Consider the following 55823-nt stretch of genomic DNA (forward strand, 5'->3'; position numbering starts at 1 on the left):
GTCGTGAGTGCGAAAACCGGCTGCAACCGGCTTTCGCACTCACGACGCTCAGACCAGGAAACCCAGTTGCGACGACAGCTCCTTGGCCGCGACGCGCATCGCTCCGACGACTTCGCGCATGCGCTTGCGGGAGAAGCGGTAGGACGGCCCCGAGGCGCTCATCGCCGCGATGACCTCGCCCTCCTGGTTGTAAACCGCCACCGCCGCGGCGTTGAGGCCGAGTTCCAGCTCCTCGTAGCTCGTCGCGTACCCGTCGCGGACGATCAGGTCGAAGTCCTTGCGCAGTTGGCTCGCGCTGGTGACGGTCCGGGTCGTGTAGCGCTCCAGCGGGTGGACCAGCAGGTCGTTCTGGTCCTCACGCGGCGCGTGCGCCAGCAGCACCTTGCCGCTTGAAGTGGCGTGCAGCGGGGTGCGCTGACCGACCCAGTTGTGCGCGGTGACGGCGGCCGTGCCGCGCGCCTGGCTGATGTTGATGGCGACGTCGTGGTCCCGGATCGCGATGTTGACCGTCTCGCCTAGGTCCGCGGCCAGCGACTCGCAGAACGGCCGCCCCAGTCGGGGCAGGTCCATCCGCTCGGTCGCCGCCCCGGCCAACCGCACCATGCCGAAGCCGATGGCGTACTTGCCGCGCTCGCCCAGCTGCTCCACCAGACCGCGCGCTTCCAGCACGCTGACCAGCCGGGAGGCCGTCGACTTGTGCACTCCCAGCTCTCCGGCGATCTCGGTGATGCCGGCTTCTCCGTTACGCGCCAGCAGTTCCAAGACGGTCACAGCCCGATCGACGGACTGCACCAGAGCGCCAGAACTCCTTCCGCGTGATTCAGCTGCGCTACCCACTGGTTAACCGTATCCGTTCGTGGTGCACATACCAGAACCATCCGTTGTCCCTCTTGACGTTGTCGTTGCAGAAGGGTCAGATTTGGTGCGGATTCCACGTGCTGTTCCTCATTGTGCAACGGAGGTCGGCTTGTTGTCATTCTCCGAGGCCGTCTCGGCCGTGATCGAGATATGAGGGCGGTCGCCGTCGTCGGGTCCTCGGTGGCGGGCTGGCGTGCCGCGCAGGAACTGCGCGAGCAGGGCTTCGACGGACGACTGGTGATCATCGGCGCGGAGTCGCACCGTCCCTACGACCGTCCGCCGCTGTCCAAGGAGTTCCTGTCCGCTGCGCTGCAACCGGACGAACTGACGTTGGGCAGCGAGCAGGAGGAAGCCGAACTGGACGCTGACTGGCGGCTGGGCACCGCGGCGGTCCGGCTGGACCCCCGGCGCGGCGCGGTTGTGCTCGCCGACGGCAGCGAGGTCCACGTGGACGGGGTCGTGCTGGCGACAGGATCGGCGCGGCGGAGCCTGCCTGGCACCGGCGAAGCCCCCGGCAGCCACCGGATGCGCACCATCGACGACGCGCTCGCGCTGCGCGCCGACATCCGCGCGGGGGCGCGCGTGGTCGTTGTCGGCGGCGGGTTGATCGGCACCGAGATCGTCTCCAGCTGCCGGGAATTGGGCGCGCAGGTGACGCTCGTCGACGCGCAGCACCTGCCGCTGGCGCGAACGCTCGGCATCGAGCTGGCGCCGCTGTACTTCGCGCAGCACGAGGACCACGGCGTGAAGGTGCGGTGCGGAACGCCTGCGACGCGAGTGCTGGCCGAGGACCGAGTGACCGGTGTCGAGCTGGCCGACGGGCGGGTCCTCCCGGCGGACGCGGTCGTCGTCGAGGTCGGCGCGGAACCGGCGACGCGCTGGCTGCGCGGATCCGGCCTGAAGCTCCGCGACGGCGTCGTCACCGACGTCGGCTGCGCCACTGCCCTGCCGAACGTGGTGGCAGTCGGCGACATCGCCCGCTACCAACCGACGCACCGCTCGCACACCGTCCGCAGCGACCACTGGTCGACGGCGATGAACCAACCACCCATCGCGGTCCGAAACCTCCTCGCAGGCCGAACCATCGCCCCCTACACCGGAATCCCGCACTTCTGGTCCCGCCAGTACGGCTCAACCCTGCAGTTCGCGGGCTACGCAGGCCCCAAGGACCGAATCACCGTGGTGGACGGCTCCCTCGCCTCCCGCCGCTTCGTCGCGACCTACCACCGAGGCGGCCGCCCGGTCGCAGTCCTGGCGATGAACAGCCCGAAGCAGTTCGCCACCCACCGCCGCCGCCTGACCACGACCCTCTCCCAACAACCACCCCTGACCACCCGACGCTAACCCCGAAAAACGAGGAGTGAAGGGCACCTTCTGGCAGCACAGTTTGAACTGCTCCCCGGTAGTTGGACTGGAAATCCAGTTCCAGCTGTTGGGGAGCAGTTCGTGTACCTGCTCAACTGGAATCCCCCACAGCGGACAGGAATCCGCCTGGGGCGGAGTGAAGAGCACCGCGGCGTTGTGGTCGACAGTCGACCGTTTGCACTTGCTAGGCCGGCTGCGACCGCTAGGTGTTGCGGGGCAGGACGTTCGTGACGGGCGGGGGTGACAGTCAGGTTGGCCAGACTGTGCGGTCATGCTGATGAGTGGTTACACGTGTTGCTCTTGTCGATAGTCCGGTCCAGCAGGCACCGGCTGGTCATCTCCGCGCATTTGTAGGCATCGCGGTCGCCGAGTATGGAGGCTGTGACGTGGGCGCCTTCGTAGATCAGGTGCACCTGTGCTGCGACGTCGCTACGATCGAGGACGCGTCCGAATAGCTCAAGCATCCAGCGTTTCTCTGCCGCTATGATCTCGACGCCGCTTGACTGGATCGAGTTGAGTTCTGCCCAGGCGTTGACGAACGCGCACCCTCGCGGGTTGCTGTGGGCCCACTGTTCGGCGGTGGAGAAAACCACGGTCAACCCGTCGTGTGGCGTACTCGGTGCGGCGTCGTTGAGGCCGGTGAGCAGTGTGGTCTGCCAGGTGTGAGCGCGCTGTTGGAGGTAGGCGGCGATCAGTCCGTCTTTGGACCCGAATCGTTGGTACAAGGTTCGTTTCGTGGTGCCGGCGTGCTCGGCGAGCATGTCGACCCCGACCGCGGTGATGCCACGGTTGTAAAAGAGCTCTGAAGCCGCGGCAAGGAGCCGCCCGCCCACACGAGTCGTCCTGGGTGCCGACACTGGAGCGAGGTCGGTGAGGTCAAGCACGTGACGGTCCTCTCGTCGGAAGTGCACTGAAAGTATACCGATCGGTATGCTTTCGTGGTCGGCATGCGCCCTCTCGTTCTCGCTGTCGGTTTCGTCGTGCTCTGGAGTTCAGGTTTCGTTGGGGCCAGCCTGGCTGCCGATGTCAGCACCACGTCCGGGATGCTTGCTTGGCGTTACCTGGTGACTGCGGTGTTGCTGGTCGTTGTGGTCGCCCTGCGGCACCGGAGGCCCTCCCTGCGCGTCGTGGTGCAGCAGGCTGTGCTCGGGCTACTTGCTCACGTCGGTTTCCTCGGTGGTGTGTTCGGTGCGGCTGGTGCGGACATGGATGCAGGCACCACAGCGCTGGTGTGCGCCCTGCAGCCGATGCTGGTCGCCGCCGTCGGTCGTCTCTTCTGGGCTGACCGCATCACCAGCCGGCAGCTCGTTGGCCTCGGGCTTGGTCTGGTCGCGGTCGGCCTCACCGTCGGGGGCGCGGACACGAGCGTTGGTGCCGCAGTCTTGCTCCCGATTTGCAGTGTTCTCGGCCTGTCCGGAGCAGCACTGCTGGAACGACGATGGCAACCGACCACCGACGTAACGGTCAGCCTCACCATCCAGGTAGCCGTATCCGCCGGGGTCTTCACCGCCTACGCCGCCGTGGCTGGAACCCTGCAGCAGGTCACCCCGACTACTCAGTTTCTGGCCGCGCTCGCCTGGTTGGTGGCACTGTCTGGCCTGGGCGGCTACGCCACCTTCGTCCTGTGCCTGCGCAGATTCGGTGCCTCGTTCACCAGCACCCTGCTGTACCTCACACCACCGGTCACCACCCTCTGGGCCTGGGCCATGTTCGACGACACCCCAACGGTCCAGCAGCTCGGCGGCCTCACGCTGGGCGCTCTCGCGGTCGCGCTAGCCGCACCGCGAAATTCCGGTAAGCCATCCGACACGGCCACCCACGACGCAGGCCATCGCACTCCAGAGAAGCATCCGTGACCCACGCCCAACGCGCCCCTCAGCATCGAAGGACGCCGTCGTCTGGTCCAGCGCTGCCAGACGCGTCCCATCGCACACGTGGCAAGCAGAGATGGGCATATCCCGCGCCTGCGCCTCGAAATGGGTGAACCGCTGGCGTCGTGCGACCAGGGGTTGCAGGATCGATCGTCCGCACCACACAGCAGCCCAAGCGCAACCCCGGCGTGGGTCATCGAGAAGATCGAAACGTGGCGTCATGAGCACAAGTGGTCGGCACAGCGGATCTCCGATGAGTTGGCAGACCTCGGGAGCACGATCAATCGCCGCACCGTCACCAGGCACCTCACGCGGCTCGGGCTCGGCAAGCGCAAGTTCATCGATCTCAACGGCGAAAACAACCGCAAGCCCGAGGAAGATCACCGCCCGCAGGCCTGGTCACCTGGTGCACTTGGATGCGAAGAAGGCCGGCCGGATCCCCCGACGGCGGCGGGTGGCGGATCCACGGTCGGGACAGCAAGCAGGCCAAGGCTGCACGTCGGGCGTAGTCGGCTGGCGCGAAGCGTGGCTACGTCTACCTGCACTCCATCGTCGACGGGTTCTCCCGACTTGCCTACACAGAACCCCTGGCCGACGAGAAGGGCGCTACCGCGGCTGCGTTCCGCTCAGCGGGCGTCCAAGCGAGGGCGCGCTGACGGTCGAGCACCCCAAGTAAAGCGGTGGCGTGGGAGACGGACCGGGCGCGTGTGATCCGGGAAGCGCTGTCGGCCCGCCAAAGCATCGCCGTTCCGCTGGGCTGCGGTCTGGGCCTGCGGCAAGGCGAAATCCTCGGGTTCTCCCCCGACGACATCGAAGAGACACCCGACGGCAAGGTCGTGCACATCCGGCGTCAGGTTCGCCCCGTCAACGGCGCGCTGGTGTTCCGGCTTCCCAAGGGTCGCAAGACCCGCGTTGTTCCGCTCTCAGATGAGCTGGAACGCGAGATCACCGAACATGCCGACAAAAAAGGGTACCCGGCCACACCGGTAACGCTGCCCTGGGGCGAACCAGACGGCAAAAGGTGACCGCGCCGGTCCTGGTCATTCCGGCCCCGGGGACCGCCTGGGATCACAGCAAGTTCAACTCGAAGATCTGGCGGCGTGCGTTCACCACGGCCGGGACCAAGTACCGCCCGGCATCGACGGCATGCACGCACTCCGCCACACCTTCGCCGCAACCTCCCTCGCGGCCGGGGTCACCATCCGGGAGCTGGCCGAATACCTGGGCCACAAGGACCTCGGCTTCACCCTGCGCGTCTACACGCATATGCTGCCCTCCTCCCACGGTCGAGCACGCGCCGCGATGGACGGCTTCTTCGCTCAACTCCGGGCCAGCGATCAGCGTGCAGCCTGACACGGCCTGCACACGGCCTGACAAGATCAACAAACATTAAAACCGCTGGTCAGCGCACATACGATCCCAGATGGTGCCCTTCACCGGGGTCGGATCACTCGGTGGTGAACTCCTGCATGGCGTCCAGGAGGACGTCTGCGAGGTAGGGAGAGAAGGAGTTGCGGACCAGTAGGCGGTAGGTCGGTTCGCGGTTGAGTTGCCAGAGGATTGCTTGGGTTCTGCCGATCAGGGTTTGGGCGCAATGGCCGGGAGTGAAGGACCATCTCGGGTGCAGGTCCAGGGAGCAGAGTTTCTCGAGGACTTCTCGGGACATCGGGCCGGACAAGCGCAGCGTGGTTCGGTTTGCCGAGACGTCCACAGTGGAGCCCAGGGAGTCCGAGAGCGCGTCGTCGAGGGCTGCGAGGAGGGTTGGGGATTGGCCGTCTGGGGCGGTGAGGAGCCATTCGTCGGGGCCTAGCCAGAGGGCTGCAGCGTGTTCGTCGCCTGAGACGAGGTTCGGTTCGTGGTGCGGAAGGGCGAGGTTGAGGGCGTGTTCGATTCTGGCCACCGCTGGGCTGCCAGGGTGGACTCGGAGGTTCACCTGGGTCAGGAACGGCTCTTCGGTCAGTTGGACCGCTCGGCCACTGCGGGCCGCGAGCTCGGTTGCGCGGGCGGCGAGGGGGCTGCGGCGGAGGGTGTCGACCTTCCGGTCGGTGTGGCTAGCGACCGTCACGGCGGGCTCCTTCCAGGTCGTAGAACACCGGCTCGGTCACTTCGACCGGGATGCTGCGGCCGTCGACCGGCACGTGCAGGACTTCGCCGATGCGTTGACGTCCACCGCGGACCAGCGCCATCGCGAAGCTGCGCTCCAGGATCGCGCTGCGGTAGCTGGAGGTGACGTGCCCGAGCATCGGCACCGGCGGCACCAGCGGGATGTCCGGCTCCACCAGGTGCGCGCCCTCCGGCAGCAGGTCGGCGGGATCCACCGGGAGCAGGCCGACCAGCTGCTTGCGGTCTTCCCGGACGGTGTCCGGGCGGGCGAAGGAGCGCTTGCCGATGAAGTCCTTGCGCTTGGACACCACCCAGTCCATGCCCAGGTCGTGCGGGGTCACGGTGGCATCGGTGTCCTGGCCGACGATCACGAAACCCTTCTCCGCGCGCAGCACGTGCATGGTCTCCGTGCCGTAGGGCGTGATGCCGAAGTCCTGCCCGGCTTCGTGCACCGCCTCCCACAGCGCCAGGCCGTACCAGGACGGCGCGTTGATCTCGTAGGCCAGCTCGCCGGAGAACGAGATCCGGCAGATCCGGGCCGGAATTCCGTTGAACAGCGCGGTTTCCCGGATGTCCATGAAGCCGAACGCCTCGTTCGAGACGTCCAGGTCCGGGGCCAGCCGGGCCACCACGTCCCGCGAGTCGGGCCCGACGACGGCCACCGCCGCCCACTGCTCGGTCACCGACGTGCAGTGCACCGCCAGGTGCGGCCACTCGGTCTGCAGCCACTCCTCCAGCCACTCCAGCACCGTCGCGGCACCACCGGTCGTGGTGCTCATCAGGTAGCGGTCCTCGGCCAGCCGCATCGACACGCCGTCGTCGAAGACCATCCCGTCTGCGGTGCACATGACGCCGTAGCGGGCCTTGCCGACCGCGAGCTTGGCGAAGGCGTTGGTGTAGATGCGGTTGAGGAACTCCGGCGCGTCCGGCCCGACGATCTCGATCCGGCCGAGCGTGGACACGTCCTGCATCGCCACACCGGTGCGCGCCGCCAAGCATTCGCGGTGCACCGCGGCGGCCATGTCCTCGCCGGGCCCCGGGTAGTACCGGGGGCGTTTCCACTGGCCGACGTCCTCGAACTCTGCGCCGTGCTCCACGTGCCAGGAGTGCATCGGCGTGGTGCGCACGGGATCGTGCAGCTCGCCCCGGTCGCGACCGGCCAGCAGCGCGAACGACACCGGGATGTGCGGCGGACGGAAGGTCGTGGTGCCGACCTCGCCCGGTGATTCCGCGCCCAGCGCCTCAGCGATGACGCCGATGGCGTTGACCCCGGAGGTCTTGCCCTGGTCGTTGCCGGTGCCGATGGTCGTGTAGCGCTTGACGTGCTCTACCGAGCGCATCCCCGCGCCGACCGCCCGCCACACGTCGGCGACCGTGGCGTCTCGCTGCAGGTCGACGAAGTGCTGCGTCCACTCCGACGGTTCACCTTCGCCTGGTACCAGCCACACCGGCCGGGGCGCGGCGACCGGCCGGTCCCCGGCCACCGGCGGAACTGGTGGGGCCGCGATCCGGAATCCGCAGGCAGTGGCCGCTTCCGCGCCCGCGGCCAGCCCCTGGGCCAGGCAGCCCGCGAGGTCGTAGGTGCCGCGGGCGGACCCGATCACCTTGGGACGCCCGGGTTCCTGCTCCGGAACGAATCCCGCCACCAGCCGGTCCCAGCGCAGCGAACCGCCGGCCTGGCTGAACAGCTGCACCGCCGGATTCCACCCGCCGCACACCGCCAGCAGATCGCAGTCGACGTCGACCGGCGTGCCGCCTTCGAGACTCGCGATGCGCGCCGACGTGATGCGTCGGTCGCCGGTGGTCCCGGTGACGGCGGAGCCGGTGAACACCTGTGCTCCCAAGGAATTCGCCAGCTCGACCAGCCGTTGCGGTGGTTCCGGTCTCGTGTCGACCACCGCGCGGACCCGCGCGCCAGCAGCGGCGAGATCGGCAGCGGTCAGGTAGGCGCTGTCGGACGTGGTCACCACAACGGCGTCCTGCCCCGGCAACACCGCGAAGCGCTTGAGGTAGGTGCGCACCGCCGAGGCGAGCATGATGCCCGGCCGGTCGTTGTCGGCGAAGACCATCGGACGTTCGGTCGCCCCGGTGGCCAGCACCACCCGCCGCGCCCGCACGTGCCACAGCCGCTCGCGGTTGCCCCGGCGCTCGGCGATGAGCAGGTAGTCGTGGTCGTAGTACCCGATCGCGGCGGAACGGGTGAGCACCCGCACCTCCGGCATGTCCACGAATTCCCTTGCAGCACGGGAAATCCACTCCCCCGCGTTGCGTCCGTCGATGCGCTCATCACTGTCGAGCAGCGATCCGCCGAGCTCGCGGCCCTGCTCGACCAGCAGCACCCGCGCGCCGCTGCGCCCTGCCGCCAGCGCGGCGGCGATCCCGGCCGGGCCGGCGCCGATCACGACCACATCGACGTGCACGTACTTCTTGTCGCGGACCGTGGGATCCGGCGCGTTGCTGAGCCACCCGACCCCGGACAGGCTCGCCACCTGGAGACCGTCGCTCAGCTCCAGAGTCGTGGCGGGCACCATCGGTTCCGGACCGCCGCTGAGCACCTGGACCAGCGCGTTCGGTTCGGTGCCGTCGGCGGTGAGGATGCCGCGCGGCCGGTCCCGGTAGATCGACGATCCGACCTCGATGCGGCCGTTGGCCAGCAGCGCCGAGGCCAGCGTGTCGCCGGGGTGGCCGGTGAGCTCCATGCCGTCGTAGGAGAACCGCAGCGTGCGGGCGCGGTCGATGCGACCGCCTTCGGCCAGGCGTGTCATGGCACCACCTTTTCGGGACGCATCTCGTTGGTCGTGGTGTCGCGGACGACGTTGAACCAGCGGCGGCAGCCCGCGATGTGCGCCCAGCGCTCGTGGAACAACCCGTGCGGGTTGTCGCGGACGAAGAGGTATTCCGCCCACGCCGCGTCGTCCAGCTCGGCGGGGTTCTCGGGGAAGTCGACGTGGGCTTGACCGCCGTAGTGGAACTCGGTCTCGTCCCGATCCCCGCACCAGGGGCAGTGGATCAACAACATCGGAACTCCAAACTCGCGGAAGACCTTCGTGTTCACGCAAATTCCATTGAAATTGGACGTCCGATTTCCATTGAGTTTTGATCCTTTCCGGCTGGTGACCGCGAAGTACGACCGGCACCGTGCGTTGAGGGTCGCATGCGCCGCCAGGCGCATAGCCCACCCTCGCAGCTTGCACCGCCGCGGGTTCTCAGACTGTGCCCGCCCGACTTGGGCTCTTGGCGAGGCCAGCCCGTTCGCCGTGTATTGGTCATACATAAGAACGGGATCCCGCAGCCAGGCGGCGTCTGAGGTTCCGCCACCCGCACCGCCACGCAAAACGAGACTGGAAAACCTCCATGGAAATCGAGGACACCTAGTGCGCCACAGCAGCGGCGCCGTGCTCGTCGATCAGGGCGCCGGTGGTGAACCTCTCCAGGCCGTAGGGCTCGTTGATCGGATGCGGCTGGCCCGTGGCGATGGTGTGCGCGTAGACCCAGCCCACGCCCGGTGTCGCCTTGAAACCTCCGGTCCCCCAACCGCAGTTGAGGTAGAGGTTCTCGTACGGCGTCGGCCCGATGATCGGTGAAGCATCGGGCGTGACGTCCACGGTGCCCGCCCAGGTCCGGATCACGTGAGCGCGCGCGAAGATCGGGAACAGCTCCAGCGCCGCCGCCATCTGCCGCTCGATCACGTGCACCGAACCGCGCTGGCCGTAACCGTTGTAGCTGTCGATGCCCGCGCCGAGCACCAGTTCGCCCTTGTGCGCCTGGCTGCAGTAGACGTGCACGTGGTTGGACATCACCACGCACGGGTGGATCGGCTCCAGCAGCTCGGACACCAGCGCCTGCAGCGGATGGCTCTGCAGCGGCAGGCGCAGGCCGAGCTGATCGGCGAGCAGCGACGTGCGGCCGGCCGCGGCGAGCGCGACGCGACCCGCGCTGATCGCGCCGAGCGAGGTCTGCACCCCGGTGACCCGATCGCCGTCGAGCTGGAAGCCCGTCACCTCGCACCCCTGGATCAGGTCCACGCCCATCTCGTCGGCCTTGCGGGCGAACGCCCAGGCCACGTGGTCGTGCTTGGCGATCCCGCCGCGGCGCTGCAAGGTCGCGCCGAGCACGGGATACCGGACGTCGGTGGAGAGGTTGAGGATCGGGCACAGCTCGGCGATCTCGTCGGGCTCGACCCATTCGGCATCGACCCCGTTGAGCTGGTTGGCGAACACCCGCCGCCGTGAATCGCGCACTTCCTGCTCGGTGTGCGCCAGGTTGAGCACCCCGCGCTGGCTGAGCAGGAAGTCGTACTCGAGCTCGGCGGGCAGCTGCTCCCACAGGTCCAGCGCGTGGTTGTACAGCTTGGCGCTCTCGTCGAAGAGGTAGTTGGAGCGGATGATCGTGGTGTTGCGGGCCATGTTGCCGCCGGCGAGCCAGCCGCGTTCGAGCACCGCGACGTTCGTGATGCCGTGATTGCGGGCCAGGTAGTACGCCGTGGCCAGGCCGTGACCACCGGAGCCGACGATCACCACGTCGTAGTGCCGCTTCGGTTCCGGGGTGCGCCACAGCCTCGGTGGCGGTTCGGGCAAGGGGGTGGAAACCACCGCGACCTCCAACGCGAAAGACGGGAGTGACCAGTGGGAACAAATGGAGTAGAAGTGTTCGACGGACTGATATATCAGTCTGTGAGGTAGGCTACGAGACGTGTCCGCAGCCGTCAATTCCCGATCCGGAGAACAGCCCTCGCAGGCCGAGCGCGCCTACCTGACCTTGCGCGACCTGATCCTGACCCTGCAGCTGCCACCCGGCGCCCCCGTGCAGGAAGAGCCGCTGAGCGGCGAGCTCGGCATCGGCCGCACACCCTTCCGGGAGGCGATCAAGCGGCTGGAGGCCGAGTCGCTGGTGGCGATCTACCCGCGCCGCGGCACCTTCGTCACCGAGGTCAACATCACCGACCACGCGCTGATCGCCGACGTGCGCCGCCGCCTGGAAGGTCACGCCGCGCGCCGCGCCGCCGAGCGCGCCACCGACGCCGAACGGTCCGAACTGGACGAGCTGCGCGTGCTGGCAGAGGACCTGGGCGGCGACCAGTCGGTGATCATGGACGTCGATGCCCGGGTGCACCGCACGATCTATCGCTGCACCCACAACCGCTACCTGGAAGGCACGCTCGGCCAGTACTACAACCTGGCCCTGCGCATCTGGCACCTGTTCTTCGACCGCCTGCCGAACGTCTCGGACCACGTCGCCGAGCACACGGAGCTGCTCAAGGCGATCATCGCCGCCGACGCCGACAAGGCTGACCGCATCGCGGTCGCCCACGTCGACCACTTCGAGCAGTCCATCCGCCAGGCCATCTGAGCGGCCCGCGATTTACCGAAGCAGGGCAAGCACCTTCTCCGCTTCCACTCGGCCCCCGGCACGCCACCCGACGACAACTCCGCACCGTATCCGCTCAAACACGGAGCGTGTTACCACTTTCACACGAGCTCACCGCGACCGCCAGTTCCGCGCAGATCAGCGCTGCGGCTTGATCTGCGTCGCCGAACCTCCAGATACCGGCGATCACCGGGGTGCTGATCGCCCTGCGGAGCGGCGGATTTCCCTTCCGGAGAAACGAAATTCGGGCTGGTCCGTTCGAGGTGATCATCACTCGGACAGACCAGCTCGGGGCCACTCATCATCGACTTCGGAGGGTTCTCGGCCCCCGTTTCGGGCGACGGTCAAATTGGCACTTACGCGTCCTTGACGCGCACCCTCCCGAAGGCGCACTGTTGCGGTAGACGCAGGGAGTTGTCGTAGACGCAACAAGGCGGCAGCTATGGATTCCAGCGCCCAAGTACTCCTCGTCGGCGCGGGCATCGTGGGATGCAGCACCGCGTACCACCTCGCGCGGCTCGGAGTCACCGATGTTCTGGTCGTCGAGCAGGGGCCCCTCTTCGCCACCGGCGGCTCCAGTTCTCATGCGCCAGGACTGGTTTTCCAGACCAACCCGTCGGAGACGATGAGCCGGCTCGCCGCCCGCACGGTCGAGACCTACGCCGGGCTCGAGCTCGACGGACGCCCGTGCTTCCACCAGGTCGGCGGGATCGAGGTCGCCGCGACGCCGGAGCGCTGGGACGACCTCAAGCGCAAGCTCGGACTGGCCACCGCCTGGGGCATCCGCGGCGAGCTGCTCGGTCCGCGGCAGGTCCAGGAGCGCATCCCGCAGATCGATCCGACCCGCATCCACGGCGGCCTGCACGTGCCCACCGACGGCATCGCCAAGCCGGTGCGAGCCGCGGAAGCCATGGCCCGCGAAGCGAAACGGCGAGGCGTTGGGTTCGCTGCTAACACCGAGGTGATCGGCTTCGACGTCCAGAACGGGAAGGTCCGCACCGTCCGCACCACCAGCGGCGACGTCGCGGTGCAGACAGTGCTGTGCTGCGCGGGAATCTGGGGCCCGAAGATCGGCAAGCTGGCCGGGGTGTCGATCCCGGTGCAGCCGCTGGCGCACCAGTACGCGGTGACCAGCTCGGTGCCGGGTCTGACCGCCCGAGACGAGGTCGATCAGCCGATCCTGCGGCACCAGGACCGGTCCATGTACTTCCGGCAGATCCACGACCGCTACGGCATCGGCACCTACCGGCACCGCGCGATTCCGGTGGACAGCAACGACATCCTGCCCACCGCGGCCCCCGGCGACGGAGCCGAAGCGCCGTCGGAGGGCGGCGGTTGGAAGGGCATGGCGTCGGTGCAGCCATTCACCCCGGAGGACTTCGCCGGGCCGTGGGAGGACGCCCGCGCGCTGCTGCCCGCGCTGCGCCGCACCGACGTCGCCGAGGGCATGAACGGCCTGTTCCTGTTCACCGCCGACGGGATGCCGGTGCTCGGACCGTCCAACGAGATCGACAACTTCTGGGTCGCCGAAGCCGTCTGGATCACCCACGCCGGCGGTGTCGGCGAGGTGATGGCGCAGTGGCTGACCGGGCAGGTGCCCGAGATCGACCTGCGGCAGGCCGATCTGCGCCGCTTCGAGGACTTCGCGCACAGCCCGTCGTACGTGGCCGAGCGCGGGGCGCAGAGCTTCCGCGAGGTCTACGACATCATCCACCCGCAGCAGCCGCCGGAGCACCCGCGACCGCTGCGCACCAGCCCGTTCCACGACCGCCAGCGCGAACTCGGCGCGGTGTTCCTGGAGGCCAACGGCTGGGAGCGGCCGCACTGGTACGAGAGCAACAAGTCCCTGGTCGAAGGCCGGGACATCGTCCAGCCTGGCCCGTGGGCAGGGCGCTACTGGTCCCCGATCGTCGGCGCCGAACACCAGGCCACCCGCGAGCGAGTTGCGATGTACGACATGACTTCCCTGGCCAGGGCGGAAGTCACCGGGCGCGGCGCGCTCGAACTGCTGCAGCGGCTGACCACCAACCAGCTCGACCGGCCACCCGGCTACGTGACCTACACGCTGCTGCTGGAGCCCACGGCCGGGATCCGCGCGGACATCACGGTGGCCCGGCTGGACCGGGACACCTTCCAGGTCGGCTGCAACGGTCCGCGCGACATCGCCTGGCTGCGCCGGCACACCGACGAGTCCGCGCAGGTCCGCGACATCACCGGCGGCACCTGCTGCATCGGGCTGTGGGGTCCGCGCGCCCGCGACGTGCTCGCCGCGCTGGCCGATCGGGATGTCTCCCACGAGGCGTTCCGGTTCTTCCGGGCCAAGCGGCTGCGCGTGCGCGAGGTGCCGGTGGTCGCGCTGCGACTGTCCTATGTGGGCGAACTCGGCTGGGAGCTCTACACCTCCGCGGAGTTCGGCCGCCGCTTGTGGGACTTGCTGGCCGAGGCGGGTGCCGAGCACGGCATCTTCCCCGGCGGGCGCGGCGCTTTCAACGGGCTGCGCCTGGAGAAGGGATACCGGGCCTGGGGGGCGGACATGTGGAGCTTGCACGATCCCGATGAAGCCGGTCTCGGCTTCGCCGTCAAGACCGACAAGGGCGACTTCATCGGCCGGGACGCGCTGCTGCGGCGCCGGGAAACCGCGCCGCAGCGACGATTGTGCTGTCTGACGATCGACGACGGCACCGTGTTGTCGGGTTCCGAGCCGGTGTTCTCCGACGGTGCGCCCGTCGGGTTCACCACGAGCGCCGGCTACGGCTACAGCGTCGACGCCAGCCTGGCTTATGCCTGGCTGCCCGCCGAGCTGGCCCGACCGGGCACCCCGGTGCGGGTGTCCTACTTCGACCAGCGGCATCCGGCGATGGTCGCCGCTGACCCCGTGTTCGACCCCGAGATGACCAGAATGCGCTGCTGATCAGCGCATCACCCCCAAGACCTTCACCCGCCCGGCCGTGCTGAACGACCTGTGGTGCAGGTCACGGCTACCCACCACAGGAGACCTCGAGGAGCCAGCCATGAGCGTCAACCCGAACCCCGGAGTCCTGCTCTACCCGCGGATCCGCAAGTCGCCGTTCTTCTACGCCTCGCGGCGGCACGGCGTCGGCCTGTACAGCGTCTACAACCACACCTACCACCCGCGCCACTACGGCGATCCGATCGGCGAGTACTGGGCGCTGCTGGAGGGCGTGACGTTGTGGGACGTCGGCGTCGAGCGGCAGGTGGAGATCACCGGCCCCGACGCGTTCGAGTTCACCAACATGCTGGTTCCCCGGGACCTGACCAAGTGCAAGGTCGGGCAGTGCAAGTACGTGTTCGTCACCGCCGAGGACGGCGGCATCATCAACGACCCGGTGCTGCTGCGGCTCGGCGAGAACCACTTCTGGCTGTCGCTGGCCGACAGCGACGTGCTGCTGTGGGCCAAGGGCCTGGCGCACAACCTCGGGATGGACGTGCGGATCCGCGAGCCCGACGTGGGTCCGGTGCAGGTCCAGGGCCCGAAGTCGCAGGACGTGATGGTGGACCTGTTCGGCGAGTCCATCCTGGGCGTGCCCTACTACTACGCGGTGGAACGCGAGCTGAACGGCATGCAGGTGGTGGTCTCGCGCACCGGCTACACCGCCGAGCTGGGCTACGAGATCTACCTGCACAACGCCAGCCGCGACGGCGTGCAGCTGTGGGACGCCATCTGGGAGGCCGGTGAACCGCACGGCATGCGGGTGATCGGGCCGTGCCACATCCGGCGCATCGAGGCCGGAATCCTGTCGTGGGGCTGCGACATCACCTACGACACCAACCCGTTCGAGGTGGGGTACGGCTTCGAGAAGACCTGGATGGTCGACCTCGACCAGGAGGCGGACTTCATCGGCAAGGCCGCGCTGCAGCGGATCAAGTCCGAGGGGATCAGCCGCAAGCTGGTCGGGGTGGAGATCGGCGGGCCGAGCGTGGGTTCGTTCAACGACGGCGAGATGGTCGATGTCTTCGACGTGCACGACCCGCACGGCCTGCGCATCGGCGAGATCACCTCGGCCTGCTACTCGCCGCGCCTGGAGCGCAACATCGGCTACGCCATGGTGCCGATCGCCTACGAGGAGCTGGGCACCGAGCTCGTGGTGCACACACAGCACGGACCGCAGGAGGCGGTCGTCGTGGAGAAGCCGTTCCTGGACCCGACCAAGGACATCCCCAAGGCCCTGGTCCGCACGGCGTAGGGAGGTTGTGATGACGACCAACGCCGAAGTTCTGGAGCAGTCCTTGAACAACGCCCGGTTCGAGGTGCTTCCGCTGAAAGATGCTGTCGTGCAAGCAGAAATGCTGCCGGGCGGGACGACCGTGACGGTCACGGCATCGCCGGCCAAGAGCATCGAGGCGACCCTGGACCTGGCCGCACAGCTGCGCGAACGCGACCTGCGCGTGGTGCCGCACCTGGCGGCCAGGATGATCGGCGACCGCGCGCACCTGACCGCCCTGCTGGACCGCATCGACGCGCTCGGCATCACCGAGGTGTTCGCGGTCGCCGGGGATTCCCCCGAACCGCGCGGGGAGTTCCCGGACTCCCTGGCGATGCTGCGCGCGATGGACGAGCTCGGACGGCGTCCGGCGCGGGTGGGCATCACCGGCTACCCGGAGCGGCACGCGTTCATCTGCGACGCCTCGACCGTCCGGGCCATGAGCGAGAAGTCCCGCTACGCCGACTACGTCGTCTCGCAGATCTGCTACGACCCGCACACCGTGGCGTCCTGGGTGAAGGCGGTGCGTGCCCGCGGGGTGTCGCTGCCGATCCACATCGGGGTGCCCGGCGTGGTGGACGCGCACCGGTTGCTGCGGATCTCGCTGAAGATCGGGCTGGGCGAGTCGATGCGGTTCCTGCGCAAGCAGCACGGCATGGTGTCGAAGCTGCTGACCCGGTACACGCCGGAGGAGTTGTTCGACGAGCTCTCCCCCCACCTCGTCGACCCCTCCTACGGCATCGCCGGCTGGCACTTCTTCACCTTCAACGAGATCGCGAAGACGCTGCAGTGGCGCCACGACCTGGTCGCCAGATTGAGAGAGGTACCGGCATGAACATCCCCTCCGACCTGGACATCTCCCGCGCCACCGCCCTCAAGCCGATGGAGGACGTGGCAGCGCAGCTGGGCATCGGCACGCACCTGCTCGAACCGTACGGACGCAGCGTCGCGAAGATCTCCCTGGAGGCGCTCGAGGAGCTCCCGGAAGAGCCGACGGCCCGCTACGTCGTGGTCTCGGCGATCACGCCCACCCCGCTGGGCGAGGGCAAGACGACCACGACGGTCGGTCTCGGCCAAGCGCTGCGGCAGCTCGGCAAGCGCTCCGCGGTCGCGATCCGGCAGCCGTCGATGGGCCCGACGTTCGGCATCAAGGGCGGCGCTGCCGGCGGCGGCTACAGCCAGGTGGTGCCGATGGAGGCGCTGAACCTGCACCTCACCGGCGACATGCACGCCGTCACCTCGGCGCACAACATGCTGGCCGCGATGCTGGACAACCACCTGCACAAGGGGAATTCGCTCGGCATCGACCCGCACCGGATCACCTGGCGTCGGGTGCTGGACGTCAACGACCGGGACCTGCGCAACATCGTCACCGGTCTGGGCGGCAGAGTCGACGGAACGCCCCGGCAGACCGGTTTCGACATCACCGCGGCCAGCGAGGTCATGGCGGTGCTGGCGCTGTCGACGTCCTTGCAGGACATGCGGCAGCGGCTGGGCCGGATCGTGGTCGGCTACACCAGCGACGGCGAGCCGGTCAGCGCCGAACAGCTGCACGCGGGCGGTGCGATGGCGGTGATCATGCGCGAGGCGATCAAGCCGAACCTCATGCAGACCACCGAGAACACGCCGGTCCTGGTGCACGCGGGCCCGTTCGGCAACATCGCGCACGGCAACTCCTCGGTGGTGGCCGACCGGATCGCCAGCCGCTGCGCGGACTACGTGGTGACCGAAGCGGGCTTCGGCGCGGACATGGGAGCCGAGCGCTTCTTCAACATCAAGTGCCGAACCTCGGGCCTGCGCCCCGACGCAGCGGTACTGGTGGCGACGGTGCGCGCGCTGAAGGCGCACTCCGGGCGGTACAAGGTGGTCGCGGGCAAGCCGCTACCCGCGGCGATGCTGGCGGAGAACCCGGACGACGTGCGAGCCGGAGCGGCGAACCTGCGCAAGCAGATCGACAACATCCGCCTGCACGGCGTGTCCCCGGTGGTGGCGATCAACGCCTTCCCCACCGACTACCGCAGCGAGCACGAAGCGATCCGCGAGATCGCCGAAGCCGAAGGAGCCCGAGTAGCAGTCAGCAACCACTTCCTCGAAGGAGGCAAAGGCGGGGTGGAACTGGCCGAAGCAGTCGTAGCAGCCGCCGAAGAGCCGAACAGTTTCCAACTGCTCTACCCGGATTCGGCGGACCTGCGCGCCAAGATCGAAACGATCGCGACGAAGGTCTACGGAGCAGCAGCGGTCTCCTACCTCCCAGCAGCAGCCCGCTCCCTGGACGGCTACGAGGCCAACGGCTACGGAAACCTCCCGGTCTGCATTGCAAAAACCCACCTGTCGCTGAGCTCGGACCCGACGTTGCTCGGAGCCCCAACAGGCTGGACCCTCCCAGTCCGCGAAGTCCGAGCCTCGGTCGGCGCAGGCTTCATCTACCCGATCTGCGGCGAAATGCGAACCATGCCAGGCCTCGGCTCCCACCCAGCAGCAGAATCCATCGACATCGACGAACACGGCCAGATCACCGGCCTCAGCTAACTGAATTTCCCCCGGTGAAGGGCACCTTCGACCGACTATGCCGGTCAACGGTGCCCTTCACTAGATCAGGGGTGCGCCTCAACTCAGGTCGAAGCGCCCCGACTTCACCGAGCTGACGAAGCTCCCGAAGACGCTCGGAGTCACCAGCAGCGCGGGCCCCGCCGGGGCCTTCGAGTCGCGGACCGCAGTGAATTCAGCGGTACCACCGACCTCGACGCACTCAGAGCCTTGAGCACTGCGGCTGCTCTTGCGCCACTGGACTGCTAAGTCGGATGCCCGGTCAACGTGGTTCACGTCAGCTCCTTCTGCACCTTGCGTATGAACGACAACGACTTCGTCGGTTCGAGCGCGGAGCTGGTCAGATGATGGAAGCTGGTCTTCATCCTGCGAACCTGCCCCGGCTTCTCGGGGTAGACGTTACCTGCCGCGCAGTCCACGTAGCCGATCTCAGGGTCTGTGGCCTCGGCGAACTCGACCAGCGTGAACGATCCACTGGCCGCGACATGTGCACCTACCGAGAACGGCAGCACCTGAATCGTCACGTTGGGCCGCTCGCACAAGGACAAGAGGTGCTCGAGCTGTTCGCGCATGACTTCCGATCCGCCCACGCGTCTGCGAATCACGGCCTCATCCAGCACTGCCCAGACCATGAGCGGCTCGTCCTTCTCAGCAACGGCTTGCCGACGTGTCATCCGCAGCCCGATGAGGCGTTCCAGCTCAGCGTTCGGCTTACCTGGATCTTCAGCACGCAGCCACGCCCGCGCGTAGTCCTCGGTTTGCAACAGTCCAGGCACCACTGACGTTTGGAAGACCATCAGCGATGCGGCTGCCTCTTCAACGCTGAGGTACAGGTCGAAGTCGGTGGGCAGCACGTCGTCGAACTCCTGCCACCAACCACGCTTCTCAGCCATCTGGGCAAGCTGAAGAACTTCTTCCCGAGTCTTGGGGTCGGCGTTGTAGGCGTCCAGCAGGGCGCGGATGTCCTTCAGGTGCACAACGTTGTGGCCGGTTTCGAGGCGCGAGAGCTTTGCCGTCGACATGCTCGAGCGCTGTCTGGCCTGCTCGTTGCTGAGGCCAGCACCTAGGCGCAACGTCTTCAGCACGCCGCCCAATCGGCGACGCCCCATCGTCGGGGCCATCCCGGCCATGACACCTCCTGCGGTAGTGGACGTGATCAGTCTCCACGTCGATCGATCGGGTGCCAACCAGCGACACGACCCAATCGGTGGACTTCCACCATGATGATTTCCGTGTAACTTACACCGCATCGATCACGTGAGCGCTCGGGTCGAGATGGCAATTCCCCCAGGAACCAAGCCGAAAGCCGAGGCAGATGCGATGACTTCCACGCACTTCGCCAACCGCCACTACTGGTTGCCCGTCCCCAGCTCGGGCGAGTTCGGCGGGACCAGACATGCCTTCCGCGGGCCGCGCTGGCAAGGGCAGTGCTCCGAAACCACCGTCTGCGGACAGGAAGTCGCGATGGCCACACCGTCCGAAATGGACTGGTGCACCTTCCCGAGCTGCCGAAGCTGCAACGAAATCCTCATCGCGGAGCAGCACACCCACCAAGGAAACGCGTGAACGTGAGCATCTGGAGCACCGTCGCCGCGCTCGTTGCGTCACCTCTCTCCATCTGGTGGATCTGCCACAGCATCACCTATCGCCCCCAGCACGCGGGAGGCAGCGAAGGCGCCTTGACGGTTCGATACCTGATCACACGGGTCGAGACCGAGACGAGCAGCGGAGGTCGCCACCGGCTTCGCGAACCAGCCGAGGTCAACAGAGGTCCGACCGAGAGCGCCGTTCAGACCTCCACGCCGCCGCTCAAAGCTGACCTTCGTGCTCGAAATCCGCAAGTCCTGCAGCGGATTCTCGCTGGGTTGCGGCTCTTGTAGACCGGCCCGGTGCTGGCCGACCCCTCCCCGACACCCGGCACCGGGCCTTCCCGGCTGGGCGGCGCGATGCCCCCTCGCGCCGCCCAGCCGGTCCCACCTCGTCGACCAGACGCCGATTTCGGTCAATATCGGCATTCCCTGCGCCTGGAACGTGGTGATTTCGCGCGAAATCAGCATCCACCACCTCCAGGAATCGAGGCGCCGATCGTCAGTCGCGAATGCCCAGGACGAAACGACACGCGACAGCAAAGCCGATCACGGCCACTGTCAAGCGACCACCATTGGACGGACACCAGGGGAGGGGGAGGGTTTTAGGGGAAGTTGCAGGGAGACTGAGGGCACCGCGGACTTGGTTGCTCTGTGATCGCGCTCAGCTGAATCAGCCGGATCGTAAAGTCAGCTCCCAGCCACATCGACAAGGAAGGACGCCCGGTGCGCCGGCGCTTTCGGGTTGCCGGCCGTCCTTGAACTGCCCAGCCCACCCGCACGCAGCGCACGCTCAACAGCGGTGGAGCCACCGACCACGGTGAACTCGACGTCCCGGAACGGGGCATAGGCGCGAGCAGCAGTGATCAGTTTCAGTCCCGCCACACCCAGGAAGGTCACGCCGCTGAGATCCAGCACAACGGCCGACAGCTTGGTCAGCAGCCGAGGCCACAGCAGGGCGGCGACCCGCGGGGCCGTTGCGGTGTCGACTTCGCCAGTCGCAGTCAGGACGACCACCTCAGGGCTCGGGTAGGTGAGCCGGAGTCGTAAGGCGGGTTCAACCTCGACGATTTCGCGGTAGAGCCTCGGTCTGGGGAGCACTGGTTCAGCGGTGATCCCGAGACAAGATCCTGCGCGGCGCGGAGGGCGCAAGGGCGTTCGGATGGGCATAACGCGATCCAATCCCAGCCGAACGGGATGATCATTCGGCTTGCGAGGGCTGTGAAGGGAGTGCCCCCCGCGCTCCGTGTCAGTGAGCGACGAGGAAGTAGCCCTGTCGATTGCGGGAGCAACCGGCTCAACCAGCTACCCGCAACCCTACGCTCCCGCAACAGGAAAAAGGGAAAACGCCATCACCGGTCCGGTAGTCGGCCCGCCATCACCGCGTCTCAAAGCCTGGCGGCAGGTTCGCACGAGGCGCTAAACGGTCCAGATCCGCTGGCCGAAGCCGGTACAGCTCCACGCACTGCCCGAAATACTTGTTCGTCTCCCCGGCCCACTCCATGCCGTTGTCACGCACCGTCTCCGCAGCCCGAACGTTGTCCGGCTGAACCACGGCGAAAAGCTCATCGACCTCGTGCTGGAACGCCCACCGGGCCAGCACGAACATCGCCTCACTCGCGTAACTGTGCTCCCAGGAATCCGGGTGCAGGTGCCAGCCGACTTCAAGGTCCTGATTCCCCGGCGGTAGCAGCAACAACGACGCACCACCAACCACACGGACATCCTCACGCCGCTGGATGCACCACCGCCCCAACGGCGGAATCGCCCTGGCATCCTCGGCAACCCACTGCCGCAACACCAGCCGCATCGCCACAAGATCGGGAACAGGCTCCATGATCGGGCTCAACCACCGCGCCACCTCGGCACTGCCGTAAACGCCGAGCGCCGCTTCCGCGTCCTCGATGCACCAAGTCCGCAGAACCAACCGGTTCGTGACCAGCCGCCGAGCCATACAGCCAGGATAACCAGCCACCCCAGGCCCAGCGCGGTCTTCGTGCTCCCATCTCCGCAGAGCTGGGGCGCTCACCGCCCCCCAGACCCCCGGCCGGCCTCCCGGATGAGGACACAGCCCCTCCCATGCAAGTGGAGACCACCCGCCGATGAAATTGGCGGGGCAGACCACCCACGATCCGCCCCGCCCGGACCGGCTAGTTCACGCTGCCCTTCCCCACCGTGCGGCGGGCTTCGTTCACTGCGGTTTCCAAAAGCTCTAGAGCCACTTCCAGCCGCGCCAACTCCACCGCAGGACGGTAGTGAATGGTGCTGGTCGATCCCTCCCCGACACCCGGCACCGGGCCTTCCCCGGCCGGGCGGCGCGACTCCCCCGCTGCGCCGCCCGGTCAGTTCCATCACGGCTGTCCGCCGTTTGGCGGCTTGTACCGGGCGAATCGGGCGTTGGGTGGCTAGGTTTTCACTGGCACGTGTTACCGGGGACGGCAGGGGCTTCATCCTGTGGGTGTTCGAAACGGGTTGACCAGGCGCTTCGCTCGCCGCGCGGGGCTGCTCGCCGCAGTCCTGCTGCTGACTGCCTGCGCCGACGGCGCGGATGATGCGGCGCACTCCCCCGAAGCTGAGGTCGTCTCCCCGACGACATCGTCCTTCTCGGAGCACTGCAATCCGCTGACCGCCTCCGACCTGGCGCCGCCCGACCGGCCGCTGCCCACACCGGTGCAGGCGCCCCAGTCAGCACATCGGGACCTCGCGTACGCCAGCACCTCAGCTGCGCAGAAGCTCGACCTCTACCTGCCGGCGCACGCCGATCCCAAGGGCGCGCCGCTGATCGTGCTGATCCACGGTGGCGGGTTCATCCAGGGCGACAAGTCGCACCCGGTGAACCTGCACGTCGTGTCGTCACAGCTCGCGCGGGGTTACGCGGTCGCCAGCATCAACTACCGGCTCAGCTGCGAGGCGGCGTTCCCGGCCGGTGCGCAGGACGTCAAGGCCGCGATCCGCTGGCTGCGGGTGCACGCGCCCGAGTACGACATCGATCCAGGCCGGTTCATCGCCTGGGGCCCGTCCTCGGGGGCCTACATGGCCACGCTGGTCGCCGTCACCGGTGACCAACGCACCCAGTTCGACGACGACAGCCTCGGCAATCCCGGGGCGTCCAGCGCCGTGCAGGGGGCCGTCGCCTGGTACGGCCCGTACGACTTCGGGAAGATGGCCGCGCAGTTCGACGCGGACACCCCGAAGGCCTGCAAGGGCAAGGTGCTGAAGCACGACGTGGCGAACTCGCCCGAGTCGATCTGGTTCCGGGGTCCGCTGCAGAGCGAGCTGGAGAAGTCCTACGAGGCCGATCCCGCGACCTACCTGCCCACCGCCGGCAAGATCCCGCCGATCAACTTCGCCGCGGGCGACTCCGACTGCGTGGTCCCGCACGAGCAGACGCAGGACATGTACCGCGCGGTCAAGGCCGCCGGTGGGCGCACCACCCTGGCCGTCGTGCCGCACGCCGGCCACGACCTGCGGGTCGCGGTGGCCCAGCTCGAACCGGCGTTGGCCTTCGCGGAGTCGATCACCAAGAGCTGAACCCGCGAACTCGCTGCCGCCCCCGACGGTCGGCAGCGAGACCGGGAGTCAGTGGGCCGCGTTCAGCAGGTCCAACGCGCTGTGCTGACGTCCGGTGGAAATCTTGTCGACCGGGCCGTTCCAGTGCACGCCGTACATGTCCAGCGGACTGCGGTGCTCGTAGGCGACTTCGGCCTGGTGCTTGAGATATCCCGTGTACGGGTGGTCGGGCAGGGCGTCGTTGAGCACGCCCAGACCTCGGACGTAAGCACCCTTGAAGGACGGGCCGTCCGGGTCGCAGTCGCCCGACTCGCAGGGTTCGGTCAGCACGCCGTCCCTGTGCAGGGCCTCCGCCGTGGTCGAGGCGTCGGCGAGCTCGCGGGCCGCCTTGAGCAGGCCGTCGTCACCCGTCGCCCGGTTCAGCTCGACCAGTCCGCCCAGCAGGACGCCCTGGTTGTAGCTCCACGTCGTCTGGCCGTTGTTCTTGCAGCCGTCCAGGCCGTCGTTGACGAGGTTGTCCTCGTTGATCATCCCGCTGCCCCGGAACCAGTCCCACTCCCGCTGGGCGCGCGCCAGGTACTCGGTGTCATCCGGGATGCGGTTGTGCAGAGCCGCGTTGAGCTGCAGGAACAGCTCGTTGGTGACGGCGTTCTTGTAGCCGTTGTCGGTCTTCCACGTGACCCCGCCCCCGCAGTCGGACGTCCAGTGGTCGTTCATGTGGTCGGCGTCGGCCTTCGCCGTCTCCAGGTAGCGGCTGTCGCCGGTGAGGTCGTAGGCCGCCACCCAGGCCAGACCCCACCAGCCGGTGTCGTCGAGGAACTCGTTGGTGAAGTTGCCGTCGTGGCTGTTGATGTTGCGGTCGTAGGTCTCGGCGATCGCGTACTCGTAGCTGCGCATGCCGGTCACCCGCATGTTGTCGATGACGGCGGTGAGCGCGTTCGCGCCGGTCCACCAGGCGTTTCCTTCGAAGAGCCCGGTGTCGCGGTCGAAGAGCATCATCGTCGCGGTCGCGGCGGCCTTGCTCGGACTGGAGGAGTTCCAGTCCGAACGCGCCCACTGGGTGCAGGCGATCTCCGGCCGGTCATTGGCCCGCCCGCAGGCTCGCAGCGCGCCGATCCCGCCGTTCGCCCAGTCGTCGACGTTGTACATCTGGCTGCGCCAGCCGGGATTTCCCTCCGGCGTCTTGGTGGCGCCGAGCCTGCCGTCCCACGTCTTCCCGCCGTCGAAGGACCGGTCCAGCCAGATCTCGTCCCCGGCGCTGGCCTCGTCGATCGTGGCCCAGCCCATCGCGTTGCCGTCGTCGACGTGCAATCCGATGGTCCGGCCGTGCAACGTTGTGCTGACCGGCGTGCGGTCACCGGTCGCCTTCGACGGATCGAGCGCGTCGCACTCCTTGTTGCACACCTCGGAATCCGCGCGTGCGACCGAAACCGTTGCGGCGAAAGGAAAAGCGGTGAGCACCGCGGCAGCCATCGCCAGCGAAGCCCTGCGGATCATTGCCCCCATGAACCCTCCTGCCTCGAGAACCAGCCGCCTTCAACACGCGCGCCGGGTACCGCGGGGTTCAGTCGCGGATGCCCAGGCGCAGGTGCTCGATGTGGAAGACGGCTTCGTCGAGGAGTTGGGCGACGTGGTTGTCGTAGAGGGAGTACACGACGCTGCGGCCGGAGCGGTTGCCGACCACCAGCCCCAGCGAGCGCAGCAGGCGCAGCTGGTGGGACACCGCGGACTGCTCCATGCCCACCGCTTCGGCCAGCTCACCGACCGCCATCTCTCGTTGCCGCAGCTCGCTGAGGATGAGCAGGCGGGACGGCGTGGCCAGGGCCTGCAGGGTCTCCGCGACGGAGTTCGCCGAGGCGGCGTCCAGCCGCGCCGCGGGCGTTGTCTCGCGCTTGACCACATGACCCATGCCCGGCAGTCTAACGACCGGACGACATATGAATGATTGATCAGACGTTCATGTATGGTTCTCGCTCGACAGCAAGCCGGACGCCGGAAGGGCGCGCGATGACCGCAACCACCGACCGAACACCGACCCGAACCGAAGCCGCACCGACCCGCCGTGGTCTGCTCGCGTTGCCCGAAGCGCGTTGGGCCGCTACGGCGCTGATCGCGTTCCTGCTCGGCCTGGCCGTGCAACTGCTCGGCGGCCCGGCTTGGCTTTACTGGGCGCTCTACCTGGTCTGCTACGTCACCGGCGGGTGGGAACCGGCCTATGCCGGGCTCCAGGCGTTGCGGGAGAAGACCCTGGACGTGGACCTGCTGATGATCGTCGCGGCGCTGGGTGCCGCCGCCATCGGGCAGATCACCGACGGGGCGCTGCTGATCGTCATCTTCGCCACCTCCGGCGCGCTGGAGGCCTTCGCGACCGCCCGCACCGAGGACTCCGTGCGCAGCCTGCTCGACCTCGCCCCGGAAACCGCCGTCCGGGTTCGCGACGGCGCCGAGGAGACCGTGAACACGGCGGAACTCCAAGTCGGCGATGTGATCCTGGTGCGCCCCGGTGAGCGGATCGGCGCGGACGGCGAGGTCGTCGACGGCAGCAGCGACGTCGACCAGGCGACCATCACCGGCGAGCCGCTGCCGGCGGCCAAGCAGCCCGGTGACGAAGTCTTCGCGGGCACCCTCAACGGCACCGGGGCGCTGCGCGTGCGCGTCGTCCGGGACGCTTCGGAGTCGGTCATCGCGCGGATCGTCGCGCTGGTCGCCGAAGCCAGCGAGACCAAAGCTCCGACGCAGCTGTTCATCGAGAAGGTCGAGCAGCGCTACTCGGTCGGCGTCGTGCTGGCCACGCTCGCTGTGTTCGCGGTTCCCCTGCTGCTCGGCGACGACCTGGAAAGCGCCCTGCTGCGCGCGATGACGTTCATGATCGTCGCCTCGCCGTGCGCCGTCGTGCTGGCGACCATGCCGCCGCTGCTGTCCGCGATCGCCAACGCCGGACGCCACGGCGTGCTGGTCAAGTCCGCGGTGGTGATGGAGCGCTTGGGGCAGATCGAGCGGGTGGCGCTGGACAAGACCGGCACGCTCACCGAAGGCGCGCCGCAGGTGGTTCGCGTCGATGGTGATGACGTCGATGAGGTCCTGATGCTGGCGGCCGGTGCCGAGCACCTGAGCGAGCATCCGTTGGCGCGGGCGATCGTCGCGGCAGCGCATGGGAAGCAGCTGGCGATCCCGGCGGCCGAGGACTTCCGGGCCACCCCCGGGCACGGCGTGTCCGCGATTGTCCGCGGCAAGAAGGTGGCCGTGACCAGCCCTCGGGGCGTTGATCTGGAGGACTCGGGGCACACGGCGGTGATCGTCACTGTGGACGGCGTGATGGTGGGAACGATCGAGATCGCCGACCGTTTGCGCCCGGACGCGGCCGACGCGGTGTCGGCTCTGCGGGAGCTGACCAGTGCGGAACCGGTCCTGCTGACCGGCGACAACAAGCGAACCGCCGCTCAGGTGGCGGGCGAGGTGGGTATCTCCGACGTGCGCGCCGGGTTGCTACCTGCCGACAAGGTCGCCGCGGTGCGGGAATCCGTGCAGCCGACGATGGTGATCGGTGACGGCGTCAACGACGCTCCGGCGCTCGCCGCCGCGCACTGCGGGGTCGCGATGGGCCGGGCCGGTTCCGACCTGACGTTGCAGACCGCGGACGTAGTGGTCGTTCGCGACGAACTGGCGGCCGTGCCGAAGGTCGTCGGCCTGTCCCGCCGAGCTCGACGGCTGGTTCAGCAGAACCTGGTGATCGCGGGCGCGTTCATCACCGTGCTCGTGGTGTGGGATCTGGTCGGCCACCTTCCGCTGCCGTTGGGCGTGGCCGGACACGAAGGGTCGACGATCATCGTCGGACTCAACGGCTTGCGCCTGCTCCGCGAACGCGCCTGGCGCTGAGCGCCTGAGGTGCCAGCATTCGGTTCTGGAGCGGGTTGTTTCGGTTTCAAAGCGGTGGGTGGCCACCCCGTGCACGAGGAGCTCACCGCAGAACTCCCGACGACCTATCCCAGCCGGGTGTCACCCGGGGTGCCAATTTCTCGCGAAATTGACCCCCACCCAGTGGCTCAGCGGACGACGACGACTGGGCAGGCTGCGTGGTGGACGAGTTTCAGGGCTACTGAGCCTACGAGCATGCCGGTGAAGGCTCCGTGGCCTTTGTTTCCCACGACCAGGAGGTCTGCTTGCTTCGACAGGCCGACCATCTCGTCGACGACGTGGCCTCGGATGAGTCGGGCTCGGAGGTCGACGGCCGGGAACTCGGCCTTGATCTTGTCCACCGCTGCGTCCAGGGACTTTCGCGCCCTGTCTTCCAGCTCGCTGTCCGGGGTCGGCAGGCGGTAGCCGAACTGGACCGGCTGGTGCCAGACCATGGCCGCGTGCACGATCCCGCCGACTTCGCGGACCTGGTTGGCGGCCCAGCGCAGGGCTCGCACCGACTCGTCCGATCCGTCCACGCCGACAACGACGGTCTGCGGCATCACGGGGCTCCTCCCGACGGGGCTGGCCGATCTCGCCCGGATGGTAGGCCAGCCCCCACCCGACACGCCACCGCCAACGGCCGAAGCCCGGTCGACCGGAGATCTCCCGAATTTCCCTAAACTTGGAGTCCCCGGCGCGGTTCGGCCTGGTACGAGGGGTTTCCCAATTTTAGGGAAATTTGGAAACCCCTCGGCGGTCAGAGCTGGTTGACGTCAGTGATGCGCAGGATGGCCGTGCCGGCTTCGTCTGAGGCGGCGAGGTCGACCTCCGCGCTGATGCCCCAGTCGTGGTCCTCGTCCGGGTCGGCGAAGATCTGCCGGACCAGCCAGCGGTCCGACTCCTCGGTGATCATCAGCAGCGCCGGGCCGCGCGCGTCCGGGCCGGCGCCGATCTCCTCGTGCTGCTCGAAGTACTCCTCCAGCGCGTCCGCCCAGGAGTCGGCGTCCCAACCGCTGTCGCCGTCCAGCTCGCCGAGCTCGTCGTAGCGGCGGCGAGCAGCCAGCTCCACGCGGCGGAACAGCGCGTTGCGCACCTGGACTCGGAAGGCCCGCTTGTTGGCCGTGATCCGCTCCGGACCCTCGTCCACCGCCACGACCGAGGAAGGCTCGGCGCCGGGGTGGCGCAGCTTCTCCCACTCGTCGAGCAGGCTCGAGTCGACCTGGCGCACCAGTTCGCCCAGCCACTCGATGATGTCGGTGAGCTCCTCGGTCTTGGCGTCGTCGGGCACCGTGTGCCGCAGCGTCTTGTACGCGTCGGCCAGGTAGCGCAGCACCAGACCTTCCGAGCGGGCCAGCCCGTAGTGGTTGACGAACTCCACGAAGTTCATCGCGCGCTCGAACATGTCGCGCACCACCGACTTCGGCGACAGCTGGTGCTCGCCGACCCACGGGTGTCCCTTGCGGTAGGTCTCGTAGGCGGCGTCGAGGAGTTCGACCAGCGGCTTCGGGTGCGTGATCTCCTCGAGCAGTTCCATCCGCTCGTCGTACTCGATGCCGTCAGCCTTCATCTTGTTGACGGCCTCGCCGCGGGCCTTGAACTGCTGCTGCGACAACACCTGCCGCGGATCGTCCAAAATGGACTCGATGACCGACAGCACGTCCAGCGAGTAGCTGGGCGACTCGACGTCGAGCAGTTCGATGGCGGCCAGCGAGAACGGCGAGAGCGGCTGGTTGAGCGCGAAGTCGAACTGCAGGTCCATCGTCAGCCGCACCCGGCGGCCCTGCTCGTCGGGCTCGTCGAGCCTCTCGACGATGTCGGCGGCCAGCAGCGCGCGGTAGATCGCGATGGCCCGCAGGATGTGGCGGCGCTGCGTCGGCCGGTCCTCGTGGTTGTCCTCCAGCAGGTGCCGCATCGCCGCGAACGCGTCGCCCGGACGGTTGATGACGTTGAGCAGCATCGCGTGGTTGACGTTGAAGCTGGAACGCAGCGGCTCCGGCTCGGCGCCTACCAGCTTCTCGAAGGTCTTCTCGCTCCAGGACACGAAGCCCTCGGGCGCCTTCTTGCGCACCACCTTGCGCTTCTTCTTCGGGTCGTCGCCGGCCTTGGCCAGCGCCCGCTCGTTCTCGATCTCGTGCTCGGGCGCCTGCACCACCACGTACCCGGAGGTGTCGTAGCCCGCGCGGCCGGCCCGCCCAGCGATCTGGTGGAACTCGCGCGCCTTCAAGTGCCGGGTGCGCACGCCGTCGTACTTGGTCAGCCCGGTGATCAGCACGGTGCGGATGGGCACGTTGATGCCCACGCCCAGCGTGTCGGTGCCGCAGATGACCTTCAGCAGCCCGGCCTGCGCCAGCTGTTCGACCAGCCGCCTGTACTTCGGCAGCATGCCCGCGTGGTGCACGCCGATGCCGTGCCGCACCAGCCGGGACAGGGTCTTGCCGAACCCGGCGGTGAACCGGAAGTCGCCGATCGCCTCGGCGATCTGGTCGCGCTGCTCGCGGCTGGCGACCTTGACGCTCATCAGCGCCTGCGCCTGCTCCAGCGCGGAGGCCTGGTTGAAGTACACGACGTAGACCGGGGCCTGCTGACCGGCCAGCAGTTCCTCGATGGTCTCGTGCAGCGGCGTCTTCGCGTAGCGGAAGGTCAGCGGGATCGGCCGCTCCGCGGAGGTGACCACCGCGGTCTCGCGGCCGGTGCGCCGGGTGAGGTCCTTCTGGAAGAAGGTGACGTCGCCGAGGGTGGCCGACATCAGCACGAACTGGGTGCGCGGCAGCTCCAGCAGCGGCACCTGCCAGGCCCAGCCGCGGTCCGGTTCCGAGTAGAAGTGGAACTCGTCCATCACGACCTGGTCGACGTCGGCAAGCTCGCCGTCGCGCAGCGCGATGTTGGCCAGGATCTCGGCGGTGCAGCAGATGATCGGCGCATCGGCGTTGACGCTGCTGTCGCCGGTCATCATGCCGACGTTCTCCGCGCCGAAGACGTCGACGAGGGAGAAGAACTTCTCCGACACCAGGGCCTTGATCGGCGCGGTGTAGAAGCTGCGCTTGCCCGCGGCCAGCGCGGTGAAATGCGCGCCGGTGGCCACCAGGCTCTTGCCGGAGCCGGTCGGGGTGCTCAGGATGACGTTCGCCCCGGTCACCACCTCCATCAGCGCCTCTTCCTGCGCCGGATAGAGCTCGATGCCCTGATCGGTGGTCCAGGAGACGAACGCCTCGAGCAGTTCGTCGGGGTCGGGCGTGTCGGTCGCGGGGAGGTGGTCGGTGAGCTTCATCGTCCTCCCATCGTCCCTGCTCAACTCCGACGGAATCGACCCGGGGTGGCCGAACCCACGTCGGTCGGGGCCGGGCGCAGCACTCCGGCTCGCACAGCTCACCCCGCCGCTCGCGGAACCGCGCTGCTCCGGACGACCCCAGCTCGCCGACCAGGACTGAGCCATGCGAGCAGCGCGGGATGGATCAGTGGGTGCGCTTGTAGTGGCGGCGTGCTTTTTCGCGGTTGCCGCAGACAGCCATCGAGCACCAGCGGGCGCGGTTGGCACGGCTGCGGTCGAGCAGGAACAGCTGGCACTCGTCGTTGGCGCAGGGGCGCAGCCGGCCGGGTAGTTGCTCCTCGGTGGCAGCCCAGGCGAGAACCACCTCGACGGCCAGCCGGGCGTGCGGAGGTGTCTTGACCGTCCACCGGAGCCCATCCGCAGCGATCTCCGGGATCTGGTGGACCCCTTCGAGCAGCGGGTTCAACGCGGCGGGCGAGCTTTCTCCGCGCACTACGTCCCGCAGGACGTCCCGCGCCTCGCGCAGCAGCGCCAATTCCGCGAGGCTGCCTTCGCCGCCGCGCTCCCGCGCCCAGCGCCTGCCTTCGGCCGGGTCGCCGAGCGCGTCCTGTTCCTCGCCGTTGACCAGCGGCCTGCTGTTGAGCAGGTCCAGCAGCGCGCCCATCGAACCACCTAACCATATCGAATCATTTGACAGGTTAGCCCGTCCGTGCTTCCATGGCTAGCAACTAACCACATCAAAGAGTCAAAGGGGTTAGATATGAACTCGGTGCGCCACCGGACTACCACGGTCAACGGCCATGAGATCTTCTACCGCGAAGCCGGCCCCGCCGACGCTCCCGCGATCGTCCTGCTGCACGGATACCCGACCAGCTCGTTCATGTTCCGCGAACTCATCCCGCTGCTGGCCGACGATTACCACGTCATCGCGCCGGACCACCTCGGCTTCGGCCACTCCGCCGCGCCCAGCGCGGAGGAGTTCACCTACACCTTCGACGCCCTCGCCGAACTCACCTCCGGGCTGCTCGACCAACTGGGCCTGGACCGCTACGCCCTCTACGTCCAGGACTACGGCGCCCCCATCGGATGGCGCCTCGCGCTCGTGCACCCCGAACGGATCTCCGCCCTCGTCACCCAGAACGGCAACGGCTACGAGGACGGTTTCGTCGAGTCGTTCTGGACCGACGTCTGGGCCTACGGGGCGAACCCCGGCCCCGACACCGAACCCGCCGTCCGCGCCGCGCTGAGCCTCGACGCCATCCGCTGGCAGTACCTGCACGGCGTGCCCGACCCGAGCCTGATCAGCCCGGACACCTGGGAGCACGACTTCGCCCTCGTCTCCCGCGAGGGCAACGACGAAGTCCAGCTGGCGCTGTTCCGCGACTACCAGAACAACCGCCCGCTCTACCCGCTGCTGCACGAATTCCTGCGCACCAGCGAGGTCCCGGTGCTCGCCGTGTGGGGCCGCAACGATGAGATCTTCGGCCCGGCCGGCGCGCAGGCCTTCGCCCGCGATGCCGAGGACGCGGAGGTTCACCTGATCAACGGCGGCCACTTCCTGCTGGAGAGCCACTTGGACGTCGTCGCGGGTTACCTGCGCGGCTTCCTCGGGCGAGTGCTGGACCAAGAGAGCCGGTGACGACCGTCCTCGAACGGGGCCGACATGCTCGCTGGGCTGTACTAGGCAGTCAGTCCTGGTCGAGGTGGGTGGGGGCGAAGAGGCCGAGGCGTTGTGGGAGGACCACGACGCTCGGGCCGGGGGTGTTCAGGGCGTCGGTGAGATCGTGGCGGAGGCGGTCCGGGGTCGTTTGCACTGCGGGGACGCCGAAGGCCGAGGCCAGGGTGGTGAAGTTCGGCCTGGCCAGCTCGGTGGCGGTCGATTCGCCGAAGGTGTCGGTGAGGTATTCGCGGAGGATGCCGTAACCGCCGTCGTCGACGATCAGCCACGTCACGTCGAGCCGGTGCTGGACCGCCGTGGCGAGCTCCGCGATGCCGTACATCGCTCCCCCGTCGCCGGACACCGCCAGCGCCGGACGACCGGTCGCCGCCGCGCCGAGCGCTCCGGGCAGGCCGAAGCCGAGACCGCCGGCTCCCTGTGCCGTGTGCATCGGCGCGCCGTCGGCGTTCCAGGCCGACCAGGCCCAGTAGCCGAGCATCGTCATGTCCCAGAAGCTCGGCGTGCCCTCGGGCAGCGCCGCGCGGACCTCGCCGAGGATCCGCTGCTCCAGCTCCAGGTCCTGCGCCGCCAGCCGGGCGCGCACCCGTTCCAGCAGGTCAGCGACCGCCTTCTCAGCGCGACCATCGGATTCGCGGCGCGGGATCCGGTCCACCAGCGCGGACAGGGCGAGCTTGGCGTCGGCGTGCACGCCCAGCGCCGGGTAGTTCGATTCGAGCTTGCCCGCGTCGGCCTCGATCTGAACGAGCCGACCGCGCGGCGCGAACCGGCGGTAGTTGCTGGTCAGCTCGCCGAGTCCGGAGCCGACGACCAGCAGCACGTCCGCGTCGGCGAGGAACTCCGTGCTGTGCCAGTCCTCCAGCCACGACTGCCCGGACAACGGGTGCTCCCACGGGAAAACGCCCTTGGCGCCGAACGTGCTCAGCACCGGCGCGCGCAGCGCCTCGGCCAGTTCCAGCAGCTCCGCCCCGGCACCAGCGCGCGCCGCGCCGCCGCCAGCCAGGATCATCGGGTTCTCGGCACCGGCGAGCAGCCGCGCGGCCTCGTCGATCAGCTCCGGCAGCGGTTCCAGCGGCGCCGGTCGTGCGGTGGCGGAGGTGATCGGCGGCAGTCCGGCCGGGGCGAGCAGGACGTCCTGCGGGATCTCCACCCACACCGGGCCGTACGGCGCGGTCGCAGCCGTCTCCCAGGCCTCGCGCAGCGCGCCGGGGATTTGGCTGGCCGTGCGCGCCACGTGCACCGACTTGACCACGTCGCGGAAACTGGCCTGCTGATCGGGAAGTTCGTGCAGGTAGCCGTGCCTCCCGCCGCCGAGCCCGGCCGCCGGGATCTGGCTGGAGATGCCCAGCACCGGCACCGACGCGGCCCGCGACTCCTGCAGCGACGCCAGCGTCAGCAGCGCCCCCGGACCGGTCGAGACGATCATCGGCGTGACCGGCACCGGGCCCGCGGGATCGGCGGCCAGCCGGGCGCGGGCGTGACCGTCAGCGGCGAAGGCCAGGTTGTTCTCCACCCGGGAGCTGATCAGCCGCAGGTCAGGGGCTCGGCGCAGCGCGTCGAACAGTCCCAGCGCGTGCTGCCCGGGCAGGCCGAACACGGTCTCGGCGCCGAGCGCGCGCAGCGTCTCGACCACCAGGTCGCCACCGATCCTGTTGTCGGTCATCTCGTCCTCTCCCGGCCGGGCCGGTTTTTGCCTGGTCAGGTCTCGTGAGTGGCTAGGGGTGCTCCAGCCCCCTTAACCACTCACGACGGCTGACCAGCGGGTTCAACTTCCTCGCCGCTGACGCGGTTGTTCCACGCTTCCAGCACGGCCGGATCGGTGCGCGGCGTGAGCAGGCTGACCGCCACGTAGCAGACCAGGCTCGCGCCGAGACCGTAGTAGATCGGCTCGTTGGCGAGCAGGCCATGAACCGCCATCGAGATGATCACCACGACCGATCCGACCACCATCGAGGTCAGCGCCCCGGCCCGGGTGCCGCGCTTCCACACCAGGCCACCGAGGATCGCCACCAGCAGCCCGCCGACCAGGATGTTGTAGGCGACGGTAAGCGCGGAGACGACGTCGTCGACGACCATCGCGACGACGATCGCCAGCAGTCCGAGCACGAGGGTGGTGATCCGGTTGGTCTTGATGTCCGCCTCACCCGATTTGCCGCGCAGCTTGCCCAGGATGTCCGTGGTGGTCACGGTCGAGCAGGCGATGAGCGCGCCGCTGGAGGTCGACATCAGTGCGGACAGCGCGGCGGCCAGCACCAGGCCGCGGACACCGGTCGGCAGCAGGTTGGACACGATGGTGGCGAACGCGTCGTCGGCGCTGCCGAGGTCCGGGTACAGAACCTTGGCCGCCATGCCGATCAGCGCGCCCGCGAAGCCGTAGACCAGGCAGTACACGCCGGAGATCAGGCCGCCGCCGGTCGCCACCCGCGGGGTGCGCGCGGTGAACACCCGCTGCCAGATGTCCTGGCCGATGAGCAGGCCGAAGCCGTAGGTCAGCACGTAGGTGACGATCGTGGCGCCGCCGATGCTGGTCAGGTCGAAGAAGTCCGGCGGCACCCGCTGCGCCATGCCGTCGAAACCGCCCACCGCGAACAGCGCCATCGGCAGCAGGATCAGCAGGATGCCGATGGTCTTGATGACGAACTGCGCGATGTCGGTCAGCGTGATCGACCACATGCCGCCGAGCACCGAGTACAGCACCACGATCGAACCGCCGATCGCGATGCCGATCGCGCTGGAAACGCCGAACAGCACGTGGAAGACGGTGGCGAACGACAGCGTCGAGGTGACCGTGAGCATCAGCGTGTAGCCCCACATCACCACGCCGGCGATCACCGTCGACGAGCCGCCGTAACGCAGGTCGAGCATCTCCGAGACGGTGTAGACCCGCAGCTTCACCAGGCGCCGCGCGAAGAACGCGTGCAGCGCGAGGATGCCCAGCCCGATGGTCAGCACTAGCCAGGCGCCCGAGATGCCGTGCGTGTAGCCGAGCCCGATGCCGCCGATGGTGGACGCACCGCCGAGCACGATCGCCGACATCGTCCCGGAGTACATGAACCAGCCGAGCCGCCGCCCGGCGACCAGGTAGTCGCTCTTGGTGCGGGCCAGCCGCATGCCGACCCAGCCGATGCCGATCATCCCGGCTATGTAGATCGCGATAACCGCGTAGTCACCGACCACGGCGGCCTCCTCGTGCAGAACGTGCAGGTCATCGAGGTTCGCGCCAGTGCGTCCCCGAACGGCGGTGAGCTGGGCCACCGCTGTTTCCGGAAACCGTAGGCCCGCGCCGACCCGGGGCGACATGGGATGATTCATCCCAATTCGAAGTACACTGTGGTCGTTATGACTTTCTCCATCCCATTGCGAGCGGTCGTCGAGGACGCCGGGCTGGCCCTGGACGTCGTGGCCGACAGCCTCCGCCCCGGCGCGCTGGACCGCCCGGTGCGCTGGGCGCACGTCAGCGAGCTCCGCGATCCCGGCCCGTACCTGCTGGGCGACGAACTGCTGCTCACCGCGGGCGTTGACTTCGCCACGGCGCCGGAAGACGTCGAGCACTACGTCCTCGGACTGCTGGACGCCGGGATCACGGCTCTCGGCTTCGGCGTGACGCCTCCGATGCACGAAGCGGTCCCGGATGCCCTGCGCGAGGCGTGCGTGCGGCACGGCCTTCCGCTGCTGGTGGTTCCGCCCCGGACACCGTTCCTGGCGATCAACCGGGCGGTCGCGGTGGCGTTGGCGGAGGCCGCGCAGCGCGATCAGCGGCGGGTGGCAGTGGCGCGGGAAGCGCTGATCAAGGCGGCGGTCGAGGGCTTGCGACCGCTGGTGCGGGAGCTCGCGCAGCAGTTGGGCGCGTGGGCGGCGCTGGCCGGGCAGCACGACGAGGCCGTGGCCGAGCACGGCGCGCCCGCGCAGTGGCCTGCCGAGGTATCTGAGCTGCTGGCGAAACTGCGCGCGGGACGCGGGATCCGCAGCGCCACGACCGAGCTCCCCGACGGGACTTCACTGCTGGCACAACCCGTTTCGCCGCAGGCGACGGCTTCGCACCTGCTCGTCCTCGGCCGCCGACGTCGCTTCGACGCCACCGAGCGGGCGATCGTCGCGGTCGGCGCCGGGCTGCTGGGGTTGGCCGGTCGAGCGAAGGACGCCCCGTTGGGCGCGGCCACCACTGCGCTTTTGCTGCACAACGGCCCTCCCGAAGACGTGCTGCCCCAGCTTCTTCCTGGTGATGACTACCGGGTGGTCGCGGGTACTGCGGTGCGCCGACGAGCGGCGGACGACGCCGCTGATCACGACTGGCTGAGCACCCACCTGCGCACCCCGTTGATCCAGCTCATCGACGGCGGCTTCACCGCGATCGTCAACTCCGCGCCCGACCCGGGGCTGCTGTCCGGCATGCGCGATCAGGGCTGGCTGCCGGTGGTCAGCCGGCCGCACCGAGCCGACTCCCTGCCCAGCGCGGTGCGCGAAGTCGAGAACCTGCTGGACCGAGCCAAATCCCTCGGCCGCCCAGTGGTCGCCGACTCCGACCTCAGACTGTCCACAGTGGTCCCGTCGGACGCGGCCAGCGCATTCGCAACCGAAGTCCTCGCTCCCCTGCGCGCCCTGGACCCGGACCGGCAACCCGGAGGCCTCCGGGACACCCTGCGCGTCTGGCTGGCGAACCACGGCAGCTGGGAACGCACGGCAACCGCGCTCGGAGTCCACCGAAACAGCGTCCGACACCGCATCAGCCAGGCCGAACGAGCCCTCGGCGCAGACCTCGCCGACCCGGAAACCCGCATGGAACTCTGGTTCGCCCTCCGCTGGGAACCGGACCACAGTTTCAATTGAAACTGTGGTCCCTCGTGCCTGGGATTTACAGTTTCAATTGAAACTGTGGTCCCTCGGCGCGTCGGGACCCCGACATGCCGACAGCTGTGGACAAGTGGCCCGCGCTGTGGAGAACTTCCGCGATTTCAATGGAAATCAGACGTCTGATTTCCATTGAAATCGCGGACCTCCGGGGCCCGGACGGCGGAGCGGGGGCGGTGGTTGAGTCGGTCGACCCACCGGTTCGCGCGCTGGTGCTGGGGGGTCGGCATCGGGGACGATTGAGGCGGAAGGGGAAGCAGCGCGGGAGGAGGGGTGCCATGTCGAGCCGGAACGTGCGGTTCATCGGCGGGCCGCTGGATGGACGGATGCAGGATCTCCGGGATTCGGAAGCCGTCGCGGGTCGGCTGCTGCGGCACATCCACCTGCACGACGGCCCCAAGATCGAGACCCACTACGAGCTCCACTACTCCCCCGAGTCCGGCTGGGTCTATCACCTCTGCGGCCGCGAACCGTGACCTGAGCAGAACCCGCGCAGCAATGCTGTCAAGTTGTGAAGGCCCAGACGTGAACGACGGGGCGGTCCGGGTTCGAGCGGTCCAGGAGGAGCTCGCGGTGCGCTTCGTTCGGTCGGCCGGGTCCGGCTGGCAGTTCGTCGGTGGCCGAGGCGAGGTCGGTGCCGATCGAGGTCTGCGGCAGCGGGTCCTGGGTTGCTGCTCGGCCCTGTTCCAGCGGGACGTTGAACTGCGAATCCGCGAGCAGGCGGTCCACCGCGCCGGGGTCGACGGCGACCGCGAGGCGGTAGCGGGAGTCGATGCCGTGCTCGGCGTCGAAGGCGACCACTTCCGAACCCGGCGGGACGACCAGCCCGGTGAACGCCAAGACCTCCTCCGCCGACGGTTCGCTCTCCCCAGAGCCACTGCAACCGCTGAGCCCGATAACACCGACGACCGCCATGACCAGCAGAACGAGCCGCATCTCCACTCCCAACCCCGGTCGCCGCAGCTCACGGCGTTGTCCCCCGCACTCGAACGTACCGGGCCGACGGCAGTCGTCGATCACCACCGCCGCGCGAACCCGGAAGCGCAATTGTCGGCGGTCGCCAAAAATGGGGGCCCGGCAGGGCTGGACCCCACAACTGGGGTGGGCCGCTCAGGGCTTGCGATGCGTGTCACAGGTCTGATCGGGTTCGATTTCCGGACACCGGCCTACCATCAGTTCCCATGGTGGCGCACTCGAAGTCGAGCAGCGTCGGGCCGGAGTTGGCCTTGGCTGCCGAATTCCCGGAACCGACCCACGAGCAGTGGCAAGCCCAGGTGCAGAAGGTCTTGCATCGCTCGGGCCTGGTCGACGAGAACACGACCGGGCCGGTCGAGGACGTGCTGGCCACCACCACTTACGACGGCATCACCGTGCACCCGCTCTACACCGGTTCCCCGGGCGAGCAGGGCATGCCGGGGCTGACGCCGTTCGTCCGGGGCAACCGCGCGCAGGGCAGCGTCGCCGAGGGCTGGGACGTGCGGCAGCGCCACGAGCACCCGGACGCGGCCGAGACCAACCGCGAGGTCTTGGCGGACCTCTACAACGGCGTGTCCTCGCTGTGGCTGCGGCTGGGCCGCAGCGGTCTGGCCATCGACGATCTCGCGGACGCGCTGGAAGGCGTCCACCTGGACATGATCGGCGTGACGCTGGACGCCGGCGCGGACTTCGCAGCCGCCGCTGACGCCTTCCTCGCACTCGCCGACGAGCAGGGCGTGCGCGGCAGCGCACTGCGCGGCAACCTCGGAGCCGACCCGCTGGGCTGGCAGGCCAGGACCGGCGAGCCCGGTGACCGAAAGGCCGCAGTCGCGCTCGCCGAGCGCTGCACGGCGTTCCCGGAGCTCAAGGCACTGGTCGTGGACGGTCTGCCGTACCACGAAGCAGGCGGCTCGGACGCGCAAGAGCTCGGCTGCTCGCTGGCCGCCGCGACCACTTACCTGCGGTGGCTGACCGAAGCCGGGCTGGACGTCGACACCGCGGCCGGGCTGCTGGAGTTCCGCTACGCCGCCACTGCCGACCAGTTCCTCACCATCGCCAAGCTGCGCGCCGCGCGGCGCCTGTGGGAGCAGGTGACCCGCTCCAGCGGCGCGTCCGAGCACGCGCGGGGCCAGGCGCAGCACGCGGTGACGTCCGAAGCCATGCTCACCCGCCGCGACCCGTGGGTGAACATGCTGCGCACCACGATCGCCTCCTTCGCCGCCGGGATCGGCGGTGCGCAGGCGGTGACCACGTTGCCGTTCGACGCCGCGATCGGCCTGCCGGACGACTTCGCCCGACGCATCGCGCGCAACACCCAGTCGCTGCTGCTGGAGGAATCGCACCTCGCGCAGGTGATCGACCCGGCCGGCGGCTCGTACTACGTCGAGTCGCTGACCGATGAGCTGGCGAAGTCGGCCTGGGCCTGGTTCCAGCGGATCGAGGCCGCCGGCGGGTTGCCCGACGCGCTGGAGTCCGGCCTGATCGGCGACGAGCTGGCCGCCACCTGGGAGCAGCGCCGCACCGCGATCGCGCACCGCCAGGACGCGATCACCGGCGTCAGCGAGTTCCCGAACCTGGACGAGCCATCGTTGGAGCGCGAGCCCGCTCCCGAACAGCCCACAGGCGGCCTACCCACCCACCGCTACGCCGAGGACTTCGAGCGCCTGCGCGACGCTGCGGACGTACAGCCCACCAGGCCAACAGTGTTCCTCGCGACGCTCGGCCCGTTGGCGGCTTACAACGCGCGCGCCTCGTTCACGCGGAATCTCTTCGCCGCAGGCGGCATCGAATGCACCGAAGCAGGCCCCACCGAGTCCACTGAGGACATCGTCAAGGCCTACAACGGCGCTGCAGTGGTGTGCTTGTGCTCCAACGACAAGGTTTACGCCGAGCGCGCGGCGGAAACAGCTGAAGCGCTGAAGCGGGCCGGGGCCGAGCACGTGCTGCTGGCCGGCAAGCCCAGCGACCTGGCCGGGGTGGACGGGTTCGTCTTCGCCGGGTGCGATGCGCTGGCCGTCCTCACCGACGTCCACGACAAGTTGCCAGTCCTGTCCGATGAGGGAGTCCGACGATGACGCAGATCCCGAACTTCGCCGGCATCCCGCTGGACAGCCCGCAGCCCGCAGACTCCCCCCAACGTGAGACAGAGCGCTGGCAGGCCGAAGTACTCGCCGCCACCGGCAAGGAATCCGACGCGCTGGTGTGGGAAGCGCCCGAGGGCATCGGCGTCAAACCGCTCTACACCTCGACCGACACCGAGGGCCTGGACTTCCTGAACACCTACCCCGGTCTGGCGCCGTTCCTGCGCGGCCCGTACCCGACGATGTACGTCAACCAGCCGTGGACCGTCCGGCAATACGCCGGGTTCTCCACCGCCGAGGAGTCCAACGCCTTCTACCGCCGCAACCTCGCCGCCGGGCAGAAGGGCCTGTCGGTGGCCTTCGACCTGGCCACCCACCGCGGCTACGACTCCGACCACCCGCGCGTAGCCGGTGACGTCGGCATGGCCGGGGTGGCCATCGACTCGATCTACGACATGCGGCAGCTCTTCGACGGCATCCCGCTGGACCGGATGAGCGTGTCGATGACCATGAACGGCGCGGTGCTGCCGGTGATGGCGCTCTACATCGTCGCCGCCGAGGAGCAGGGCGTCGCGCCGGAGAAGCTGGCCGGGACCATCCAGAACGACATCCTCAAGGAGTTCATGGTCCGCAACACCTACATCTACCCGCCGCAGCCGTCGATGCGGATCATCTCCGACATCTTCGCCTACACCTCGCAGCGGATGCCGAAGTTCAACTCCATCTCGATCTCCGGCTACCACATCCAGGAGGCCGGAGCGACCGCCGACCTGGAGTTGGCCTACACCCTCGCGGACGGTGTCGAGTACCTGCGCGCCGGACGGCAGGCCGGGCTGGACACCGACGCCTTCGCGCCCCGGCTGTCGTTCTTCTGGGGCATCGGGATGAACTTCGCGATGGAGGTCGCCAAGCTGCGCGCGGCGCGGTTGCTGTGGGCGAAGCTGGTCAAGCAGTTCGACCCGCAGAACCCGAAATCGCTGTCGTTGCGCACCCATTCGCAGACCTCCGGCTGGTCGCTGACCGCCCAGGACGTCTACAACAACGTGGTGCGCACCTGCGTCGAGGCGATGGCCGCCACCCAGGGACACACCCAGTCGCTGCACACCAACGCGCTCGACGAGGCGCTGGCGCTGCCTACCGACTTCTCCGCGCGCATCGCCCGCAACACGCAGTTGGTGCTTCAGCAGGAATCCGGCACCACGCGGGTGATCGACCCGTGGGGCGGCAGCTACTACCTGGAACGGCTCACCCAGGACCTCGCCGAACGCGCCTGGGCGCACATCACCGAGGTCGAGGACGCCGGCGGCATGGCCCAGGCCATCGACGCGGGCATCCCGAAGCTGCGCATCGAGGAAGCCGCCGCCCGCACCCAGGCCCGCATCGACTCCGGCCGCCAGCCGCTGATCGGCGTCAACAAGTACCGCTACGACGGCGACGAGCAGATCGACGTGCTCAAGGTGGACAACGCCGGAGTCCGCGCCCAGCAGCTGGAGAAACTGCGGCGGCTGCGGGAAGAACGCGACAGCGAGGCGTGCGAGGACGCGCTGCGGCGGTTGACCGCGGCGGCCGAGGCGTCGATGTCCGATGACCGCCCGAACGACCTGGCGCACAACCTGCTTTCGCTGGCCGTGGACGCGGCGCGGGCGAAGGCGACCGTCGGCGAGATCTCCGACGCGCTGGAGAAGGTGTTCGGCCGCCACTCCGGGCAGATCCGTACGATCACCGGCGTGTACCGGGACGAATCGGGGCCGTCGGAGCAGCTGGAGACCGCGCGTCAGCAGGTCGAGGACTTCGCCGAGGCCGAAGGCCGCCGCCCGCGCATCCTGGTCGCCAAGATGGGCCAGGACGGCCACGACCGCGGCCAGAAGGTGATCGCCACCGCCTTCGCCGACCTCGGCTTCGACGTGGACGTGGGCCCGCTGTTCCAGACCCCGGCCGAGGTGGCCCGCCAGGCAGCCGAAGCCGACGTGCACGTCGTCGGCGTCTCCAGCCTCGCCGCTGGGCACCTCACGCTGGTGCCCGCGCTGCGCGACGAGCTGGCCGCGATCGACCGGGAGGACATCATGATCGTCGTCGGCGGGGTCATCCCCCCGGCCGACTTCGACGCGCTGCGGCAGGCCGGCGCCTCGGCGATCTTCCCGCCGGGCACCGTCATCGCCGAGGCCGCGCTGGGCCTGCTCGACGAACTCCGCACCCGACTCGGCCACTGATCATGCCGCGCAAGATCGACGTCCAGGACTACGCCAAGGGCGTGCTCGCCGGGTCCCGCACCAAGCTGGCGCAGGCGATCACGCTGGTGGAATCCACCCGCGCCGACCACCGCGCGCTGGCCCAGGAACTGCTGGTCGAGCTGCTGCCGCACAGCGGCGGCGCGCACCGGGTCGGCATCACCGGCGTGCCCGGCGTGGGCAAGTCCACGTTCATCGAATCGCTCGGCTCGATGCTGACCGGCAACGGGCACCGGGTCGCGGTGCTGGCCGTCGACCCGTCGTCGACCCGCAGCGGCGGCAGCATCCTCGGCGACAAGACGCGGATGGGGAAGCTGGCCAGCGACCCGGCCGCGTTCGTGCGGCCCTCACCGTCGGCGGGCACGCTCGGCGGTGTCGCGCGCGCGACGCGGGAGACCATCGTGCTGATGGAGGCCGCCGGTTTCGACGTGGTGCTGGTGGAAACCGTCGGTGTCGGCCAGTCCGAGGTGACCGTCGCGGGCATGGTGGACTGCTTCCTGCTGCTGTCCCTGGCGCGCACCGGTGACCAGCTGCAGGGCATCAAGAAGGGCGTCCTGGAGCTGGCCGACATCATCGCGGTCAACAAGGCCGACGGCGATCACGCTGCCGAAGCCCGCAAGGCCGCCCGCGAACTCCGCAGCGCTCTGCGCCTGCTCACCCCGATCAGCGCCAGCTGGACGCCGCCGGTTCTGACCTGCAGCGGCCTGCAGGGCCTCGGTCTGGATTCGCTGTGGGAGCAGGTCGAGCAGCACCGGGAGGCGCTGACCGAGACCGGCGAGTTCGCGGACAAGCGCAGCCGCCAGCAGGTCGAGTGGACCTGGGCGCTGGTGCGCGACCAGCTCCTGTCGGAGCTGACCCACCACCCGGGTGTCCGCGACATCCTCGGTGACGTGGAATCTCAGGTGCGGGCAGGGGAACTGACCGCTGGCCTCGCCGCCGAGCGCCTGCTGGACGCGTTCCGGAGCAGTGCCTAGTCGGTGGCCGGTTCGAATCGTCGCCAGCGGCGCTGCTGCTCATCCGGCACTTCGCCGTCAGCTGCGGCGAGCCGCCACCCCGGTAAGCTCCGCGGCCAGTCCTGAGCGGTCGCCCAGTCAGCCGCGAGGATCCAGGCGTCGGAGAAATCCGGCTCTCCCAGCTGGGCCTGGTCGAACCACGCCGCACCGTGGAACTCCGCCTCGCGGAACGAGGCCGTGTCCTGGAACCGTGCTTCGCCGAACGAGGTGGAGTCGTGGAACTTCGTTCCCCCGAAAGAAGCCTCATCGCGAAACTCCGCCGCAGCGAACGAGGCCGCGTCGTGGAATTCCGCTTCCCGGAACGAAACCGTGTCTCCGAACCCCACCTGCCGGAAGGCACACGTACCACGAAACTTTCCTTCGGCGAAGGAAGCCGCGGCGTGGAACTCGGCTTCGTAGAAGGAAATCGCACCGTCGAACTCCGCCTTGCGGAAGGAGATCACACCGCGGAAAAGCGCCTCATCGAACCGGGCCACGTCGTGGAACCGTGCTCCCCAGAACGAAGCCGCGTCCTCGAACAGGGCCTCGCGGAACGAAGCCGGGCCGCGGAAGCCCACCTGCTGGAAATGAGCTTCACCGCTGAACACCGTCCCGTCGAACAACGTGTTGCGGACGCGGCAGCCCGCCATGTCCCACTCGATGAGCGTGGCTCGGGTGAGGTCGAGATCCATGTCGGCCCAGAACTTCGGATCGTCCGCTTCGGGACGGAGATGAGCGGTGAGCAGCCGCTGCGCGGTGAGCCGCACCTGGACTTCCTGACGTCGCTCGTCCTGCTGGATCGCACCGATCTCGTCAGGAGAAGCGAAGGGCATGCGCAGGTAGGCGCACAAGAGGTCCACGACCGTCTGCCGGTGGCCGGGATTGTCCTGGGCGAGCCGTTCGAGGGCGTGGAGCGCCGCCAGGCGTACCGGGGCCTTGTCCGATCCCAGTTGCTCCGCGGCGGAGGAGTAGAGCTCGGTGATCCGCCTTTCCGCGGCATCGTGGCGGGCATCATCAGCGGTTCGCTCCTTGTGGGCGAGATCCCGCTCGTTCTGGGCCAGCTGCAGTTCGGTGGCGCGTTGTCGCCGTGCGGCGAGCAGCAGCGCAGCCGCGCCGCCGGTGCCGACCACGATGCCGCCAGCCAGCTTGATGATCTCCAGGCGGACCTTGTCCTGCGGGCTTCCGGCCCCGAACAGGGCGAGCAGCACCCACATCGAGACCGCCGCCACCACCAGCAGCACCAGCGCCCCGATCCAGATCGACCGGGCCGGCATCACGGAAACGCGCCGGACCGCCTGAGTTTCCCGCCCCGGCCACTTCCACCACGAACCGATCATGACGAAAGCATGCCATCGACCGTGCGGGCACAGCGTCGAATCGTCACGAGAGGCTGGGTTCGGCCGATAGTGTGGCCGACATGGACTTCGGCGTGACCAGCACACGGCTGCCCGACGACGTCACGCTGGTCACCGTCAGCGGTGAAGTCGACGTCTACACCTCGCCAGCGCTGCGGGAACGGTTGACCGACGCGGTGAACGACGGTGCTGCCCGTTTGATCGTGGACCTCACCCAAGTCGACTTCATGGACAGCACCGCACTCGGCGTGCTGGTCGGTGGCATGAAACGGATGCGCGCCATCAACGGTGACCTGGTTCTGGTGTGCGTTGCGGAGCGGCTGCTCAAGATCTTCCGGATCACCGGCCTGAGCAGGGTTTTCCCCATCGTGCCCGATCTCCCCTCGGCGCGTTCTTGGCGCGCATGAGTTCTCCGCCGCCGCATCCCACCGGCCAGAACGGTTCGGCGCAGGAGCTGCTGGAGATCAAGCCCGGCGAGCGGTTCACCGCACCGCTGGGCTGGTCGTCGAGCCCGGAGTCCTCGCCCTGCCTCGAGCCGAAGAGTCGCCGTGTACCCGCCGAACACCTCCGACGCCAAGGAAACCCCGTGGACCGGTGGCAGCGTGTGCGCCAAGGGCGTGTCGATCTACCCGTACGAGCGGGCGTGATCCCCACTGGAGTCCACTCGGGACCGGGGCGGATACTGGGGCCGCACTGACCTCGAACCGGAAGCGATGGACCATGCGGATCAGCGTTGACGCCAACTCCGACGTGCCGCCCTTCGAGCAGGTGCGGTCGACCATCGCCGAACAGATCCGCAGCGGCGAGCTGGCGGTGGGCACCAAGCTCCCGACCGTCCGCGCCCTCGCCGCAGACCTGGGCATCGCGGCCAACACGGCAGCCAAGGCCTACCGCGAGCTGGAGCAGGCGGGGCTGATCGAAACACGCGGCCGCGCAGGAACTTTCGTTTCCGACGCTGGCGACCAGTCAGCGGCCCGAGCCGCCGAAGCAGCGGCCACCTACGCCCAGATCACCCACGCCCTGGGCATCCCAGCAGACGAAGCCCTCGCCATCGTCCGAGCCGCTCTGAAGGCCTGAGGTCTTCGATAGCCTCCGACTGATCGCGAGGGGTGATCTCCATGGCCGTCACGAGGATTCCAGAGCAGCTGCACGGTGCTGCGCAGGTGCTCTGGGACTACCACCGCTTGGACCACGAGCTGCGGCCGGTCGACATCGCGCTGGGGCTCGGTAGTCACGATCCCGGCGTGGCGGTCTACACGGCCGAGCTGTACCACCGGGGCCTGTTCCCGCGCATCGTCTTCAGCGGTGCCAATGCTCCGACGACGGTGGGACGGTTCCCGCGAGGCGAGGCCGTTCACTTCCGCGAGATAGCGCTCGGCGAGGGCGTCCCTGAAACAGCGGTCCTGGTGGAGACCGAGGCTCGGAACACCGGGGACAACATCAGGCTCACCCGGAATCTCCTTGAACAGCAAGGAATTCCGGTTCGGTCGATGCTTCTGGTCGCACGGCCGTACCAGCAGCGGCGGGCGTACGCGACGGCCAAGAAGATCTGGCCCGAGGTCGAGTTCTTTTGCTCCGCCCGGCAGGAGAGCCTCGACGAGCACGTCGAAAGCATCGGCGACGCCGAGCACGTGCTCAACATGCTCGTCGGCGACACTCAGCGCATCACGGTTTACGCCGAAGCGGGGTTCGCCGTCGAGCAGCACGTTCCCGACGACGTCAAGGCGGCTTACGAACTGCTCGTCGCCGCCGGATACACCTCGCGGCTGGTTGCCGAGCGGTGATCCGGCAGCCGGGCCGACCGGTCAGCCGACTTCCTTTTGCAGCCGCTGCATGGTGGCGATCTCGTCTTGCTGGGTTACCAGGACGTCTTGGGCCATTGCGTGGACCTGCTCTTCTCGACCCTTGGTCATGATGTCCGTGGCCATCGTCAGGGCGCCCTCGTGGTGGGCGATCATCAGCTTCAGGAAGAGCCCGTCGAAGTCGGCTCCGGTTGAATTGCTCAGCTGGACAAGCTGTTCCGGTGTTGCCATGCCCGGCATCGTCGAGTGGTCGTGACCGGTCTGCTGACCGTGGTCACCATGACCGCTGTGCTCGCCGTGCCCGCTGTGCTCGTCCTTGCCGGGCTGTTCGTCGAGACCGCGGCTGGCCAACCAGCCCTGCATGCCGCCGATTTCCGGCCCCTGCGATCCACCGATGCGCTCCGCTAACGCCCGGACCTTCGGGTGCTGCGCACGATCCGGCGCCAGCGCCGTCATCTCCAGTGCCTGCTCGTGGTGCGCGATCATCATGCGCACGTAGTCCGCCTCGGCATCGACCGGGACATCTGCATCCGGCTCGACGCTCGACACCACCTGCGGCTGGTCCCCCGGCGCTCCCGGCAGCACCACCTTCGGCGATTCCGGCTGCTCGGCCGAACATCCGGCGAGTCCAGCAACCGCGATCAGCAACGCGGCGGTCAACCGGCGCATCGAGTCCTCCTCAGTACCTGTCTTCGATCTCGTCCACCTTCAAGCACCGAAGGCGTTCAACCCAGCCGTCACGCAAAACGAGTCCGTCAGGTGGGATCCAGCAGCAAAAGGAGCCAAGTGGCGTATTGGGTCCCGAACCGGGCAAAACAATACTGATCTCCGGCGGTGATTTCGATACGCCGCTGGTTGCAACCGCCCTTCCCGGGGGCGGTGACCGACCCGAGCAGCAGGGGTGGATGGTTTTGAGACGTACTCCCAGGTGGCGCACGTTAGGCGCCGCACTCGGCGTTTTGTCCCTCGGATTGGCCCTCGCACCGGCGTCAGCGGCGACCCCGGCACACGACGGTCCGGAACAGGCCGCGGCCCGCACCGTTGCCGCGCCGACCGGTGACGTCCTCAAGAGCGACAACATCAAGCACGTCGCGAACCTGCCGAAGCAGGAACCGTTCAACAAGCTGAACGCCTACGGCACGGACATCGCGTTCAAGGGCGACCACGCCTACGTCGGCAACTACGACGGATTCGTCGTCTACAACATCAAGAACCCGACGAAGCCGTCGATCGTCACGCAGGTGGCCTGCCCCGGCGGCCAGGGCGACGTCTCGATCTCGGGCAACCTGCTGTTCGTCTCGGTCGACTACCCGCGCACGAACGACACGTGCACCAGCGAGTCGACCACCGCGGCCGATCCCAACGGCTGGGAGGGCATGCGGATCTACGACGTCAGCAACCCGGCCGAGCCGCGCTACGTCTCCGCCATCGCCACCGACTGCGGTTCGCACACCCACACCCTGGTGCCGGACAAGGCGGGCAAGGACGTCTACCTCTACATCTCCTCGTACGGTCCGCGGGCGGAGTTCCCGGGCTGCCAGCCGCCGCACGACAAGATCTCGATCATCAAGGTGCCGCTGAACAACCCGGCCGAGCCGGTGCTGGTCGACGCGCCGGTGCTGTTCCCGGACGGCGGCAACCCCGGTGGGGACGGCGTGAGCGCGACCACCGGTTGCCACGACATCACCGCGTTCCCGGAGAAGGACTTGGCCGCCGGCGCCTGCATGGGTGACGGCGTGCTGTTCGACATCTCCGACCGGGAGAAGCCGCACGTGATCAACCAGGTCCGCGACGACGAGAACTTCGCGTTCTGGCACAGCGCCACCTTCGTCGATGCAGCCTAAACACAAAGGGATAGCGCTGTATCTTCCCAAGCTGGGACGATACGAATGGCTGCGCGCCTACGGCCGCGCCCGGCGGAATTCTCTTCGCCAGGAATGATCTCCGCGCGCGCGATCAGCTTAGCGAGCAGTTCCCGCCTGTCAAGCACGGGCAAGGTTTTCCACTCGCCGAGGAGGCCGCGGGCGACCGCTGGCAACTCCTCCCCCGCCGTCGACTGCTGCGCGGCTTTCTCTGCCAGCGCCACCCGGCTGGCTGCTTCGTCCCGCTCGGCGAGCAGGTCGTCACGGGCTATGTCGTACGCCGATTCTGGGATGCGCTCGCGAACCAACTGCAGCGTGAGGTCAGCGAGCTGCTTGTCGATCGCCGCGAGTTCGCGCCGAGCAGTCTCGGCATCGGACCGCACCTGCAGCTGTGCACGCTGCACCGCGCGCGCCTGCTCGGCCGCCTCCCCGACATCGTCGGCGAGTAGGGCGAGGTAGTCGAAAACGTGCTCTAGTACGCGGTTTTCCATCACGTTGCACGGTTGCCCGACACCATATTTCAAATGGTTAACGCACGTGAGTGTGTAGTGCTTGCCGATGCGGCGCCGGTTCATCGGGCCGCGCCCACATTCTTCGTCGCCGCAGCGCACCAACCCGGATAGCACGTGCTTGGGGTTGATCGTGCCGGGCGCCATGTGTGTACGGACTCGACGCTTTTCGAGGTATTGCTCCCACATTTCAGGGCCGATGCCCAATTCTTGCGCGCCTTGGTCCCAGACGCGTTCGGTGATCGGTATCGAGACCTGTTTGTCGCTGCGGTATTCGTCGCGCACGATCAGGCCGGCCGCGAACCCGCTGTCGAGAATGCCGCGCACGCCTTCCTCTGAGTGGCGCCCGCCGCGCGTGTTCGGGATGCCGCGCGCGTTCAGCTCGCGCGCGATTGCTCGAAACCCCCACCCTGCGATGTATGCCTCGTACATCCATCGCAGGGCTTCGGAGGTCTCAGGGTCGGCGGCGTAGTGCTCGACGATGCCGTCACCGTGGTGGCGGATGTAACCGAACCGCGGGCCGCCGGTCGCGGGTAAGCCGAGGCGCCGCCGGCGGTCGTGCGCCTCGCGCCACTGCTCGCCTTTCTGGTTCGAGTCGAACGTCGCGGCGGCGAACATGACGTCGCGGCCGAATTGCCCGCCCGCGGTTTTCGTGTCGAATGGTTCGGTGCTCGACTCGACGATCGCGCCGGTGCGTTCGATCGTGTCGATGGCGAGGTGTTGATACAGGCCGCGTCGGGCGAGTCGGGACCATCGCCATACGATCACCCGGTCGACCCCGCCCTCGCTGGCCATTGCCAGCACCTTTTGGACGCCGGGCCGCTTGTCCCACTTCCGCCCGGAGATACCGGGGTCGGGGATCACTTCGACAACGTGGTATCCGTGCCGTGCACAGTGCTCACGGCACGATGTTTCTTGCATCTCAAGGGAAATGGACTCTTCGCGGTGAGTGGACTGTCGAACGTAGATCAACGCTCGTAGTACGGCGTCGGGCGTCGTTCGCAGTTTGCGGGTGCGCGCGGTTTGCGCCACGTAATCACCTCCTGGTTAGTTCGCCCGTTCGGCGACGTTGGCCGCCTCGATGAGCAGTAGTCCGATGGCTCTCGCCTGATTCGTAGTCATCTCGACCGGCTCCGCGCCGGTCTCGCGGACGATGCGCGCGACGGTGATGAGCCGTTCTGTGGTCCCGCTTGCGACTATCCTCTCGGCCTGCACGCTGAGTGCGGTGTCGGTGCGCGCTGTTGCTACGTCCGCGATCCTGACGACGCAGCGCTGCGCGGGGTCGTCTGGGTCGTGGTCGCCGGTACACCCAGGCAGGCAGGTAAGGGAGGTGTGATTGTGCTGCACGCCGCCAGCATTCCGATTACGCACTGTCATTTCTGCTCCTGCTACTGGGTGTCGGCTTCCCCCAGGGGTACACAGTCGAACAAATGTGCGCCTACGAATCCAGGCGAACACACTGCGCCATTCAGTTGATTACTCGTAAGTAGGCGACGTTTTGATCACAACTCGTCAACGCAGGTAACGCTAAGTTTTAGAGCCGCTTGCCCTCATCTTCTTAATCTTTCTGTGACAATCTGCGGGCGACTTCCTCCGCGAGTTCCTCGTTGGTGAGGTCCCGCACCTGCAGGCGCCGAGGCTTGCTCACTGAGCGTGACTCGTATTCGGGGCCGAAAGCTTCCTCTTCTGTTAGGAGCCTGGCTCCGACAAGCGCCTCGCGAATGTCGACGCCGAAGAATGCGGCCACATCGCGGGCGGCATCGATCGACGCTGTCGCGCCCTCCCGCCACCGACTCAGGCGCGCGTGATCGAACGGCGTCCCCTTCACAAGGTCGGACGTCGTCATCCCGTTTTCGTCAAGTCGCGCCTGAACCCAATTCCACCAGGGCCGTTCTCTGTTGCTCACGCGCAGCACCGTACTTGCCTGCCCGCAAGCATGGCACCCCCATGTGTCCGGTTCACCCGGTCGCTTAATATAACGAATCGATAACTAGGCTGCCTGTCGGCAAGCCATTGGGTTGCTTGGTCGCAATTCACTGCTACGGTTGCACGCAGGCAAGCAGATAGCTTGCTCGCAGGCAACCGAGAGGCGTCATGGCAAGCACTCCCACGATCCGACTCCGAGTCGACAGGCTCAGCGAATACCGCACCCGCGCCGGCCTCCACACCAACTACGCACTCGCTAAGGCGATGGGCGTCCATCAGTCCACAGTAGACCGTGTTCTCGACGGAAACCGCAGCGATCGCCGCAACATCGGACCGGCCGTGATCGCCGGAATCCTGATCGCGTTCGCCGAAACCGGCGCCCAGTTCGAGGACCTGTTCACCCCCGAGCGCGCCGCCATCCCCACGCGGGACGCGGCATGACGCGCGCCGAGTGCATCGCCGCCGCAGGAAACGCGCTCGCCCGAGCTCGCGCCCGCCGCGACTCGCTCCCACCACGGCAGGCCGCCGAACTCGCCCACTACGCCGGCGGTCCGTCGGTCGACGAGATCGAGCGCCAGATCCGCGCGCAGCGCGGACTTTCGGCCGCCGCGTGACCCCCGAAAAGCAAGACCCCCGCCGCGCCAGGGGCGCGAACGGGGGCCACAGAACCGAAACACCCCCCACCACGGAGGCGTTCGTGTCCACACCGTACCCCAAGGCCCTGTCTCAGGCTCTCGACCATTCCGAGATCAAGGTCGAGCTTGTCGACGAAATGCCCGCTGGCCAGTGCGAATGGTGCCAGATGATCGGTGCCTTGTGCTGCGTGTCGGTCGAGTGGGTGCCGCGCCCCGACGTGATGTCGGTCGGCGCTTCCGAGTCGTGCCTCGGCTGCGCCCGTCACCCGGTCCGTTGGGCGCTCGACGACGCGCTCGTCGGCTCTCTCATTCGCGTCTCGTACGCCGGAGGTGTCCCCGCATGACCCGGTTCCGATCCGCCGACTATCTCGGCACCTTCCCGACCGGATCACCGGAATGGCACGCGCTTCGTGCCGACGGGCTCGGCGGGTCCGAGATCGCCGCCGTGCTCGGCCTGTCCCCGTTCGAGTCGCGGTTCTCGTTGTGGCACCGCAAGCGGGGCGAGGCCGCTCCGCAGGCCGAGAACGACGAGATGCGCGCCGGGCGCTACCTCGAGCCCGCCGTCGCGGCGATGTTCGCAGACGCGCACCCGGAGTTGCGGCTACGTCGCGCCGGGACGTATCGGAGCAAGGCGCGGCCGTGGCAGATCGCCAACCCCGACCGGATCGTCACCGGACCAGACGGGCGCGAAGTCCTGGAGATCAAGACCGCGCGTGCGGCGGACGGCTGGGGCGAGCCCGGCACCGACGAGATCCCGGTCTACTACCGCGCCCAGGTGCTTTGGTACCTCGACGTGCTCGGCCTGTCCCGCGCCCGGGTCGCTGTGCTGATCGGCGGGGTGGACTTCCGCGAGTACGTCGTGAGCTGGAACGCCGACGAGGTCGAGATCCTGCGCCAGGCGGGCGCCGAGTTCATGCGCACGATCGCCGACGGCGAGCGCCCGTCGATCGACGAGCACGGCGAGACGTACCAGGTGATCCGCGAGTGGCACCCGGACATCGACGACCGCAACCACGAGATCACCCCCGAGCAGCGCGACAACTACCGCGCCGCCGTCGCCGCACACAAGGCCGCCGAGGACGCCAAGCGCCAGGCCGCCGCCGTGCTGGCCGACCTGATGGGCGACGCCCGCCGCGCCGTGTGCGCCGGCGAGTCGATCGCCATCCGCAAGTCCGCCCGCAAGGGCGCTTTGCCCAGCGTCACCGCATCCCCGATCAAGACCCCGAGCCGAATCGAGGCCCACGCAGCATGACCGCACAGACCATCGGCACCGCCGTCGCCAAGAAGAACGACGGCCCCACCAGCATGATCGCCACCTACCGGGCCGACCTGGCACAGGTGATGCCCTCCCACATGCGCGCCGACACGTGGGTGCGCATCGCCCAAGGCACGTTGCGCCGGGACCGGAAGCTGATGGAGGCCGCGACCCGGTCGCCGAACTCGCTCATGGTCGCGTTGATGGAGGCCGCCCGCCTCGGTCTGGAACCAGGCACCGAGCAGTACTACTTGACGCCGCGCAAGGTCAAGGGCGTTCCCGAAGTCCTCGGCATCACCGGCTACCAAGGGCTGATCGAGCTGATGTACCGCTCCGGCGCGGTCGCCTCGGTCGTGGTCGAAGTGGTACGCGAGCACGACGTGTTCGTGTGGCGGCCGGGCGCGCTCGACGACCAGGTGCCGCCCCGCTGGAACGGCCCGCAGGCACGCCCGTTCCACGATGCCGATTGGTTCGGCACCGCCGAGACCCGCGGCGCGCTCAAGGGCGTCTACGCCTACGCGGAGATGACCAACGGGGCGACGTCGAAGGTCGTTGTGCTCGGCCGCGACCACATCGCCCGCGCCAAGGAATCCGCGCAGGGAGCCGACTCGCAGTACTCGCCGTGGAAGACCAACGAAGAGGCGATGTGGCTCAAAACGGCCGCCCGCCGCCTGTCGAAGTGGGTGCCGACCAGCACCGAAGACCGGCGAATCGTGCAGGGCATCGCCGAACGCGCCGACCGGCCGAGCCTCACAGCCGCGGACATCGAGCCCGACCCGCTCGACATCACCGACCACACCACCGAGGCCGACGACGCGATCGACGCCGAGCTCGTCGAGGACGGGGGCCACCAGTGACCGCCACCCAGCCACGCACCGTGAACGGCGTGGAAGTTGTCGCCGACGAGCCGACGGAAGCCCCGATGCGCGACAAGTCCGGGGCGCCGATCTTCTGGCAGCAGACGCGAACGCTGCTGCTGGCCGACGGATCCACGGTCTACGGGTGCGCGCACTGCGAATACACGAACCCGAACCCGCGCAGCATCCGGCCTCACCTGAACATCCACAGGGACCGCAAGCCGGCGCCCGCCGCCGGCGACCCGATTCGCGACTTGCTCGCGCGATTGGCCGAGGTCGACAAGCTCACCGCAGACCGCGACCAGTGGCGCCGCCGTGCACTGGACGCGGAGCGCGACCTCCGGGCGATCCGCAAGGCGCTGAGGGGTACGTCGTGACCGCCGGACAGCTCGCACTCGGCTACGCCGACCGGCACGAGGGGCAGGCCGCCGCACTCGCGGCGGCCACCGCCGGCCACCGCGACTACCGACACCGGCTAGAAACCGCGCTCGCCGAGCTCGTCGCCGCCCGCGCGCCGTTCACCGCCGACGACATCCGCCAGGCCGCCGGGGAACCCGACGATGATCGGCCGAACCTGCTGCCGTCGGTGATCGGTGTGGCTGCCGCTCAGCGGGTGATCGTGCCAGCCGGGGAGTACCGCAGCTGCCGCCGGGAACGCCGCGCTTCCCGCAACCGCGTGTGGATCGCCTGCCCGCAGGAAGGCGGTGCCGCATGAGCGCCCGCGTCCAGCGGACCAGCCCATGCGGGAAAGTCCGCTTCCGCAACCGAAACGCCGCGATGGGCGCGCGGGACACCTGGGCACAGGTCGCCCGCCGCACGGGCGCACCGCCGCCTCTGTTCCGCCTCTACCGCTGCCCCGATTGCCGCGGTTGGCACCTCACACGGGATGCCTCCCGCTTCGCCCTGAATCGCTGAATCCGCCCACGGGGCGCCCCAACCACGGGGCGCCCCGTCCAGTTAGGACACACCGCATGCCTGCCGATCCCGAGCGCGAAACCTACCTCGACGATCTCGTGCCCCTGGTCGCCCAACTCGTCGGAGCCGTGCACGACGAGGGCCCCGGCGCCACCCGTGACGCGCTCGCCGCAATCCGTGCTGTTCCCGCCCCCGACGGGATGTCGGCCGGCGACGCGCTCGCCGTGATGCTCGCCGCAATGGTCGACCCGACCCGATCGCCCCGCGCACTGCTCGCCTGGACAGACCGCCTCGACCACGGACACGCCGGCGTCCACCCCGCGCCGGCGCCCCGCTGCAACCCGATCGCCGTCGAGATGGCACTCGCCGGCCGCCTGCCGCTTCACGCGCTCGCCCCACACGAGGCGCGCGTCGTGGTCGCCCAGCTCGCCGACCGCGGCATGTCCGCCGAGTCGATCGCCGACCACGTCGCCGCCGAACCCGGCCGTGTCCGCCGGATCCTCACCGCCGCCCGCCCCTACGTCGCCCGAAAGGTCGCCGCCTGATGCCGTGGTTTTTCGTTGACGACCAGCTCGCCGACAACCGCAAGGTGCGCAAGGCCGGAACGCCGGCGCTCGGCTTGTGGGTGCGGTGCGGGTCGTGGGCCGCGAGCAACCTCACCGACGGTTTCGTGCCGGCCGACATCGCCGCCCGCTACGGCACCGCCCGCCAGGCCGCGAAGCTCGTCGAGGCCGGCCTCTGGGAGCAGGCCACGCGCGACGGGGAGCCCGGCTACCAGTTCCACGACTGGACCGACTACCAGCAGACCCGCGAGCAAGTGCGGGCCCGCCGTGCAGCCGACGCCGAACGACAGCGCCGCCGCCGCGCCGGCGACACCAACACCCCGCCCGATCCTGAAAACACCCCCGAAAACACCCCCCGAAACAGGGGGGCAAATGGGGGGTCAAACGTCACAGAATCCGACGACGAAAAAACGCCCGAGAATTCGGAAGAACCGCAGGTCAAAGAGGACAGTCACGGCGTGACTCACGACGGGAGTCACGGGGGCCCCCTCCCCTCCCCTCCCACAGCAGTACCTAACGGTACTGCTGCAAGCCGCGGGCGCGGGCGCACGCGCAAGCCGTCGACGAACCTCGCCGAGCTCGCGGGCAACGCCGTGAAACCAGCCGCGTTCACGCTCGTTTCGCAGTGGCGGCAGCGGTATCCGGACGCGCCGGCGTACCTGCCGAAGCAACTCCGCGATCTCTCGAAAGCCGTCGACGAGTTGCTCGGGCAAGGCGCGAAACCGGATCTCATCTTGGCCGCGCTCGACG

Annotated in this window: 55 protein-coding genes and 1 pseudogene (1 of these 56 running past the window's edge); 33 read left to right on the top strand and 23 right to left on the bottom strand. The window is 68.3% G+C overall.

Going from position 1 to position 55823, the window contains the following annotated elements:
* Window positions 1-48: 48 nt before the first annotated feature.
* Window positions 49-792: an IclR family transcriptional regulator gene (locus ACWCO2_RS18000; protein WP_450128858.1), complete on the bottom strand. Its 744-nt coding sequence runs from the start codon at window positions 790-792 to the stop codon at window positions 49-51.
* A 216-nt stretch (window positions 793-1008) separates the two neighbouring features.
* Between ACWCO2_RS18000 and ACWCO2_RS18005 the strand changes: the two genes are divergently transcribed.
* Entirely contained in the window at window positions 1009-2202 is a 1194-nt protein-coding gene (locus tag ACWCO2_RS18005) for an NAD(P)/FAD-dependent oxidoreductase (protein WP_450128859.1), read from the top strand.
* Between the two features lie 290 nt (window positions 2203-2492).
* Here ACWCO2_RS18005 and ACWCO2_RS18010 read toward each other — a convergent pair whose 3' ends face one another.
* A complete protein-coding gene (locus ACWCO2_RS18010; protein ID WP_450128860.1) occupies window positions 2493-3107 on the bottom strand; it encodes a TetR/AcrR family transcriptional regulator in 615 nt (204 codons plus the stop codon).
* Between the two features lie 63 nt (window positions 3108-3170).
* Between ACWCO2_RS18010 and ACWCO2_RS18015 the strand changes: the two genes are divergently transcribed.
* The 4 genes and pseudogenes from ACWCO2_RS18015 to ACWCO2_RS18030 all read left to right on the top strand — a co-directional run bounded on the left by ACWCO2_RS18015 (window position 3171) and on the right by ACWCO2_RS18030 (window position 5447).
* Window positions 3171-4079 carry a DMT family transporter gene (locus tag ACWCO2_RS18015; protein WP_450128861.1) on the top strand — a complete coding sequence of 303 codons (909 nt, stop codon included), beginning with the start codon at window positions 3171-3173 and terminating at the stop codon, window positions 4077-4079.
* 24 nt (window positions 4080-4103) lie between these two features.
* Window positions 4104-4717, top strand: a pseudogene (locus ACWCO2_RS18020) (helix-turn-helix domain-containing protein); the annotation flags it as partial.
* A gap of 57 nt (window positions 4718-4774) precedes the next feature.
* Window positions 4775-5119: a hypothetical protein gene (locus ACWCO2_RS18025; RefSeq protein ID WP_450128862.1), complete on the top strand. Its 345-nt coding sequence runs from the start codon at window positions 4775-4777 to the stop codon at window positions 5117-5119.
* Between the two features lie 37 nt (window positions 5120-5156).
* Entirely contained in the window at window positions 5157-5447 is a 291-nt protein-coding gene (locus ACWCO2_RS18030) for a tyrosine-type recombinase/integrase (protein ID WP_450128967.1), read from the top strand.
* 94 nt (window positions 5448-5541) lie between these two features.
* Here the strand turns inward: ACWCO2_RS18030 and ACWCO2_RS18035 are convergent, their stop codons facing one another.
* The 4 genes from ACWCO2_RS18035 to ACWCO2_RS18050 form a co-directional block, all read right to left on the bottom strand.
* On the bottom strand, window positions 5542-6159 hold the full coding sequence (locus ACWCO2_RS18035; RefSeq protein WP_450128863.1) for a sarcosine oxidase subunit gamma: 618 nt from the start codon (window positions 6157-6159) through the stop codon (window positions 5542-5544).
* Complete coding sequence (locus ACWCO2_RS18040) at window positions 6146-8962, bottom strand: 2Fe-2S iron-sulfur cluster-binding protein (protein WP_450128864.1); 2817 nt, start codon at window positions 8960-8962, stop codon at window positions 6146-6148. Before ACWCO2_RS18040 ends, ACWCO2_RS18035 begins: the two co-directional genes overlap by 14 nt.
* A complete protein-coding gene (locus tag ACWCO2_RS18045) occupies window positions 8959-9216 on the bottom strand; it encodes a sarcosine oxidase subunit delta (RefSeq protein ID WP_450128865.1) in 258 nt (85 codons plus the stop codon). The genes ACWCO2_RS18040 and ACWCO2_RS18045 overlap by 4 nt, the downstream gene beginning before the upstream one ends.
* A 352-nt stretch (window positions 9217-9568) precedes the next feature.
* The gene (locus ACWCO2_RS18050; RefSeq protein ID WP_450128866.1) at window positions 9569-10789 is read right to left on the bottom strand and encodes a sarcosine oxidase subunit beta family protein; all 1221 of its coding nucleotides are present in this window, start codon (window positions 10787-10789) and stop codon (window positions 9569-9571) included.
* Between the two features lie 100 nt (window positions 10790-10889).
* Here ACWCO2_RS18050 and ACWCO2_RS18055 point away from each other — a divergent pair, with 100 nt between their 5' ends.
* The 5 genes from ACWCO2_RS18055 (at window position 10890) to ACWCO2_RS18075 (ending at window position 18316) form a co-directional block, all read left to right on the top strand.
* Entirely contained in the window at window positions 10890-11546 is a 657-nt protein-coding gene (locus tag ACWCO2_RS18055) for a GntR family transcriptional regulator (protein WP_450128867.1), read from the top strand.
* Between the two features lie 460 nt (window positions 11547-12006).
* Window positions 12007-14475: a GcvT family protein gene (locus ACWCO2_RS18060; protein WP_450128868.1), complete on the top strand. Its 2469-nt coding sequence runs from the start codon at window positions 12007-12009 to the stop codon at window positions 14473-14475.
* A 100-nt stretch (window positions 14476-14575) separates the two neighbouring features.
* Window positions 14576-15769 carry a glycine cleavage T C-terminal barrel domain-containing protein gene (locus ACWCO2_RS18065; protein ID WP_450128869.1) on the top strand — a complete coding sequence of 398 codons (1194 nt, stop codon included), beginning with the start codon at window positions 14576-14578 and terminating at the stop codon, window positions 15767-15769.
* A gap of 10 nt (window positions 15770-15779) precedes the next feature.
* On the top strand, window positions 15780-16622 hold the full coding sequence (locus ACWCO2_RS18070; RefSeq protein WP_450128870.1) for a methylenetetrahydrofolate reductase: 843 nt from the start codon (window positions 15780-15782) through the stop codon (window positions 16620-16622).
* Window positions 16619-18316, top strand: a complete 1698-nt coding sequence (locus ACWCO2_RS18075) for a formate--tetrahydrofolate ligase (protein ID WP_450128871.1) — start codon at window positions 16619-16621, stop codon at window positions 18314-18316. The genes ACWCO2_RS18070 and ACWCO2_RS18075 overlap by 4 nt, the downstream gene beginning before the upstream one ends.
* A gap of 78 nt (window positions 18317-18394) precedes the next feature.
* Here ACWCO2_RS18075 and ACWCO2_RS18080 read toward each other — a convergent pair whose 3' ends face one another.
* Both ACWCO2_RS18080 and ACWCO2_RS18085 read right to left on the bottom strand, forming a co-directional pair.
* Window positions 18395-18610: a DUF397 domain-containing protein gene (locus tag ACWCO2_RS18080; RefSeq protein ID WP_450128872.1), complete on the bottom strand. Its 216-nt coding sequence runs from the start codon at window positions 18608-18610 to the stop codon at window positions 18395-18397.
* The gene (locus ACWCO2_RS18085) at window positions 18607-19464 is read right to left on the bottom strand and encodes a helix-turn-helix domain-containing protein (RefSeq protein ID WP_450128873.1); all 858 of its coding nucleotides are present in this window, start codon (window positions 19462-19464) and stop codon (window positions 18607-18609) included. Before ACWCO2_RS18085 ends, ACWCO2_RS18080 begins: the two co-directional genes overlap by 4 nt.
* Window positions 19465-19654: 190 nt before the next feature.
* On the opposite strand from ACWCO2_RS18085, the gene ACWCO2_RS18090 reads away from it, so the two are divergent.
* The gene (locus ACWCO2_RS18090; protein ID WP_450128874.1) at window positions 19655-19900 is read left to right on the top strand and encodes a hypothetical protein; all 246 of its coding nucleotides are present in this window, start codon (window positions 19655-19657) and stop codon (window positions 19898-19900) included.
* 710 nt (window positions 19901-20610) lie between these two features.
* On the opposite strand, the gene ACWCO2_RS18095 is transcribed toward ACWCO2_RS18090, so the two are convergent.
* Window positions 20611-21021 (bottom strand): STAS domain-containing protein, encoded by a 411-nt coding sequence (locus ACWCO2_RS18095; RefSeq protein WP_450128875.1) that lies wholly within the window; start codon window positions 21019-21021, stop codon window positions 20611-20613.
* Between the two features lie 277 nt (window positions 21022-21298).
* The gene (locus ACWCO2_RS18100) at window positions 21299-21874 is read right to left on the bottom strand and encodes a GNAT family N-acetyltransferase (RefSeq protein ID WP_450128876.1); all 576 of its coding nucleotides are present in this window, start codon (window positions 21872-21874) and stop codon (window positions 21299-21301) included.
* Window positions 21875-22392: 518 nt separating this feature from the next.
* Here ACWCO2_RS18100 and ACWCO2_RS18105 point away from each other — a divergent pair.
* Entirely contained in the window at window positions 22393-23451 is a 1059-nt protein-coding gene (locus ACWCO2_RS18105) for an alpha/beta fold hydrolase (protein ID WP_450128877.1), read from the top strand.
* Between the two features lie 48 nt (window positions 23452-23499).
* On the opposite strand, the gene ACWCO2_RS18110 is transcribed toward ACWCO2_RS18105, so the two are convergent.
* Both ACWCO2_RS18110 and ACWCO2_RS18115 read right to left on the bottom strand, forming a co-directional pair.
* The gene (locus ACWCO2_RS18110) at window positions 23500-24936 is read right to left on the bottom strand and encodes a glycoside hydrolase family 76 protein (RefSeq protein ID WP_450128878.1); all 1437 of its coding nucleotides are present in this window, start codon (window positions 24934-24936) and stop codon (window positions 23500-23502) included.
* Window positions 24937-24994: 58 nt separating this feature from the next.
* Window positions 24995-25339 (bottom strand): ArsR/SmtB family transcription factor, encoded by a 345-nt coding sequence (locus ACWCO2_RS18115; protein WP_450128879.1) that lies wholly within the window; start codon window positions 25337-25339, stop codon window positions 24995-24997.
* Window positions 25340-25437: 98 nt separating this feature from the next.
* Here ACWCO2_RS18115 and ACWCO2_RS18120 point away from each other — a divergent pair, with 98 nt between their 5' ends.
* The gene (locus tag ACWCO2_RS18120) at window positions 25438-27306 is read left to right on the top strand and encodes a heavy metal translocating P-type ATPase (RefSeq protein ID WP_450128880.1); all 1869 of its coding nucleotides are present in this window, start codon (window positions 25438-25440) and stop codon (window positions 27304-27306) included.
* A 167-nt stretch (window positions 27307-27473) separates the two neighbouring features.
* Here the strand turns inward: ACWCO2_RS18120 and ACWCO2_RS18125 are convergent, their stop codons facing one another.
* Together ACWCO2_RS18125 and ACWCO2_RS18130 are read right to left on the bottom strand one after the other, a co-directional pair.
* Complete coding sequence (locus ACWCO2_RS18125; RefSeq protein WP_450128881.1) at window positions 27474-27887, bottom strand: universal stress protein; 414 nt, start codon at window positions 27885-27887, stop codon at window positions 27474-27476.
* A 197-nt stretch (window positions 27888-28084) separates the two neighbouring features.
* Complete coding sequence (locus ACWCO2_RS18130; protein WP_450128882.1) at window positions 28085-30595, bottom strand: DEAD/DEAH box helicase; 2511 nt, start codon at window positions 30593-30595, stop codon at window positions 28085-28087.
* Between ACWCO2_RS18130 and ACWCO2_RS18135 the strand changes: the two genes are divergently transcribed.
* Complete coding sequence (locus tag ACWCO2_RS18135; protein ID WP_450128883.1) at window positions 30585-30755, top strand: hypothetical protein; 171 nt, start codon at window positions 30585-30587, stop codon at window positions 30753-30755. The genes ACWCO2_RS18130 and ACWCO2_RS18135 overlap by 11 nt on opposite strands.
* A gap of 24 nt (window positions 30756-30779) precedes the next feature.
* Here the strand turns inward: ACWCO2_RS18135 and ACWCO2_RS18140 are convergent, their stop codons facing one another.
* A complete protein-coding gene (locus ACWCO2_RS18140) occupies window positions 30780-31259 on the bottom strand; it encodes a CGNR zinc finger domain-containing protein (protein ID WP_450128884.1) in 480 nt (159 codons plus the stop codon).
* Between the two features lie 96 nt (window positions 31260-31355).
* On the opposite strand from ACWCO2_RS18140, the gene ACWCO2_RS18145 reads away from it, so the two are divergent.
* Entirely contained in the window at window positions 31356-32234 is an 879-nt protein-coding gene (locus ACWCO2_RS18145) for an alpha/beta fold hydrolase (protein ID WP_450128885.1), read from the top strand.
* 49 nt (window positions 32235-32283) lie between these two features.
* On the opposite strand, the gene ACWCO2_RS18150 is transcribed toward ACWCO2_RS18145, so the two are convergent.
* Together ACWCO2_RS18150 and ACWCO2_RS18155 are read right to left on the bottom strand one after the other, a co-directional pair.
* Window positions 32284-33933, bottom strand: coding sequence for a thiamine pyrophosphate-binding protein (locus tag ACWCO2_RS18150; protein WP_450128886.1), 1650 nt, complete (start codon window positions 33931-33933; stop codon window positions 32284-32286).
* Between the two features lie 80 nt (window positions 33934-34013).
* On the bottom strand, window positions 34014-35447 hold the full coding sequence (locus ACWCO2_RS18155) for a sodium:solute symporter (protein WP_450128968.1): 1434 nt from the start codon (window positions 35445-35447) through the stop codon (window positions 34014-34016).
* 162 nt (window positions 35448-35609) lie between these two features.
* On the opposite strand from ACWCO2_RS18155, the gene ACWCO2_RS18160 reads away from it, so the two are divergent.
* A complete protein-coding gene (locus ACWCO2_RS18160; RefSeq protein WP_450128887.1) occupies window positions 35610-37097 on the top strand; it encodes a PucR family transcriptional regulator in 1488 nt (495 codons plus the stop codon).
* Window positions 37098-37396: 299 nt separating this feature from the next.
* Window positions 37397-37594, top strand: coding sequence for a hypothetical protein (locus ACWCO2_RS18165; RefSeq protein ID WP_450128888.1), 198 nt, complete (start codon window positions 37397-37399; stop codon window positions 37592-37594).
* Window positions 37595-37622: 28 nt separating this feature from the next.
* On the opposite strand, the gene ACWCO2_RS18170 is transcribed toward ACWCO2_RS18165, so the two are convergent.
* Window positions 37623-38054 carry a hypothetical protein gene (locus ACWCO2_RS18170; protein ID WP_450128889.1) on the bottom strand — a complete coding sequence of 144 codons (432 nt, stop codon included), beginning with the start codon at window positions 38052-38054 and terminating at the stop codon, window positions 37623-37625.
* 245 nt (window positions 38055-38299) lie between these two features.
* Here ACWCO2_RS18170 and ACWCO2_RS18175 point away from each other — a divergent pair, with 245 nt between their 5' ends.
* From ACWCO2_RS18175 to meaB, 3 genes are read left to right on the top strand one after another with little or no spacing between them, the layout of a single operon-like run.
* Entirely contained in the window at window positions 38300-40168 is a 1869-nt protein-coding gene (locus ACWCO2_RS18175) for a methylmalonyl-CoA mutase family protein (RefSeq protein WP_450128890.1), read from the top strand.
* A complete protein-coding gene (gene scpA, locus ACWCO2_RS18180) occupies window positions 40165-42384 on the top strand; it encodes a methylmalonyl-CoA mutase (RefSeq protein ID WP_450128891.1) in 2220 nt (739 codons plus the stop codon). Before ACWCO2_RS18175 ends, scpA begins: the two co-directional genes overlap by 4 nt.
* Before the next feature lie 2 nt (window positions 42385-42386).
* Window positions 42387-43376, top strand: coding sequence for a methylmalonyl Co-A mutase-associated GTPase MeaB (meaB, locus tag ACWCO2_RS18185; protein ID WP_450128892.1), 990 nt, complete (start codon window positions 42387-42389; stop codon window positions 43374-43376).
* Here the strand turns inward: meaB and ACWCO2_RS18190 are convergent.
* Complete coding sequence (locus tag ACWCO2_RS18190; protein ID WP_450128893.1) at window positions 43373-44731, bottom strand: pentapeptide repeat-containing protein; 1359 nt, start codon at window positions 44729-44731, stop codon at window positions 43373-43375. The two genes, meaB and ACWCO2_RS18190, sit on opposite strands and share 4 nt — an antisense overlap.
* 92 nt (window positions 44732-44823) lie before the next feature.
* Here ACWCO2_RS18190 and ACWCO2_RS18195 point away from each other — a divergent pair, with 92 nt between their 5' ends.
* The 3 genes from ACWCO2_RS18195 (at window position 44824) to ACWCO2_RS18205 (ending at window position 46533) form a co-directional block, all read left to right on the top strand.
* Window positions 44824-45156 carry an STAS domain-containing protein gene (locus ACWCO2_RS18195; RefSeq protein ID WP_450128894.1) on the top strand — a complete coding sequence of 111 codons (333 nt, stop codon included), beginning with the start codon at window positions 44824-44826 and terminating at the stop codon, window positions 45154-45156.
* 313 nt (window positions 45157-45469) lie between these two features.
* Complete coding sequence (locus ACWCO2_RS18200; protein ID WP_450128895.1) at window positions 45470-45826, top strand: GntR family transcriptional regulator; 357 nt, start codon at window positions 45470-45472, stop codon at window positions 45824-45826.
* 41 nt (window positions 45827-45867) lie between these two features.
* Window positions 45868-46533, top strand: coding sequence for a YdcF family protein (locus ACWCO2_RS18205; protein WP_450128896.1), 666 nt, complete (start codon window positions 45868-45870; stop codon window positions 46531-46533).
* Window positions 46534-46554: 21 nt separating this feature from the next.
* Here ACWCO2_RS18205 and ACWCO2_RS18210 read toward each other — a convergent pair whose 3' ends face one another.
* Complete coding sequence (locus ACWCO2_RS18210; protein WP_450128897.1) at window positions 46555-47220, bottom strand: DUF305 domain-containing protein; 666 nt, start codon at window positions 47218-47220, stop codon at window positions 46555-46557.
* A gap of 290 nt (window positions 47221-47510) precedes the next feature.
* On the opposite strand from ACWCO2_RS18210, the gene ACWCO2_RS18215 reads away from it, so the two are divergent.
* On the top strand, window positions 47511-48395 hold the full coding sequence (locus ACWCO2_RS18215) for an LVIVD repeat-containing protein (protein ID WP_450128898.1): 885 nt from the start codon (window positions 47511-47513) through the stop codon (window positions 48393-48395).
* Here ACWCO2_RS18215 and ACWCO2_RS18220 read toward each other — a convergent pair.
* The 3 genes from ACWCO2_RS18220 to ACWCO2_RS18230 all read right to left on the bottom strand — a co-directional run bounded on the left by ACWCO2_RS18220 (window position 48392) and on the right by ACWCO2_RS18230 (window position 50828).
* Entirely contained in the window at window positions 48392-49954 is a 1563-nt protein-coding gene (locus ACWCO2_RS18220) for a recombinase family protein (RefSeq protein ID WP_450128899.1), read from the bottom strand. The genes ACWCO2_RS18215 and ACWCO2_RS18220 overlap by 4 nt on opposite strands.
* Window positions 49955-49969: 15 nt before the next feature.
* Window positions 49970-50299: a hypothetical protein gene (locus ACWCO2_RS18225; protein WP_450128900.1), complete on the bottom strand. Its 330-nt coding sequence runs from the start codon at window positions 50297-50299 to the stop codon at window positions 49970-49972.
* A gap of 181 nt (window positions 50300-50480) precedes the next feature.
* The gene (locus ACWCO2_RS18230; RefSeq protein ID WP_450128901.1) at window positions 50481-50828 is read right to left on the bottom strand and encodes a hypothetical protein; all 348 of its coding nucleotides are present in this window, start codon (window positions 50826-50828) and stop codon (window positions 50481-50483) included.
* A 188-nt stretch (window positions 50829-51016) separates the two neighbouring features.
* Between ACWCO2_RS18230 and ACWCO2_RS18235 the strand changes: the two genes are divergently transcribed.
* The 9 genes from ACWCO2_RS18235 to ACWCO2_RS18275 form a co-directional block, all read left to right on the top strand.
* Window positions 51017-51289: a transcriptional regulator gene (locus ACWCO2_RS18235; protein WP_450128902.1), complete on the top strand. Its 273-nt coding sequence runs from the start codon at window positions 51017-51019 to the stop codon at window positions 51287-51289.
* Entirely contained in the window at window positions 51286-51462 is a 177-nt protein-coding gene (locus ACWCO2_RS18240) for a hypothetical protein (protein ID WP_450128903.1), read from the top strand. The genes ACWCO2_RS18235 and ACWCO2_RS18240 overlap by 4 nt, the downstream gene beginning before the upstream one ends.
* An 83-nt stretch (window positions 51463-51545) precedes the next feature.
* Entirely contained in the window at window positions 51546-51827 is a 282-nt protein-coding gene (locus ACWCO2_RS18245) for a hypothetical protein (protein WP_450128904.1), read from the top strand.
* Entirely contained in the window at window positions 51824-52735 is a 912-nt protein-coding gene (locus ACWCO2_RS18250) for a YqaJ viral recombinase family nuclease (protein ID WP_450128905.1), read from the top strand. The genes ACWCO2_RS18245 and ACWCO2_RS18250 overlap by 4 nt, the downstream gene beginning before the upstream one ends.
* Window positions 52732-53595: a recombinase RecT gene (locus ACWCO2_RS18255; protein WP_450128906.1), complete on the top strand. Its 864-nt coding sequence runs from the start codon at window positions 52732-52734 to the stop codon at window positions 53593-53595. Before ACWCO2_RS18250 ends, ACWCO2_RS18255 begins: the two co-directional genes overlap by 4 nt.
* 29 nt (window positions 53596-53624) lie before the next feature.
* Window positions 53625-53972, top strand: a complete 348-nt coding sequence (locus ACWCO2_RS18260) for a hypothetical protein (protein ID WP_450128907.1) — start codon at window positions 53625-53627, stop codon at window positions 53970-53972.
* Window positions 53969-54310: a hypothetical protein gene (locus ACWCO2_RS18265; RefSeq protein ID WP_450128908.1), complete on the top strand. Its 342-nt coding sequence runs from the start codon at window positions 53969-53971 to the stop codon at window positions 54308-54310. Before ACWCO2_RS18260 ends, ACWCO2_RS18265 begins: the two co-directional genes overlap by 4 nt.
* A 256-nt stretch (window positions 54311-54566) precedes the next feature.
* Entirely contained in the window at window positions 54567-55055 is a 489-nt protein-coding gene (locus tag ACWCO2_RS18270) for a hypothetical protein (protein ID WP_450128909.1), read from the top strand.
* Window positions 55055-55823, top strand: partial view of a hypothetical protein gene (locus tag ACWCO2_RS18275; protein WP_450128910.1) — the 5' portion only. It continues 263 nt past the right edge of the window; only the first 769 of its 1032 coding nucleotides appear in the window; the start codon lies at window positions 55055-55057; its stop codon lies off the right edge, out of view. The genes ACWCO2_RS18270 and ACWCO2_RS18275 overlap by 1 nt, the downstream gene beginning before the upstream one ends.

The organism is Saccharopolyspora sp. NPDC002376 (assembly GCF_053593195.1).

Bases quoted from the DNA above. Each gene is read 5' to 3' on its own strand.
- ACWCO2_RS18045 (WP_450128865.1), bottom strand. From the start codon at position 9,216: ATGTTGTTGATCCACTGCCCCTGGTGCGGGGATCGGGACGAGACCGAG.
- ACWCO2_RS18005 (WP_450128859.1), top strand. From the start codon at position 1,009: ATGAGGGCGGTCGCCGTCGTCGGGTCCTCGGTGGCGGGCTGGCGTGCC.
- ACWCO2_RS18205 (WP_450128896.1), top strand. From the start codon at position 45,868: ATGGCCGTCACGAGGATTCCAGAGCAGCTGCACGGTGCTGCGCAGGTG.
- ACWCO2_RS18115 (WP_450128879.1), bottom strand. From the start codon at position 25,339: ATGGGTCATGTGGTCAAGCGCGAGACAACGCCCGCGGCGCGGCTGGAC.
- ACWCO2_RS18120 (WP_450128880.1), top strand. From the start codon at position 25,438: ATGACCGCAACCACCGACCGAACACCGACCCGAACCGAAGCCGCACCG.
- ACWCO2_RS18085 (WP_450128873.1), bottom strand. From the start codon at position 19,464: ATGGCCGGGATGGCCCCGACGATGGGGCGTCGCCGATTGGGCGGCGTG.
- ACWCO2_RS18160 (WP_450128887.1), top strand. From the start codon at position 35,610: ATGACTTTCTCCATCCCATTGCGAGCGGTCGTCGAGGACGCCGGGCTG.
- ACWCO2_RS18125 (WP_450128881.1), bottom strand. From the start codon at position 27,887: ATGCCGCAGACCGTCGTTGTCGGCGTGGACGGATCGGACGAGTCGGTG.
- meaB (WP_450128892.1), top strand. From the start codon at position 42,387: ATGCCGCGCAAGATCGACGTCCAGGACTACGCCAAGGGCGTGCTCGCC.
- ACWCO2_RS18255 (WP_450128906.1), top strand. From the start codon at position 52,732: ATGACCGCACAGACCATCGGCACCGCCGTCGCCAAGAAGAACGACGGC.
- ACWCO2_RS18090 (WP_450128874.1), top strand. From the start codon at position 19,655: ATGACTTCCACGCACTTCGCCAACCGCCACTACTGGTTGCCCGTCCCC.
- ACWCO2_RS18225 (WP_450128900.1), bottom strand. From the start codon at position 50,299: ATGACAGTGCGTAATCGGAATGCTGGCGGCGTGCAGCACAATCACACC.
- ACWCO2_RS18250 (WP_450128905.1), top strand. From the start codon at position 51,824: ATGACCCGGTTCCGATCCGCCGACTATCTCGGCACCTTCCCGACCGGA.
- ACWCO2_RS18140 (WP_450128884.1), bottom strand. From the start codon at position 31,259: ATGGGCGCGCTGCTGGACCTGCTCAACAGCAGGCCGCTGGTCAACGGC.
- ACWCO2_RS18190 (WP_450128893.1), bottom strand. From the start codon at position 44,731: ATGATCGGTTCGTGGTGGAAGTGGCCGGGGCGGGAAACTCAGGCGGTC.
- ACWCO2_RS18150 (WP_450128886.1), bottom strand. From the start codon at position 33,933: ATGACCGACAACAGGATCGGTGGCGACCTGGTGGTCGAGACGCTGCGC.
- ACWCO2_RS18165 (WP_450128888.1), top strand. From the start codon at position 37,397: ATGTCGAGCCGGAACGTGCGGTTCATCGGCGGGCCGCTGGATGGACGG.
- ACWCO2_RS18130 (WP_450128882.1), bottom strand. From the start codon at position 30,595: ATGAAGCTCACCGACCACCTCCCCGCGACCGACACGCCCGACCCCGAC.
- ACWCO2_RS18060 (WP_450128868.1), top strand. From the start codon at position 12,007: ATGGATTCCAGCGCCCAAGTACTCCTCGTCGGCGCGGGCATCGTGGGA.
- ACWCO2_RS18210 (WP_450128897.1), bottom strand. From the start codon at position 47,220: ATGCGCCGGTTGACCGCCGCGTTGCTGATCGCGGTTGCTGGACTCGCC.
- ACWCO2_RS18235 (WP_450128902.1), top strand. From the start codon at position 51,017: ATGGCAAGCACTCCCACGATCCGACTCCGAGTCGACAGGCTCAGCGAA.
- ACWCO2_RS18070 (WP_450128870.1), top strand. From the start codon at position 15,780: ATGACGACCAACGCCGAAGTTCTGGAGCAGTCCTTGAACAACGCCCGG.
- ACWCO2_RS18100 (WP_450128876.1), bottom strand. From the start codon at position 21,874: ATGGCTCGGCGGCTGGTCACGAACCGGTTGGTTCTGCGGACTTGGTGC.
- ACWCO2_RS18065 (WP_450128869.1), top strand. From the start codon at position 14,576: ATGAGCGTCAACCCGAACCCCGGAGTCCTGCTCTACCCGCGGATCCGC.
- ACWCO2_RS18240 (WP_450128903.1), top strand. From the start codon at position 51,286: ATGACGCGCGCCGAGTGCATCGCCGCCGCAGGAAACGCGCTCGCCCGA.
- ACWCO2_RS18200 (WP_450128895.1), top strand. From the start codon at position 45,470: ATGCGGATCAGCGTTGACGCCAACTCCGACGTGCCGCCCTTCGAGCAG.
- scpA (WP_450128891.1), top strand. From the start codon at position 40,165: ATGACGCAGATCCCGAACTTCGCCGGCATCCCGCTGGACAGCCCGCAG.
- ACWCO2_RS18075 (WP_450128871.1), top strand. From the start codon at position 16,619: ATGAACATCCCCTCCGACCTGGACATCTCCCGCGCCACCGCCCTCAAG.
- ACWCO2_RS18170 (WP_450128889.1), bottom strand. From the start codon at position 38,054: ATGCGGCTCGTTCTGCTGGTCATGGCGGTCGTCGGTGTTATCGGGCTC.
- ACWCO2_RS18015 (WP_450128861.1), top strand. From the start codon at position 3,171: ATGCGCCCTCTCGTTCTCGCTGTCGGTTTCGTCGTGCTCTGGAGTTCA.
- ACWCO2_RS18175 (WP_450128890.1), top strand. From the start codon at position 38,300: ATGGTGGCGCACTCGAAGTCGAGCAGCGTCGGGCCGGAGTTGGCCTTG.
- ACWCO2_RS18040 (WP_450128864.1), bottom strand. From the start codon at position 8,962: ATGACACGCCTGGCCGAAGGCGGTCGCATCGACCGCGCCCGCACGCTG.
- ACWCO2_RS18270 (WP_450128909.1), top strand. From the start codon at position 54,567: ATGCCTGCCGATCCCGAGCGCGAAACCTACCTCGACGATCTCGTGCCC.
- ACWCO2_RS18110 (WP_450128878.1), bottom strand. From the start codon at position 24,936: ATGGGGGCAATGATCCGCAGGGCTTCGCTGGCGATGGCTGCCGCGGTG.
- ACWCO2_RS18145 (WP_450128885.1), top strand. From the start codon at position 31,356: ATGAACTCGGTGCGCCACCGGACTACCACGGTCAACGGCCATGAGATC.